Origin of the sequence: Alkalihalobacterium alkalinitrilicum (assembly GCF_002019605.1) — a bacterium.
Lineage (GTDB): Bacteria > Bacillota > Bacilli > Bacillales > Bacillaceae_F > Alkalihalobacterium > Alkalihalobacterium alkalinitrilicum.
The window spans coordinates 1202011-1258610 of record NZ_KV917368.1; the positions used below are offsets into that span (position 1 = coordinate 1202011).

The 56600-nt window shown below is 35.9% G+C and carries 67 protein-coding genes and 1 other RNA gene (2 of these 68 only partly in view); 22 read left to right on the plus strand and 46 right to left on the minus strand.

What is annotated here, in order from left to right; translation table 11 throughout:
- On the minus strand, positions 1–82 hold the 5' portion of the coding sequence (locus tag BK574_RS05685) for a DUF2207 domain-containing protein (RefSeq protein ID WP_078427875.1). 1616 nt of this gene lie to the left of the window's left edge; only the first 82 of its 1698 coding nucleotides appear in the window; the start codon lies at positions 80–82; the stop codon falls past the left edge of the window.
- Positions 83–291: 209 nt separating this feature from the next.
- Between BK574_RS05685 and BK574_RS05690 the strand changes: the two genes are divergently transcribed.
- A complete protein-coding gene (locus BK574_RS05690) occupies positions 292–1269 on the plus strand; it encodes a ring-cleaving dioxygenase (protein WP_078427876.1) in 978 nt (325 codons plus the stop codon).
- Positions 1270–1380: 111 nt separating this feature from the next.
- Here the strand turns inward: BK574_RS05690 and BK574_RS05695 are convergent, their stop codons facing one another.
- Positions 1381–2580 carry an iron-containing alcohol dehydrogenase gene (locus BK574_RS05695; RefSeq protein WP_078427877.1) on the minus strand — a complete coding sequence of 400 codons (1200 nt, stop codon included), beginning with the start codon at positions 2578–2580 and terminating at the stop codon, positions 1381–1383.
- 332 nt (positions 2581–2912) lie between these two features.
- Here BK574_RS05695 and BK574_RS27355 point away from each other — a divergent pair, with 332 nt between their 5' ends.
- From BK574_RS27355 to BK574_RS05725, 6 genes are all read left to right on the plus strand, one after another.
- Positions 2913–3098: a hypothetical protein gene (locus BK574_RS27355; protein WP_078427878.1), complete on the plus strand. Its 186-nt coding sequence runs from the start codon at positions 2913–2915 to the stop codon at positions 3096–3098.
- Positions 3095–3937, plus strand: coding sequence for an arylamine N-acetyltransferase (locus BK574_RS05705; RefSeq protein WP_078427879.1), 843 nt, complete (start codon positions 3095–3097; stop codon positions 3935–3937). Before BK574_RS27355 ends, BK574_RS05705 begins: the two co-directional genes overlap by 4 nt.
- A gap of 155 nt (positions 3938–4092) precedes the next feature.
- Positions 4093–4740: a nitroreductase family protein gene (locus BK574_RS05710; RefSeq protein ID WP_078427880.1), complete on the plus strand. Its 648-nt coding sequence runs from the start codon at positions 4093–4095 to the stop codon at positions 4738–4740.
- A 311-nt stretch (positions 4741–5051) separates the two neighbouring features.
- Positions 5052–6506: a CoA-acylating methylmalonate-semialdehyde dehydrogenase gene (locus BK574_RS05715; RefSeq protein ID WP_078427881.1), complete on the plus strand. Its 1455-nt coding sequence runs from the start codon at positions 5052–5054 to the stop codon at positions 6504–6506.
- 89 nt (positions 6507–6595) lie between these two features.
- Entirely contained in the window at positions 6596–7690 is a 1095-nt protein-coding gene (locus BK574_RS05720; protein ID WP_078427882.1) for an enoyl-CoA hydratase/isomerase family protein, read from the plus strand.
- A gap of 112 nt (positions 7691–7802) precedes the next feature.
- Positions 7803–8999 (plus strand): iron-containing alcohol dehydrogenase, encoded by a 1197-nt coding sequence (locus tag BK574_RS05725; protein WP_078427883.1) that lies wholly within the window; start codon positions 7803–7805, stop codon positions 8997–8999.
- Positions 9000–9088: 89 nt separating this feature from the next.
- Here the strand turns inward: BK574_RS05725 and BK574_RS05730 are convergent, their stop codons facing one another.
- Positions 9089–9628: a helix-turn-helix domain-containing protein gene (locus BK574_RS05730; RefSeq protein ID WP_078427884.1), complete on the minus strand. Its 540-nt coding sequence runs from the start codon at positions 9626–9628 to the stop codon at positions 9089–9091.
- Between the two features lie 300 nt (positions 9629–9928).
- On the opposite strand from BK574_RS05730, the gene BK574_RS05735 reads away from it, so the two are divergent.
- The 8 genes from BK574_RS05735 to BK574_RS05765 all read left to right on the plus strand — a co-directional run bounded on the left by BK574_RS05735 (position 9929) and on the right by BK574_RS05765 (position 16116).
- The gene (locus BK574_RS05735; protein WP_078427885.1) at positions 9929–10720 is read left to right on the plus strand and encodes a dioxygenase family protein; all 792 of its coding nucleotides are present in this window, start codon (positions 9929–9931) and stop codon (positions 10718–10720) included.
- Between the two features lie 112 nt (positions 10721–10832).
- On the plus strand, positions 10833–11594 hold the full coding sequence (locus BK574_RS05740) for a GTP cyclohydrolase II (protein WP_078427886.1): 762 nt from the start codon (positions 10833–10835) through the stop codon (positions 11592–11594).
- A gap of 223 nt (positions 11595–11817) precedes the next feature.
- Positions 11818–12381, plus strand: coding sequence for a helix-turn-helix domain-containing protein (locus BK574_RS05745; protein ID WP_075387519.1), 564 nt, complete (start codon positions 11818–11820; stop codon positions 12379–12381).
- Positions 12345–13211: an IS3 family transposase gene (locus BK574_RS05750; protein ID WP_078427887.1), complete on the plus strand. Its 867-nt coding sequence runs from the start codon at positions 12345–12347 to the stop codon at positions 13209–13211. The genes BK574_RS05745 and BK574_RS05750 overlap by 37 nt, the downstream gene beginning before the upstream one ends.
- A gap of 232 nt (positions 13212–13443) precedes the next feature.
- A complete protein-coding gene (locus BK574_RS05755; protein ID WP_078427888.1) occupies positions 13444–14355 on the plus strand; it encodes a DMT family transporter in 912 nt (303 codons plus the stop codon).
- Positions 14356–14961: 606 nt separating this feature from the next.
- A complete protein-coding gene (locus BK574_RS05760) occupies positions 14962–15360 on the plus strand; it encodes an LAGLIDADG family homing endonuclease (RefSeq protein ID WP_078427889.1) in 399 nt (132 codons plus the stop codon).
- A 15-nt stretch (positions 15361–15375) separates the two neighbouring features.
- On the plus strand, positions 15376–15618 hold the full coding sequence (locus BK574_RS26905) for a hypothetical protein (RefSeq protein ID WP_142247910.1): 243 nt from the start codon (positions 15376–15378) through the stop codon (positions 15616–15618).
- A 126-nt stretch (positions 15619–15744) separates the two neighbouring features.
- Positions 15745–16116: an rRNA methyltransferase gene (locus BK574_RS05765; protein ID WP_078427890.1), complete on the plus strand. Its 372-nt coding sequence runs from the start codon at positions 15745–15747 to the stop codon at positions 16114–16116.
- 189 nt (positions 16117–16305) lie between these two features.
- On the opposite strand, the gene BK574_RS05770 is transcribed toward BK574_RS05765, so the two are convergent.
- From BK574_RS05770 to BK574_RS05785, 4 genes are all read right to left on the minus strand, one after another.
- Entirely contained in the window at positions 16306–16635 is a 330-nt protein-coding gene (locus tag BK574_RS05770; RefSeq protein ID WP_180320579.1) for a hypothetical protein, read from the minus strand.
- Between the two features lie 277 nt (positions 16636–16912).
- A complete protein-coding gene (gene parC, locus BK574_RS05775) occupies positions 16913–19357 on the minus strand; it encodes a DNA topoisomerase IV subunit A (RefSeq protein WP_078427892.1) in 2445 nt (814 codons plus the stop codon).
- Position 19358: 1 nt separating this feature from the next.
- A complete protein-coding gene (gene parE, locus BK574_RS05780; RefSeq protein ID WP_078427893.1) occupies positions 19359–21332 on the minus strand; it encodes a DNA topoisomerase IV subunit B in 1974 nt (657 codons plus the stop codon).
- A 398-nt stretch (positions 21333–21730) separates the two neighbouring features.
- Positions 21731–22150, minus strand: coding sequence for a CoA-binding protein (locus BK574_RS05785; protein ID WP_075387826.1), 420 nt, complete (start codon positions 22148–22150; stop codon positions 21731–21733).
- 177 nt (positions 22151–22327) lie between these two features.
- Between BK574_RS05785 and BK574_RS05790 the strand changes: the two genes are divergently transcribed.
- Together BK574_RS05790 and BK574_RS05795 are read left to right on the plus strand one after the other, a co-directional pair.
- A complete protein-coding gene (locus tag BK574_RS05790) occupies positions 22328–23659 on the plus strand; it encodes a DUF2254 domain-containing protein (protein WP_218970543.1) in 1332 nt (443 codons plus the stop codon).
- Positions 23660–23774: 115 nt separating this feature from the next.
- Positions 23775–25010, plus strand: coding sequence for a TolB-like translocation protein (locus BK574_RS05795; RefSeq protein ID WP_238457961.1), 1236 nt, complete (start codon positions 23775–23777; stop codon positions 25008–25010).
- 210 nt (positions 25011–25220) lie between these two features.
- Here BK574_RS05795 and BK574_RS27360 read toward each other — a convergent pair whose 3' ends face one another.
- From BK574_RS27360 to BK574_RS05805, 4 genes are all read right to left on the minus strand, one after another.
- Positions 25221–25508: a hypothetical protein gene (locus BK574_RS27360; RefSeq protein ID WP_078427896.1), complete on the minus strand. Its 288-nt coding sequence runs from the start codon at positions 25506–25508 to the stop codon at positions 25221–25223.
- A 474-nt stretch (positions 25509–25982) separates the two neighbouring features.
- Entirely contained in the window at positions 25983–26117 is a 135-nt protein-coding gene (locus BK574_RS28745) for a hypothetical protein (protein WP_274379198.1), read from the minus strand.
- A gap of 101 nt (positions 26118–26218) precedes the next feature.
- Positions 26219–26377, minus strand: coding sequence for a type II toxin-antitoxin system SpoIISB family antitoxin (locus BK574_RS26910; protein ID WP_139313893.1), 159 nt, complete (start codon positions 26375–26377; stop codon positions 26219–26221).
- Positions 26346–27113, minus strand: coding sequence for a type II toxin-antitoxin system SpoIISA family toxin (locus BK574_RS05805; protein WP_078427897.1), 768 nt, complete (start codon positions 27111–27113; stop codon positions 26346–26348). Before BK574_RS05805 ends, BK574_RS26910 begins: the two co-directional genes overlap by 32 nt.
- A gap of 326 nt (positions 27114–27439) precedes the next feature.
- Between BK574_RS05805 and ssrS the strand changes: the two genes are divergently transcribed.
- Positions 27440–27620, plus strand: a non-coding RNA gene (gene ssrS / locus BK574_RS05810) — 6S RNA.
- Between the two features lie 181 nt (positions 27621–27801).
- Positions 27802–28473, plus strand: a complete 672-nt coding sequence (locus tag BK574_RS05815) for an SOS response-associated peptidase (RefSeq protein ID WP_075387830.1) — start codon at positions 27802–27804, stop codon at positions 28471–28473.
- A gap of 67 nt (positions 28474–28540) precedes the next feature.
- On the opposite strand, the gene BK574_RS28310 is transcribed toward BK574_RS05815, so the two are convergent.
- The 3 genes from BK574_RS28310 to BK574_RS28320 are packed head-to-tail and all read right to left on the minus strand — an operon-like array spanning position 28541 to position 29449.
- Complete coding sequence (locus BK574_RS28310; RefSeq protein WP_238457962.1) at positions 28541–28783, minus strand: hypothetical protein; 243 nt, start codon at positions 28781–28783, stop codon at positions 28541–28543.
- Positions 28784–28798: 15 nt separating this feature from the next.
- On the minus strand, positions 28799–29176 hold the full coding sequence (locus BK574_RS28315) for a phosphatase PAP2 family protein (protein WP_238457963.1): 378 nt from the start codon (positions 29174–29176) through the stop codon (positions 28799–28801).
- Between the two features lie 6 nt (positions 29177–29182).
- Positions 29183–29449, minus strand: a complete 267-nt coding sequence (locus tag BK574_RS28320) for a phosphatase PAP2 family protein (protein ID WP_238457964.1) — start codon at positions 29447–29449, stop codon at positions 29183–29185.
- Positions 29450–29821: 372 nt separating this feature from the next.
- Between BK574_RS28320 and BK574_RS05825 the strand changes: the two genes are divergently transcribed.
- A complete protein-coding gene (locus BK574_RS05825; RefSeq protein WP_075387832.1) occupies positions 29822–30169 on the plus strand; it encodes a hypothetical protein in 348 nt (115 codons plus the stop codon).
- A gap of 103 nt (positions 30170–30272) precedes the next feature.
- On the opposite strand, the gene BK574_RS05830 is transcribed toward BK574_RS05825, so the two are convergent.
- The 22 genes from BK574_RS05830 to BK574_RS05930 form a co-directional block, all read right to left on the minus strand.
- Positions 30273–30842: a methyltransferase domain-containing protein gene (locus tag BK574_RS05830; protein WP_078427898.1), complete on the minus strand. Its 570-nt coding sequence runs from the start codon at positions 30840–30842 to the stop codon at positions 30273–30275.
- Positions 30843–30976: 134 nt separating this feature from the next.
- Positions 30977–31339: a group I truncated hemoglobin gene (locus BK574_RS05835; RefSeq protein ID WP_180320580.1), complete on the minus strand. Its 363-nt coding sequence runs from the start codon at positions 31337–31339 to the stop codon at positions 30977–30979.
- A gap of 193 nt (positions 31340–31532) precedes the next feature.
- Entirely contained in the window at positions 31533–31829 is a 297-nt protein-coding gene (locus BK574_RS05840; RefSeq protein WP_075387834.1) for a ferredoxin family protein, read from the minus strand.
- The gene (locus BK574_RS05845; protein WP_075387835.1) at positions 31829–33124 is read right to left on the minus strand and encodes an FAD-dependent oxidoreductase; all 1296 of its coding nucleotides are present in this window, start codon (positions 33122–33124) and stop codon (positions 31829–31831) included. The genes BK574_RS05840 and BK574_RS05845 overlap by 1 nt, the downstream gene beginning before the upstream one ends.
- Positions 33108–34142 (minus strand): electron transfer flavoprotein subunit alpha/FixB family protein, encoded by a 1035-nt coding sequence (locus BK574_RS05850; RefSeq protein WP_078427899.1) that lies wholly within the window; start codon positions 34140–34142, stop codon positions 33108–33110. Before BK574_RS05850 ends, BK574_RS05845 begins: the two co-directional genes overlap by 17 nt.
- Entirely contained in the window at positions 34139–34969 is an 831-nt protein-coding gene (locus BK574_RS05855) for an electron transfer flavoprotein subunit beta/FixA family protein (RefSeq protein ID WP_078427900.1), read from the minus strand. Before BK574_RS05855 ends, BK574_RS05850 begins: the two co-directional genes overlap by 4 nt.
- 282 nt (positions 34970–35251) lie before the next feature.
- Positions 35252–35377, minus strand: a complete 126-nt coding sequence (locus BK574_RS28750; protein ID WP_274379404.1) for a hypothetical protein — start codon at positions 35375–35377, stop codon at positions 35252–35254.
- 12 nt (positions 35378–35389) lie between these two features.
- Positions 35390–36253, minus strand: coding sequence for a permease (locus tag BK574_RS05860; RefSeq protein ID WP_078427901.1), 864 nt, complete (start codon positions 36251–36253; stop codon positions 35390–35392).
- A gap of 220 nt (positions 36254–36473) precedes the next feature.
- Entirely contained in the window at positions 36474–37289 is an 816-nt protein-coding gene (locus BK574_RS05865) for an amidohydrolase family protein (protein WP_078427902.1), read from the minus strand.
- Positions 37290–37535: 246 nt separating this feature from the next.
- Positions 37536–38306: an SDR family NAD(P)-dependent oxidoreductase gene (locus BK574_RS05870; RefSeq protein ID WP_078427903.1), complete on the minus strand. Its 771-nt coding sequence runs from the start codon at positions 38304–38306 to the stop codon at positions 37536–37538.
- Between the two features lie 167 nt (positions 38307–38473).
- Positions 38474–38938 (minus strand): Hsp20/alpha crystallin family protein, encoded by a 465-nt coding sequence (locus tag BK574_RS05875; RefSeq protein WP_075387841.1) that lies wholly within the window; start codon positions 38936–38938, stop codon positions 38474–38476.
- A 43-nt stretch (positions 38939–38981) separates the two neighbouring features.
- Positions 38982–39200 carry a spore germination protein gene (locus tag BK574_RS05880; RefSeq protein ID WP_075387842.1) on the minus strand — a complete coding sequence of 73 codons (219 nt, stop codon included), beginning with the start codon at positions 39198–39200 and terminating at the stop codon, positions 38982–38984.
- Between the two features lie 32 nt (positions 39201–39232).
- The gene (locus tag BK574_RS05885; RefSeq protein ID WP_078427904.1) at positions 39233–39637 is read right to left on the minus strand and encodes a spore germination protein GerPE; all 405 of its coding nucleotides are present in this window, start codon (positions 39635–39637) and stop codon (positions 39233–39235) included.
- A 46-nt stretch (positions 39638–39683) separates the two neighbouring features.
- A complete protein-coding gene (locus BK574_RS05890; protein WP_075387844.1) occupies positions 39684–39860 on the minus strand; it encodes a spore gernimation protein GerPD in 177 nt (58 codons plus the stop codon).
- Positions 39857–40471: a spore germination protein GerPC gene (gene gerPC, locus BK574_RS05895; protein ID WP_158211549.1), complete on the minus strand. Its 615-nt coding sequence runs from the start codon at positions 40469–40471 to the stop codon at positions 39857–39859. The genes BK574_RS05890 and gerPC overlap by 4 nt, the downstream gene beginning before the upstream one ends.
- Before the next feature lie 38 nt (positions 40472–40509).
- Positions 40510–40719 carry a spore germination protein GerPB gene (locus BK574_RS05900; RefSeq protein WP_075387846.1) on the minus strand — a complete coding sequence of 70 codons (210 nt, stop codon included), beginning with the start codon at positions 40717–40719 and terminating at the stop codon, positions 40510–40512.
- Between the two features lie 15 nt (positions 40720–40734).
- Positions 40735–40956: a spore germination protein gene (locus tag BK574_RS05905; protein ID WP_075387847.1), complete on the minus strand. Its 222-nt coding sequence runs from the start codon at positions 40954–40956 to the stop codon at positions 40735–40737.
- Between the two features lie 411 nt (positions 40957–41367).
- Positions 41368–41670, minus strand: a complete 303-nt coding sequence (locus BK574_RS05910) for an EthD family reductase (RefSeq protein ID WP_158211550.1) — start codon at positions 41668–41670, stop codon at positions 41368–41370.
- Positions 41671–42031: 361 nt separating this feature from the next.
- Positions 42032–43120, minus strand: a complete 1089-nt coding sequence (locus tag BK574_RS05915; RefSeq protein WP_078427906.1) for a hypothetical protein — start codon at positions 43118–43120, stop codon at positions 42032–42034.
- A 74-nt stretch (positions 43121–43194) separates the two neighbouring features.
- A complete protein-coding gene (locus BK574_RS05920; RefSeq protein ID WP_078427907.1) occupies positions 43195–44571 on the minus strand; it encodes a Glu/Leu/Phe/Val family dehydrogenase in 1377 nt (458 codons plus the stop codon).
- Between the two features lie 244 nt (positions 44572–44815).
- Positions 44816–46654, minus strand: a complete 1839-nt coding sequence (locus tag BK574_RS05925) for a WG repeat-containing protein (protein ID WP_078427908.1) — start codon at positions 46652–46654, stop codon at positions 44816–44818.
- A gap of 87 nt (positions 46655–46741) precedes the next feature.
- A complete protein-coding gene (locus tag BK574_RS05930; RefSeq protein ID WP_078427909.1) occupies positions 46742–48199 on the minus strand; it encodes a UDP-N-acetylmuramoyl-L-alanyl-D-glutamate--2,6-diaminopimelate ligase in 1458 nt (485 codons plus the stop codon).
- A 349-nt stretch (positions 48200–48548) separates the two neighbouring features.
- On the opposite strand from BK574_RS05930, the gene BK574_RS05935 reads away from it, so the two are divergent.
- Positions 48549–48980, plus strand: a complete 432-nt coding sequence (locus tag BK574_RS05935; protein WP_078427910.1) for a CBS domain-containing protein — start codon at positions 48549–48551, stop codon at positions 48978–48980.
- 391 nt (positions 48981–49371) lie between these two features.
- A complete protein-coding gene (locus tag BK574_RS05940; protein WP_078427911.1) occupies positions 49372–49662 on the plus strand; it encodes an SAV0927 family protein in 291 nt (96 codons plus the stop codon).
- A 265-nt stretch (positions 49663–49927) separates the two neighbouring features.
- Here the strand turns inward: BK574_RS05940 and BK574_RS05945 are convergent, their stop codons facing one another.
- The 10 genes from BK574_RS05945 to BK574_RS05985 form a co-directional block, all read right to left on the minus strand.
- Positions 49928–50602, minus strand: a complete 675-nt coding sequence (locus BK574_RS05945; protein WP_078427912.1) for a peptidylprolyl isomerase — start codon at positions 50600–50602, stop codon at positions 49928–49930.
- Between the two features lie 260 nt (positions 50603–50862).
- Entirely contained in the window at positions 50863–51186 is a 324-nt protein-coding gene (locus BK574_RS05950; protein WP_180320608.1) for a rhodanese-like domain-containing protein, read from the minus strand.
- Positions 51143–51589: a rhodanese-like domain-containing protein gene (locus BK574_RS28070; protein ID WP_142247912.1), complete on the minus strand. Its 447-nt coding sequence runs from the start codon at positions 51587–51589 to the stop codon at positions 51143–51145. The genes BK574_RS05950 and BK574_RS28070 overlap by 44 nt, the downstream gene beginning before the upstream one ends.
- A 104-nt stretch (positions 51590–51693) precedes the next feature.
- Positions 51694–51915 carry a rhodanese-like domain-containing protein gene (locus tag BK574_RS05955; protein WP_078427913.1) on the minus strand — a complete coding sequence of 74 codons (222 nt, stop codon included), beginning with the start codon at positions 51913–51915 and terminating at the stop codon, positions 51694–51696.
- A gap of 130 nt (positions 51916–52045) precedes the next feature.
- A complete protein-coding gene (locus tag BK574_RS05960) occupies positions 52046–52522 on the minus strand; it encodes a DsrE/DsrF/DrsH-like family protein (RefSeq protein WP_078427914.1) in 477 nt (158 codons plus the stop codon).
- A gap of 127 nt (positions 52523–52649) precedes the next feature.
- The gene (locus BK574_RS05965) at positions 52650–53213 is read right to left on the minus strand and encodes a carbonic anhydrase (protein ID WP_078427915.1); all 564 of its coding nucleotides are present in this window, start codon (positions 53211–53213) and stop codon (positions 52650–52652) included.
- Positions 53214–53219: 6 nt separating this feature from the next.
- Positions 53220–54884, minus strand: a complete 1665-nt coding sequence (locus tag BK574_RS05970) for a SulP family inorganic anion transporter (RefSeq protein ID WP_078427916.1) — start codon at positions 54882–54884, stop codon at positions 53220–53222.
- Between the two features lie 93 nt (positions 54885–54977).
- A complete protein-coding gene (locus BK574_RS05975; RefSeq protein ID WP_078427917.1) occupies positions 54978–55205 on the minus strand; it encodes a sulfurtransferase TusA family protein in 228 nt (75 codons plus the stop codon).
- Between the two features lie 69 nt (positions 55206–55274).
- Positions 55275–55841 carry a sulfurtransferase TusA family protein gene (locus tag BK574_RS05980; RefSeq protein WP_078427918.1) on the minus strand — a complete coding sequence of 189 codons (567 nt, stop codon included), beginning with the start codon at positions 55839–55841 and terminating at the stop codon, positions 55275–55277.
- A gap of 137 nt (positions 55842–55978) precedes the next feature.
- A protein-coding gene (locus BK574_RS05985) for an MBL fold metallo-hydrolase (protein WP_078427919.1) crosses the window boundary here: on the minus strand, positions 55979–56600 show its 3' portion. The gene runs 518 nt beyond the window's last position; the window shows 622 of its 1140 coding nt (coding positions 519–1140); its start codon lies beyond the right edge, outside the window; the stop codon is at positions 55979–55981.

Consider the following 56600-nt stretch of genomic DNA (forward strand, 5'->3'; position numbering starts at 1 on the left):
AATAATCTACTGCAAAAATAGGGTAGGGGAATAACAAAAATAAGGCAAATATCATCACTGTACAAACCCATTTTTTCTTCAAATACGTCACCTTCTTTCAAATTAATATACGGTTGGTCCTGATATAAGTTTCAAAAATATCGGAAATAATCTTACTAAGATGTATAATTCTCACTTTGGGATTGACAGTGCAAAAAATCTTATGGTATATTTATCTCGAATTAAAGATAATTTAAATCAAGATATCAAAAAGAAATATAATAGATTAGCCATATACTGGAGGAGAACTAGATGAACGAGCTAAAAGGATTACACCATGTAACAGCAATTACGAGTAGTGCGGAAAAGAACTATGAATTTTTTACGTATGTCTTAGGAATGCGTTTAGTTAAGAAAACGGTTAATCAAGATGATATTCAAACGTATCATTTATTTTTTGCAGACGATAGAGGGAATGCAGGAACCGATATGACGTTCTTCGATTTTCCTGGTATCCCTAAAGGAGTACACGGTACAAACGAAATATATAAAACATCATTCCGTGTACCTACCGATGCCGCTTTAGAATATTGGGTTAAACGTTTTGATCGCTTAGACATAAAACATACAGGCATCAAAGAACAATTTGGTAAAAAGACACTATCTTTCGTTGATTTTGATGACCAGCATTATCAGTTGATCTCAGATGAATGGAATAAAGGTGTGGAATCAGGTACCCCATGGCAAAAAGGACCGATTCCATTAGAATTTGCTATTACTGGTCTAGGACCACTTTTCGTCCGAGTAGCTAACATTGATTTCTTCAAAGAAATGCTAGAAAAAGTTCTATTGTTTAAAGAAATTGATCAAGATGGATCGTTCCACTTATTCGAAGTGGGGGAGGGAGGAAATGGCGCACAAGTAATAGTAGAATATAACGCTGTACTTCCTCCAGCTCGTCAAGGGTTTGGAACAGTTCACCATGCTGCTTTCCGAGTGGATGACCGTTCTGTTTTAGAGGAGTGGGATTCACGCTTACGTGGTTATGGGTTTCAAACATCTGGGTTTGTCGATCGTTTCTTTTTTGGTTCTTTATATTCAAGAGTCGCTCCACAAATTTTATTTGAATTTGCTACCGATGGTCCAGGGTTTATGGGTGACGAACCGTATGAAAACCTCGGCGAAAAATTATCGTTACCGCCATTTTTAGAACACAGACGAGAAGAAATTGAAAAATACGTGCGTCCAATCGATACCGTCCGAAGCACAAAAGAGTTTACAAAAGAGTAAATCCTAAGAATTTTAAAGTTCGTATGAAGGGATAGCTATCAATTGTGATGGACTATCCCTTATTAGAAACGAACTCGCACTATATTCATTTATAGATCTACTTTAAGTCTATTATTCTCTTATTATTTGATAGAGTTGCAACATCTCTTTTTGATTGAGAATTTTGGGTACTGGGTAAAGTGGATTGGCTTCTTTTAATGCTCGTTTTACCATTAGTGGAATGTCGGTATCTACTATGCCATTTACTTTTTTCGGTATATCCATATCATGGTTAAGTTTCTTAATAGCTTCTATAAATTTTCTTGCCTTTTGTGTCTTCGAATCATGTTCTTCTCCTATTCCGACTAGATCAGCTAATTCCGAGAGGTCGTTGCGAACTGAATCTCCATAATACTCCAGAACATAAGGTAGGATGATCGCATTAGCTAAACCATGGGGGATCGAATAAAAACCACCGAGAGTGTGTGCAATAGCGTGAACATTACCAACATACGCACGAGTGAACGCCATACCTGCCAAATAGGACGCTCTCTGCATTTTTTTTCGTGCCTCAACATTTGTTCCGTTTGAATAAGCCTCATAGAGATTTTCAAAGATTAATTTTACTGCTTCTATACTATATCGTCTTGTTTCATCCGTGTTACTTCGGCCAATATACGCTTCAATCGCATGAGTCAAAGCATCCATGCCCGTGGTTGACGTGATATGCTGCGGTAGGTTAATAGTAAGCATCGGATCAAGTACAGCCACATCAGGGATAAGTACGGTATCATTAATCGCATATTTTTCATGTGTCTTACTGTCAGATACGACCGCGGCAACTGTAGCTTCGCTTCCTGTACCAGATGTTGTTGGAACAACAAAAAGGGGAGGGGTCTCCTTTTTAACTTTTAATTGCCCTTTCATTTGTTCGATCGTTTTATCAGGTCTTGCAACACGTGCACCTACAGCTTTGGCACAATCGATTGGAGAACCACCACCAAAAGCTATAATGCACTCACAATTGTTTTCATAATAAATTTTTAATGCTTCTTCAATATTATCAATGGTTGGATTGGGTACTGTTTTGTCATATACAATGAAATTAACTTCTACTTCTTCTAAACCTTTTAGTAACCCATTAATTAATCCGATATCTGTAATTCCTTTGTCTGTTATAATCAAAGCACAATTAATCTTTTTATTTTTAACTAGTTTCGAAAGTTCCTCTAAACTATTCTCTCCCTCTATTAATTCAGGCTGACGCCAAGAGAGAAAACGAGAAACAAATTTATAAGTCCATTGATACATTCGACAATAAACTTGATACATAACAATAGCTCCCTATTCCATAATATAATTGTCATTCCCATACCTTTTATCCCGCAACAACTGGCAGTAATACCCTCACTTCAAGACTTCGAGGAATCAAAGAAGGGTAAGTGGGGGATAGACTGCCAGTAAGTGCCCGATTGGTTTAACTAACCATCAGTGGGAGAAGAGGAAAACCTCCACTGATGGAAGTTTCACTTTATTATATTAATACCTTTTTATGTTTGAAATTACAATATATTCTATAAATGATGAAGAGACTAATAAGAAAAACAGCTAATAATTTATGAATTTACAATAAATTGGAGCCAGATAATAGTAAGGTAAATAAGGTGAATAGTATTAAAATACCTATTAATTTAGATGTTATTTGGCTTTTGTTTGCCGTAGGTTTTCAAAGGTTTATGGAATTTTTTGTTAAAATAGTAGTAAGGGTTCTTGAACTAACGGAGCACTTGTTAGTTCAAGAAACTATCGAATTTATAAATAAAAATAAGCTTTTATGGGAGGAAAAATGACAAATATAAACAATAGCATTAAATATTTGAATTATCTTAATTTACAATTAGAGAAACCATCATATAAGTATTTAGAACAGATTTGTAATGCACAATTAAATACATTTCCATTTGAAAATATCAGCAAACTACTATATTTTAGAAATCATAATTATAATAATTTTGAAATGCCTTCATTTGAGAAATTTACTAAGAATTATAGCGAATACAACTTTGGAGGAACATGCTATATTTTAAACTCTAACTTAATGTTTTTGTTGAAGGAGTTAGGGTTTGATTGTTATCATGTTATGCTTGGAAATGAACACATGGGCATTATAGTAAAGATTGAGAATGAACGTTTTTATGTTGACTGTGGTGCTGCTGCTCCATTTTTTAAACCAGTTTGTTTTGAGAATGGTATCCAAAACATAACTCATTTTGGTAAGGATAAAGTATATTTATTATCAGTAGAGCCAAAAAGTAATAGATATAAATATGTTCGCTATACTAATGGTAAACAAAACGGCAAAACATGGCACTTTAATTCGCGACAAGAAGTTAAAGTTAGTGATTTTCATGAAGTGATAGAAAAATCGAATAAGCCTAATGCCCTATTTATGTCTATTTTAAGATGCCAACTATATCAAACTGGTAAACAAAGAAGTGTTTCATTAGTAAATAATAAATTCGGTATTCGCTATTCTAGTGGTGAAACAGTTGTCAAGACATTATCATCAACAGAGGAAATTAGTAAAGTCCTTTTAGAAGAATTTAAGTTACCAAAGTTACCAGTAAAAGAAGCTATTGAAGTTTTAAAGACAATAAATATAGACATTTTTGCAGAAAATGCAAATTAGATATTCAACTAAAAGGTGCTTTGATGAAACAAGAAAAGTTTATACAAAGTGAAGTTTTTATATTATTTATCATTGTATAATGGAATTTTGTTTTGCATTTGTTAAAATATACTTTGAGCTATTTTTACATAACAACTATTGAAAAGGGTGTTTTCATGGATTTTTTACAAACAAAACAATTAATACAAGAAAGAAGAAGTGTGCGAAAGTTCCAGGACAAGCCTGTAGACAAACAAGATATCATCGATATTTTAGACTGTGCCAGATATGCACCTTCTGATACAAACTCACAAACTTGGGAGTTTATCGTTATAACGAATCAAGACAAAATTAAAGAGATTGAAGACATGACATGGGCCGCTCTTCACGAAAAAGCACAAGAAGCGACAGAAAAAGGGCAGGAAAAACCTGCTAAACTTCTCGTTCGCTCTTTTGGTCCATATGCGACAGCGTTCTCTGAAGCGCCAGTTCTTATCGTCTGTTTAGCAACTCCTTATGAATCAAAATTTAAAGAAAAGATTTTTGATCCCATTGGATTTGTAGAAGATGCAGTCTGGACAGAAGAAGGAATTAAAAGTAGTTGTTTAGCTGCCCAAAATTTAATGTTAGCTGCTCATTCAAAAGGACTAGGTACTTGTCCAATGACAGGCCCTGTATTACTCGCACAAGACAAGCTTCGTAGTTACTTAAACATCGAAGAACACAAAGAAATCAATATGGTCATTTCTCTAGGTCATCCAAAAGATCAGCCAAAGAAAATGCCAAGAAAAGAAGTCGATGAAATCGTTACTATTATAGAGTAAGGTTGCAATAGCCACAGTGAGATTCGTTCAAAAAATGATTTTTCATGTAGAACAGCAAAACTATAAATATTTTAGGATATTCATCAAGGATGGTCATGTGACTATCCTTTTTTATTATAAATTCCGACTTTTTAAAATTTTTATACTGGTTGGAATAAAATTTTTCCAAAAGAAGAAGGGATAACATTAAATGAAGAGAAATAAATATAGTGGAAGTAAAATAGGTTTTACTGCCAATTGTCGCAAAGAAAATACTGAAAATTCAATTACCAGTAACAATAGTTAATATTTGAAAGGAGATGGAGAGAAAGATGAACCAGACAGAATTGAAAACGCTTAAAAATTTTATTGGTGGAGAATGGGTAGAGTCTAAAACTGACAAAATAGATGAGGTTTATAATCCAGCCACAGGTGAGGCAATTGCGTACGTTCCTATCTCTACATATGAAGATCTAGATTTAGCGGCAAAAACAGCGAAAATAGCCTTTAAGGAATGGAGAAACGTTCCTGTACCAAAAAGAGCACGTATCTTATTCCGCTACCAACAACTTCTCATTGAGCATTGGGAAGAACTTGCTCAGCTCATTACAAAAGAGAATGGGAAAAGTTATGACGATGCTTACGGTGAAGTTCAGCGCGGGATCGAATGTGTTGAATTTGCGGCAGGTGCCCCTACGTTGATGATGGGTGAACAACTTCCTGATATTGCAACTGGCATCGAATCCGGAATGTATCGTTATCCTATTGGTGTAGTAGGTGGGATTACACCGTTTAACTTCCCAATGATGGTTCCTTGTTGGATGTTCCCTTTAGCCATTGCTTGTGGAAATACATTTGTATTAAAACCTTCGGAGCGAACGCCGCTTTTAGCCAATCGCTTAGCTGAATTATTTAAAGAAGCTGGTCTTCCAGATGGCGTATTAAATGTCGTTCATGGTGCTCATGATGTTGTAAATGGGATCCTTACTCACAAAGATATTAAAGCGGTTTCATTTGTAGGTTCTCAACCTGTAGCTGAATATGTATATAAAACAGCTGCAGCAAACGGAAAGAGAGTTCAAGCGTTAGCAGGAGCAAAGAACCATTCTATCGTCATGCCTGATGCTGATTTAGATAGTGCGGTTACTAACATAATTGGTGCAGCATTCGGATCAGCAGGTGAACGTTGTATGGCATGCGCTGTAGTAGTAGCAGTTGGAGATGTTGCTGAAGAATTAATGATTAGGTTAAAAGCTGCAGCAGATGATATCAAAATCGGCAACGGCATTAATAAAGATGTCACGTTAGGTCCTGTGATCCGTGATTCTCATAAAGAGAAAACGATTAATTATATCGAGATCGGTGAAAAAGAAGGAGCTAAATTAGTTCGTGATGGTCGTCAAGATGAAGTGTCTGAAGAAGGGTACTTCGTAGGCCCAACGATTTTCGATAATGTTAAGCCAGGAATGAAAATATGGCAAGATGAAATTTTTGCACCAGTCTTATCGGTCGTTCGCGTTCAAGATCTTGATGAAGCGATCGAAATTGCCAACGAATCTGAATTTGCTAACGGAGCCTGCTTGTACACAGATAGTGCAAAAACAGTGAGGAAATTCCGTGAAGATATTGATGCTGGGATGCTTGGAGTTAACCTAGGGGTTCCTGCACCGATGGCATTTTTCCCATTCTCAGGTTATAAAAATTCCTTCTATGGAGATCTCCATGCAAACGGAAAAGATGGTGTAGAATTTTATACACGAAAGAAAATGCTTACAGCTCGGTACTAAACATAACAATACGTAGGGGAGGAACATGAAATATTATGCCGAGGAAAATTTCCTCCTCCTACGGAATAGACTTAAGAGGTGAAAGTTAAATGAGTGATTCTAGTGTTTTATTTGAAGTAGAAAATAATGTGGGTTGGATCCGTTTAAACCGACCGAATGTAATTAATTCACTAAATGCAGAAATGGTTGATTTACTATCTCGTCAATTCCTAGAGTGGAAAGATGATCCTACCGTATCATTAGTTTGTGTTAGCGGTGAAGGAGCTAAAGGGCTATGTGCAGGCGGAGATATGAGGGCATTATATGATTTAAGAGACTCCAATGTATTAAGTCTTGCACGTGAGTTTTTCTCAAAAGAATATTCGATGGACATTATGATACACGGATATCCAAAACCTGTTCTAGTCAATATGAATGGAATCGTAATGGGTGGTGGCGTTGGAATATCAGTCGGTGCCTCTCATAGAATTGTTACGGAAAAAACGAAGTGGGCGATGCCTGAGATGAATATCGGTTTCTACCCAGACGTCGGTGCAAGTTATTTTTTAAATCAGATGCCTGGATATACAGGTCGATATTTAGCACTAACTTCAGGAATTATTAAAGCAGCTGATGTTTTATACGCAGGTGCGGCTGACATTTATTTAAATAGTGAAGATTGGGAGAGTTTAACATCCGATATTGCAAGCACCGATTGGTCTACAACTGGAGTAGAAGAAAAGCTTACTACGATCTTACATAAATATAACCAACCAATCGATGTTGAACATTCAAGCCTAGCAAACAATCAAGAAAAAATAAATCAACATTTTTCCCATAATACAATGGAAAAAATTGTGGCATCTTTAGAAACAGAAGTGAAAAACGGGGATGAATGGGCGAAAGAAACGTTAGATATTTTGTTGTCAAAATCACCAACTTCTTTAAAAGTGACACTTCGACAGTTACAGCAAGGTGAAAACCAATCGATTGTTGATTGTTTCAAAATGGAATTTATTTTAGGGATGAATTTTATGAGCCTTCCAGATTTTTATGAAGGGGTACGTGCGGTCCTCGTTGATAAAGATCGCTCACCAAAATGGAATCCTTCCCGCTTTGAAGACGTTACAGAAGAAGATGTCTTAAAATTCTTTAAGTGGGAAAATGACAACGATATTTTAAAAAAATTCGATGCATTGGCATAATTTCGCTCATTCATGCTGATGGAATGAAAAAAATAGTTTACAAACATAGAGCTCACTCAAAAGACAGGTTAACAAGAGATATCTAAAGGATATTAAGGGAGATGGTATATTCATGAACGCTTTCTCAAGTGTTTACATGCCAAGAGCAATCTTTTATGGACGCGAATCGCTTAAGATGGTTGGAAAAGAGGCGCATTCAAGAGGAACTCATGCTTTGATTATTAGTGATCAAATTATGGAAAGCCTCGGTTATGTTAACGACTGTATTACGCACTTAAAAGAATCGAATGTATCTTACACTACGTATCTAGATGTTAATACTGAACCTACTGATATTTTTGTAGAACAAGCTTTGGATCTACTAAAAGAAAAAGAATGTGACCTCGTGATTGCTTTAGGTGGTGGAAGCTGTATCGATACGGCTAAAGCAGTGGCAGTGCTCGCAACAAATGGTGGAGATATTAGTGAGTACATGGGTAATAAGAGGTTAGCAAGCGAAAATCCATTACCATTAATCGCCATTCCAACAACTGCTGGAACAGGATCTGAAGCTACAGATGTTACCGTAATCACCAATACGAAGAACGATGTAAAAATGATGATCAAGCAAACAGCATTCCTACCCGAAGTTGCGATTGTAGATCCGTTGCTCACGGTTTCTTCACCAAAAAAAGTAACGGCTGCAACAGGAGTAGATGCATTATGTCATGCGATCGAGGCGTTTATTTCTAGAAAGTCACACTCGTTCACGGACAATCTAGCTTTATCTGCCATTCAATTAATCTTTGAAAACATTCGCAGCGCTTATGAAAACGGCGATGACCTGGAAGCACGCGAGAAGATGGCATTAGCTTCTATGCAAGCAGGAGTCGCGTTTTCAAATGCTTCCGTTTGTTTAGTACATGGCATGTCAAGACCGATTGGTGCGTTGTTTCATGTTCCTCATGGCGTTTCTAATGCCATGTTATTACCAGCTGTATTAGAATACAGTAAGGAAGAATGCATTGATCGTCTTGCTCAAATCGGTGCTGTTATATCTCCAGATTTGAAAAGCATAGCAAAAGAAGAAATAGCGAATCACGTAGTCAACGAAGTTAAAAAATTATGTGTAGATTTAAATATCCCTAATATGAAACAGTGGGGAATAGACCAACAAGCCTTAGATAAAGTCGTTCAAAAAATGGCTAAAGATGCTATCGCGAGCGGAAGTCCAGCTAATAACCCAAAAGTACCTGAAGAGCACGAGATCGTCGAATTATATTATCGTTGCTTCGACTATAATATGAGTGAAGAATTAAATATCTCTTAATAAATTTATTAAAAAAGGTTGGAATCCTAGTGATTTCAACCTTTTTAACAGTTCGTATTGTTTCTTGATATCGATCCACATAACGATGACTATAGAATATCATTCAATTCAGTATCTGTATAAATTGAAATTAAGACTACCGCTTTCCCATCTCCTATGTTTTTTACGAAGTGTGGGACACTTGCATTCCAACTGAAAGAATCACCTTCTTCTACTATCACCGAATCCTCCCCTTGTTCTGCTAACACTTTTCCTTCTAATACCAAATGGCACTCTTCTCCCTCATGTGAATGGGGTTCCCCGATTGATGCTCCTGGTGGAAATTCAACGATCATCATTCTTAGTCCACCTTTTGAGGTCAAATGCTCAATTTTTAACTTATTAAATGATGAAACTTTTCTTCCATCTTTTCGGACGACACTCATGTGCTGTTTTTTTTCTAACAATAAGTAAGGTAAAGGAACTCCTAAAAATGTAGCAATTGTACTTAATGTACTAATAGATGGAGAAGTATTATTATTTTCTACGTTACTTATAAATCCTTTGGAAAGACCAGTTCCTTCGCACATTTGAGCAATGGTGATTTTTTTCCTATTTCGAATTGCACGAATTTTAGTACCAATATCCACTTAAACCACCTCTAGTGTTTTCTAATAAGAAACATATTTCTATATTAACAAAAACATTATTGACAATCTACATTTTTCATTGTTATCTTATAAGTAATAAATATTCCTATTAAGAAACAAACGTTTATTTTCTTTATAGTTTCTAAATAAGAATATTTACTTTAAGGCTTAGAGGAAACAAGTAAGATGAAGTGAACCCACATCGTGTGGTGGCATCAACTAACTTTCAATATAAAAATAATTGAGTTAATATATTTCTTGAAAAATTACAGCATAGATAACATACGGGGGGAATTTATTATGTTACCATCATTGTTTGTTGCTCACGGAGCACCGTTATTAGCTATTGAGAATAATGAGTATACTCAATTTTTACAGCATTTAGGTGTGACTTTACCGAAACCAAAAGCAGTTATTTTATTTTCAGCACACTGGGAGTCATTTACTCAAAAAGTAAGTGAAGTTGATGAGTTTGAAACGATCTATGATTTTGGTGGCTTTCCTGATGCTTTATATCAAATAAAATATCCAGCTAAAGGGGACGCTGCAGTCACAAAGGATATCGAAAAAGCTATCATCACACAAGGTGTAACTTATGAAGTGGATACAAGACGTGGTTTAGATCACGGGGCATGGGTAGTGCTTAAACTGCTTTATCCAAATGCCGATATTCCTGTCATTTCAATGTCTGTTAACCCTAACTTAACACCTGAAGAGCAATATCAAATCGGAAAATCATTAGCACAACTAAGAGAGAAAGATATATTAATCATTGGGAGTGGCGGAACTGTCCATAATCTTGGCGTCTTAAAATTTGGTAGTGATCACGGAACTGCCGATGAATGGGCACTTGATTTCGACCGATGGTTAGAGCGACATATTAATAATTGGGACATTCAATCATTATTTAAGTACAACACATTAGCACCAGCTGCTGAATATGCCGTGCCGCGATATGGAAATGAACATTTTATCCCACTTTTTTATGCAATGGGTGCTGCAGATCAAGAACGAACAGCAACATTATTACATCGTAGTTATCGATATGGAAACCTTAGTCACAGTGTGTGGCAATTTGGTGTATCGAAGTAAATGTAATGAAATATACTTTGAGCATAACTTCCATTTAGGGGTAATGCTTTCTTATACAAATCTAAACTCCATTAAAATATATTACATTACGATTGATAAAGGAGTCGTACTTATGATACAAACTAAGATTAACGAAAACGTTCTTACAGTGCTTAAAGATAAAATTCAATTAATAAAGATGGCTACAGGAGCCATCTATTTAGTAGGACCAATACAACTACCCGTTAATTTGTATGGTGAGACGATAACTTTCCAATGGTACTGTTGGTTGAAAACTGAGGAAGTAATCGAAGATTACGAGAGTTTGATTGAGAAACTATCCTCTACTAATTTAGCTGAATTTCAGCAATCAAGCGTACTATCATATGGTGAATTTTCATTTGCAGAAGAAGCTCTTATCCGCATGCATTCTATTTGCCATACGGGTGATATTTTTGGCAGTAAGCGATGTGATTGCGGCTATCAATTGAAACAATCTATGAAAATGATTGTCGAGCATGGAACGGGAGCAGTATTTTATTTAGCAAATCATGAAGGAAGAGGGATTGGCTTGTTTAGTAAAGCTATGGCCTACGCACTTCAAGAGAACGGCTATGATACAGTTGAAGCGAACGAGAAACTAGGCTTTGTTGATGACTCAAGAAATTATGATGATGCCATTCAAGTATTAAAGAAACTTCGAACAAAACCTGTTACCATTATGACAAACAACCCTAAAAAGGTAGAAGCTTTGAAAAACTCTGGTTTGAACGTTTCGGATCGAAAGCCTCTTTGGGGAGATGTTTCTGAGTTTAATGAAAACTATCTTAAGACTAAAATAAATCGTTCTGGTCACATAGGTGAAAGCTCAACTTGTCGAGTAAGAATTATCTAGATAGCTATCAGGCTATTAGTAATCTAGGGAAACAAACAGAAGTGCGATCTAGTGGTGAACTACTCACCACTTAGCTTGAAGAGGGGAGACTTCTTTCGGAAAAACGTTAAAGTTACTTGGTATCAACATTAGTAATAAATACAAATTGTAGAACAAGAAGAGAGCAAATAGGTACCGACCCCCGAAAGTTAGAGTAGAAAATCTAACTCTCGGGGGTGTTTTTATGGCCAAATATAGTGAAGCATTTAAAATAAAGCTTGTTACCGAGTATTTAAATGGAAATCTTGGATATAAGTCACTAGCGAAAAAATATAATATGCCCTCTCAAACACCAATACAAGATTGGGTAAGAGCCTATAAAATAAAAGGGATAGAGGGATTAAAGCGAAGAAAAATGAAAGGTGCCTACTCTGTTCAATTTAAAATGGATACGATACAATTTATGGTAGAGACAGGTGCTTCTTTTCAGGAAACTGCTGAACAATTTCGATTGAATAATCCTTCATTAATTCACCGTTGGATGAAAACATTTAATGAACAAGGGATAGAAGGCCTAAAACCAAGATTAAAGGGGCGATCTTCTATGTCTAAAAACACCAATAAACCAATGAAAAAAGAAGAGAAGAAGTTAACACGCGAAGAAGAACTGGAACGCGAGAATGAATTATTGCGACTAGAAAATGCTTACCTAAAAAAGTTGAAAGCTTTTCGAGAGAATCAGAATGCCTTCCACGAAAAGCACAAGCAAAGGTGGCATTCGAACTCAAAGAAGATGGATTCCGATTAAAAGATATTCTCCTTGTCGTGGGAATTCCAGAAGCAACCTACCACTATCATGTCGGGAACTTTGACAGAGAAGATTCGGACTCAGAATTTAAAAAAATCATTACGGAACTATTTAAAAAGTTTCATGAACGTTATGGTTATAAACGGATCACGAAAGAATTAAAGAAGTTAGGACATTCTATAAACCATAAAAAAGTGTATCGTATAATGCGTGAATTGGGGTTAAAGTGTGTGAAATTTATGAGGAAATCTCGTAAATACAATTCTTATAAGGGGAAGGTTGGAAGAATAGCGAAAAACAGATTATCCCGCCGCTTTAGCACACCTATCCCTCTACAAAAATTAGTAACCGACATTACAGAATTCAAATGTCTAGACGAAGAGAAGTTATATTTAAATCCGATTCTTGACCTTTATAACGGGGAAATTATTGCTTTTGAAATCAAGAAACGTCCCACGTTAGACCTTGTCATGGAGCCTTTAAAAGAAACAATAGAGATAATAAATAATCATGCAACTTATCGCACCACCATCCATTCCGATCAAGGCTGGCATTACCAGCACAGTCAATGGGTGAAGACATTAAAAGAAAATAAAGTATTCCAAAGCATGTCACGTAAAGCAACCTGCGCAGACAATGCTTCGATGGAGAATTTCTTTGGTATTTTAAAGCAAGAAATGTATTATGGGGAAGAATTAGTAAACTATGAAGAATTAAAAAGACGGATTGAAGAATATATCTACTGGTACAACCATGTACGATCAAAAGGAAAATTGGCTGGTTTAAGTCCAGTAGAATACCGAACTCAACCCAGCCAATCAGCTGCATAATAAAAACTCTAACTTTTAGGGGTAACCACCATACATTCGCTCTCTTCTTGTTCGTTTTATTCCGTTTTAATTTTTTCAATTTCATAAACAGAAATATTATTATGGAAAAATAACAATATGAAATGATACTATTAGGTGTTAAAGTAATATTTGTGTTCAGCAAATAGAAATTGATTTAAGGTCTAACCTCGTTACATAGTTGAGAGGGAAAGAAGAACAGACAGGAGGAAACATGAAAAAGCCAGTTGGATTATTATTAACTATAGCTATTATCGCCATTTCGTTTGCAGCGATCTTTGTCAAATGGTCCGAGGCGCCAGCTACGATATTAAGTATGTACCGTATGTATTTAGCATGCATATTATTGTTACCTATTGTTTGGATAAAAAGAAAACAGTTTTTCAATCTATCGAACAAAGATTGGTTGCTTTTAGCGATTGCTGGTAGTTTTTTAGGTTTACATTTTGCGTTATGGTTCGGTTCTTTGAAACTAACTACAGTAGCCAGTTCCACGATTATTTTGTCATTACAACCGATTGTGGCCTTGTTGGGCGCATTTTTCTTTTACAAAGAAAGAATGAATATGCTTCTACTATGGCCCATTGGAATTTCGATGATCGGTGTTGTTATGGTCGGCTGGGGAGATTTTGGCCATGGTAGTTTGTCAGCCATGATTGGAAATCTTTTATCGTTTTTAAGTGTGATTGCCGTCGTTGCGTATTTGTTAGTGGGGCAAAGCAAGGTGAAAGAAATTTCTCATTGGATCTATAGTTTTTCTGTATTTTTATTTGCTGGTATCGCCTTAACGATTTATAATCTTTTGGCGAGTGTTCCTATGTCGGGCTACGAAATGCGAGAATGGGGGATTTTTATATTATTAGCCATCGTACCCACGATTGCACATGTGATCTTTAATTTTTTATTAAATTATGTGAACACTACGACAATATCAATGAGTATTCTAGGAGAACCCGTTGGAGCTACGATTTTAGCCGTGCTTTTATTAGGGGAACGAGTAATCCCCTTACAAATATTTGGAGGGGTAATTGTTTTACTAGGTGTATCTTTATTTTTACATCAACAACATAATCTAGAGCGAATGAAATTGAAAACAAAAGTAGAAAAAAAAGAGATTATAGCTTAACGCTAAGAATCGTTAGAGCTTTCTATAAAAATAGATTAGTAATGGATTTCTATAGTTAACGAAGAGCGTAGTCTCTTATTCGTGTACACCTATTTGAATGCCTCCTATTCTGACTGTAGATAGGGGCTTTTTTTGTCCTCGAAAATGGAAAGTAGGGGATTATCGTATGAAATTATTAGAAGTATTGAAACATTATACATTATATAAAGGATCGACTTTTATTAGACGTTAATCAATTACACATTTATACACAAGATCGAATTGGTTTAGTTGGCCGTAATGGGAGTGGAAATACGATATTATTGCAAATCTATTTTTAAGCGATATAAATACATTAATTTTAGACGAAACAAATGTTGGAAAATTGAGATAAATACTGCTAGTTAGAGGTTATATATTATGATAGATAGAGAAATATTTGAATTTTTATTGTCTAGATTTCATCACCTCGTTGCAAAAGAGAACAGATGTTTGTATAATGGAGTTAGTGTTACATATTGATTTATAGTTGAATAAATGGCGAGATGTATTTTGAAATGTAGAACGATGCTCTATGAGCTTTCATGTTACTCAGTAATTATTATTTTTTTATTGGGGGGAGAAAACATGCCAAGAAAGCCTGGTATTACTGATGAATTCATCATAGAACTATACAAAAGTGAAATGCCATATAAAGAAATGGAACAACTTACAGGTCTATCGGATCGATCCATTCGTAATGTTTTATATAAACATAAGGTCAAAATGAATCGTGAACAATACTCAGGCCAACCTCGTAAACATAAAGTGAATGAAGATTTCTTTACCGTTTGGACACATGAGATGGCTTGGGTATTGGGTTTATTTATTACAGATGGTTGTGTACATCATCAATTGCATAGCATAACGTTCACTCAAAAAGATGAAAACATACTTCGGTTAATTGCAAACTATATGGAAGCAGACTACATATTGGCACCGATTGGGGCAACGAGAAAAACACCAACGTTAATCATCAATTCTTAAAAAATTAAAAATGATTTGGAAAAGTTAGGGGTTTCAGCAAATAAATCTCTAACCGTCCCATTTCCAGAAGTTCCAGAAGAATTTCTACCTTCATTTGTTCGTGGAGTTATTGATGGGGATGGTTGGGTCCAAAAGACTGGCTATGTAATGAATGTGACTTCAGGAAGTCTACTATTTTCAGAAGGTTTACTTTCCGTTTATCAATCATGGAATTTGCGATCGGAGATCACAAAATTTAGTATATCGCATCTGGGTTAAAGGTAAAGATAGTTTACCTAAACTTGCCGAAGTAATTTATAGGAATATACCTGAAAATTATCATTCATATAAAAAAGAATATATGATGTTACATGCAACTAAAATTAATCAGGAGGAATGATGAACATGTGGAAAAAAGCAAATGGAAATTTAATACATACTACAGATGTATCAAGGGTTAAATTTAGAACAAATATCAGTAAGACTATAATTGACCGATTAAACGCTTTAGCAAATGAGTATGACACTCATGCCAACTATTTAATAGAAAGCGGCTTACGTAACGTATTGTCTCACAATGTTATCACTTTTAATAAAGAATTAAGACCAAAAGATCGAGTTCAATATAAGACGACTTACGACGAAGAATTATTAACAGAAGTAAAAGAGTTTGCAAAGCGTCACCAATTATTTATTAATGATGTTATTGAATATAGTGTAGAATTCATCGATCTTGATAATATTAAGGATAGAAGTTATAGATATCGAATAGAGTAGATGTCTATATTTCCATTCTTTAACGCCCCCGACATAATATATATTATAAGAACTAAAAATTAAAAGAAAAAGATGGTCTCAAAACCCAAGTAAACTCATAATAGTGAGACGAAATTAAAATTTATTTAAATGGAGTTCAATAAAAAAATCAGCACCGCAATGATTTTAGGTGCTGAATTATATATTGTTTTATTTATTTTGCTTTTCTTCTTCAGAATTTACTTCTTCATACCAGTAATCTAAAACTTTGGCATCTAATACTTTGGATTGAACGTATTTAGCTTGTTTTTCTGTAAAAGCTTGACTCCAGTCTAAATCTAATTCGTTCGCTAGTTTAACAACTGTTAATAATTCTTGCCACGCTACATAGCGTTTGTACCAAAAGAATTGTGGTTGTTCGCTCATGTATGGATAAAGATCGTCAAATTCAGTGTGTTTACAGTCAATTGTTCGTTCAAATTGCACTTTTGCTGTTTCAATTTTCTGAATAAAGAAATTAGAAAGTTCCTGCTTAACCATATTTATCACCTACATATATTATTTTTTATTGACTTAACTTTGTAATAAAACCTGACTATACTATTACTCTATCATAAAGCCCTACTACTATCTAGTGACTACTTTTACTAGTTTACATAATATTATTATGGAAACTTCGTGATTTCCTTATAATTTCAGATTTCTCGTGTTAATTTTGCTATAAGTTGTCGGTTATTTATATTACATCTACTTTTCAACCCCACATTCTTTCGTGATTTGCGTATTAGAAATTGAACAAAAAAAATGATGAGTGATACTACTCATCATTTTTTTGTTCAGTACTGACAATTTTCCATATTCGGTTGACTTCCCCATCGGTTGTGCTATCTAAAACAAACGATCCATTACTATATCGGTCATTCGGTCGTAGGTGAGCAACTTCAACAAATGCTTTTGCATTGTTTTTTGTTGCTAAAATGATTTGTTCATTGTTTACTACTTTTTCTAAACCGACAATTCGATGTGGTTGATTTTTTAACTCTCTTAACAAAACGAGTCCGCGTTTTGCTCTTGTTGATTTATCAAATTCAGTAATTGCTATCTTTTTAACGGCTCCACGTTGAGTCGCGACGAAGAAAAATACTTTTACATCCAATGTAAAGGTATGTCCATTTATTACGAAGTCATCTTGTTTTAAGTTAATTCCTTTAACCCCTGCTGCACGTTGGCCGACAATATTAATTTCTTTTTCTGTAAACCATAAACCGTATCCTTGATTTGTTCCTAGAAATACTTCCGAAGACCCTTGTGTTAAGTGTACATTTACAACTTCATCATCATCTTTAAGCTTCACAGCGACTAATGGCTTAGTAAAGCGTTGTGCTTTATAAAGGGACAACTGACTTCGTTTGACCATTCCGTTCTTCGTAATAAATAATAAATACTCTTCCTCGCTAAACTCTTTAATGACCATCGAATGAAGTATTTCATCCTCACGATCTAATCCAGTAACGAGGTTGGCGACATGCTGTCCGTTATCTTTCCAGCGGATGTCTGGGAGTTGATGCACTGGTAAATGCAAATAGTTTCCTAGCTTTGTGAAAATGAGAAGAGTATCAACTGTATTCGTGTTGAAAAAGCCTATCACATAATCTTCATCCTTCATTCCTGGTGGTTCGCTATTAGATGCAGCGTATGAACGAAGGCTTGTGCGTTTGACATACCCTTCTTTTGTAACGGTAACCATTACATCTTCAGCTGGAACGAGAACTTCGAGGTCGATTTTGATTTCCTCAACGTCTTTTTTAATGACTGTTCTTCGTTCATCTGCAAATGTTTCTTTGATTTGCAGTAAATCTTTTTTTATGACAGCAATTAGTTTTGCTTCACTATTAAGGATGGCTTCTAATCGTTTGATTAATTTAGTTAATTCGTCTGCTTCCTTTTGTAGTGTTGTTATATCTGTATTTGTTAAACGATATAGTTGTAACGTAACAATTGCTTCTGCCTGTGGCTCAGTAAATTCAAAGCGTTCAATAAGATTATCCTTTGCATCTCTCTTATCTTTTGAAGAACGGATCGTTGCGATCACTTCGTCTAAGATTGAAATCGCCTTTATGAGACCTTCAACAATATGAGCTCTTTCCTTTGCTTTCCGTAATTCATATTTGGACCTACGTGTAATCACTTCTTTTTGATGACTAATATACGCTTGCAACATTTCTTTTAGCCCGAGTAATCGTGGGCGTTTATTATGAATGGCAACCATGTTAAAGCTGTACGTTATTTGTAGGTCTGTGTTTTTAAATAAATAGTTTAAAATTGCCTCAGCACTAGCATCTTTTTTCAATTCCACGACGATACGTAGTCCTGTTCGATCGGTTTCATCGCGTACTTCCGCCATTCCGTCTACTTTTTTGTCAAAACGAAGCTCGTCCATTTTCTTTACGAGGTTTGCTTTAATGATCTCGTATGGAATTTCTGTTATGACAATTTGTTGGCGTCCGCCTTTTAGCTCTTCTATTTCCGTTTTTGCTCGAAGTACGACCTTTCCTTTACCTGTTTGATACGCTTGTTTTATTCCGTCTAGACCTTGAGCGATACCTCCTGTAGGAAAGTCTGGGCCCTTTATATACTTCATTAAGTTCTCTAAGCTAGCTAGTGGGTTTTCCATCAAATGGATTGTGCCATCAATAACTTCACCTAGGTGATGCGGTGGAATGTCTGTGGCATAACCAGCAGAAATCCCAGTTGAACCGTTTACGAGTAAATTAGGAAACTTTGATGGTAAAACAACTGGCTCTTCCTGTGAGTCGTCAAAGTTTGAAATAAAATCAACTGTTTCTTTATCAATATCTCGTAATAGTTCTGAGGCAATTGATGATAACCTAGCTTCTGTATAACGCATCGCAGCGGGTGGATCACCATCAATTGAACCATTGTTCCCGTGCATCTCAACAAGTAGATTTCGAAGCTTCCAGTCTTGACTCATCCGGATCATTGCATCGTACACTGACGTATCACCGTGTGGATGATAGTTACCGATAACGTTTCCGACTGTTTTTGCAGCCTTTCGGAATGGCTTGTCTGCTAGGTTTCCTTCGCGATACATCGCATATAAAATTCTCCGTTGTACGGGTTTTAAACCATCACGCACATCTGGCAGCGCACGATCTTGGATAATGTATTTACTATAGCGACCGAAGCGATCGCCAATAACTTCTTCTAGTGGTAGGTCTAGGTAGCGCTCTGTTTGTGCCAAGTTAATCCTCCTTCGTCACCATAATATTCTCATTTTCTAGAATATTCGTTTCTTCTTCTAACCCGAATGCAACATGAGATTCAATCCACTTTCTGCGTGGTTCAACTTTATCTCCCATTAATGTCGATACACGTTTTTCTGCGCGAGCAATATCATCAATCTTTACTCGAATAAGCGTTCGTGTATCAGGGTCCATTGTTGTTTCCCACAACTGAGTAGCGTTCATCTCACCAAGACCTTTGTAACGCTGAATGGTATAACCTTTACCGATCTTTTTGATCGCTTGTTGCAATTCGCTTTCATCCCAAGCATATTCAAGGACTTCTTTTTTACCTGTCCCTTTGCTTACTTTGTAAAGTGGTGGAAGTGCAATATACACTTTTCCTGCTTCAATGAGCGGCTTCATATAGCGATAAAAGAAGGTTAACAAAAGCACTTGAATATGAGCACCGTCTGTATCGGCATCTGTCATAATGACGACTTTATCATAGTTAATATCTTCAATAGAGAAGTCAGCGCCGACTCCAGCTCCAATAGCGTGAATAATCGTGCGGATTTCTTCATTTTTCATGATGTCGTCTAACTTTGCTTTTTCTGTGTTAATAACTTTTCCTCGAAGTGGTAGGATGGCTTGGAATTTACGGTCTCGTCCTTGTTTAGCAGAACCTCCTGCAGAATCTCCCTCGACTAAGTACAGTTCATTGCGGCTCGGGTTTTTTGATTGAGCAGGTGTTAATTTCCCGCTAAGGAGAACGTCTTTTTTCTTACTTTTCTTTCCGCTTCGAGCTTCTTCGCGTGCTTTTCGTGCCGCTTCACGTGCTTGAGAAGCTTTTATTGATTTTTTAATTAGCATCGTACTTAAATCAGGATTTTCTTCAAAGAAATAAGCGAGCTTTTCTGAAACAATGGCATCAACGGCCGATCGGGCATCTGGTGTTCCTAATTTCCCTTTTGTTTGGCCTTCAAATTGGAGTTTCTCTTCAGGTACTCGAACTGAAATAATCGCAGTAAATCCTTCCCGAATATCCGAACCGTCTAAATTTTTGTCGCGATCTTTCAATAATTTCGCTTTTCTTGCATACTCATTAAACGCACGAGTCATCGCTGTTTTTGCCCCAGCTTCATGCGTTCCACCGTCTTTTGTTCGCACGTTGTTAACGAAAGATAACACGTTTTCGGTATAGGCGTCATTAAATTGGAAGGCAAACTCGATGTCGATCTCATTTTGTTCACCATTAAAAAAGAAAACAGGCATTAACGTTTCTTTATCCTCATTTAAATATTCTACAAACGCTTGAATTCCATTTTCATAGTGGAAAGTTTCCGTTGCTTCTTTATCTTTACGTTCATCAACTAACTCTATTTTCAGCCCTTTGAGCAAGAAGGCTGCTTCTCTCAATCGCTCAGTTAACGTCTCAAAATTGAATGTCGTTACACTGAACATGGAAGTGTCTGGTTTAAAGTGGATTTTGGTTCCTGTTTTCTTTGTTGTACCGACTTTTTCTAATGTCGTAACAGGCTTTCCTCCGTGCTCAAAGCGTTGACGATAGATCTTTCCATCTCGTTTAATTTCGACAACTAGCCATTCAGACAATGCATTTACAACAGATGCACCTACCCCATGAAGTCCTCCGCTGGTTGCATAACCACCCTGGCCAAACTTTCCTCCAGCATGTAAAACAGTAAGAATGACTTCAGGTGTCGGTTTGCCCAGTTTATGCATCCCCGTAGGCATTCCGCGACCATCATCAGTAACGCTAATCGAGTTATCTTTATGTATCGTAACTTTTATATAATCACCGTAGCCAGCTAATGCTTCGTCTACTGCGTTATCTAGAATTTCATAAACTAAATGGTGTAATCCGCGACTGTCAGTACTACCAATGTACATTCCAGGGCGTTTACGGACGGCTTCTAAGCCTTCTAGTACCTGTATGGCATCATCATTGTATTCTAATTTCTGTTTAGTCGCCAAATTGAAAGCTCCTTTCCCACGCTCATATTCATTTTTTTCTTTGTCTATAGAATAGAACTATAACCTAAAACAAGGAAAAAATCTAATTTCCCTTTAACAATATATCATAAAAGAACATCTGTTTCTTTCTATATTTTGTACTTACCTTCGTTTTTCCTCCTTTTTAAAAAAAATTGTATAAAGAAAAGCGGAAGGCTCTCGATTAGCTCCGACTAGCAAATGTTCTGGCAGGCAAAAGTCCGCTTTTTGACTTTTGAGCTGACAGGTTATTTGACCTCGAGGAGCTAGAGCCTGTAGCTAGACAATGAAAAGCGGAAGGCTCTCGATTAGCTCCGACTAGCAAATGTTCTGGCAAAAAAAGTCCTTAACTTCTTTCATTCGTTAAGGACTTTCTGTAACTATTTCGTTAATGCATGTTCCACTTTAATACAGCGATCCATAATGGTTGTAATGCCGTTTTCCTTTAACAGTTCATAGGCTTCTTCGTTTTGAAGTCCGAGTTGAGCCCAGTATACATCAGGTTTAATTTCAATAGCTTCTTTCGCTACCTCAAGCAAATGCTCGCTTCTTCTAAACACATTAACAATGTCAACACTACCTTCAATGTCCTTTAAATTTCCAACGGTTTTTACTCCGAGAATTTCTTCCCCGACTGCCGCTGGATTTACTGGGATGATTTCATAGCCTGCATTTTGCATTGCTTCTGAAACCATGTAAGAGGTTCTTTCTGGATTTGTCGATAGACCAACGACTGCAATACGCTTACTCCGTTTTAAAATTTCTCCTATTTCAGTGCGGCTAGGGTTTTCAATCGCCATTTATAATCACTCCTTTTTATTCTCTTTTATCATACGAATTGTTTTCGTCTCTCATACATTCAGCGAAATCTACAAAATTCCTGCATTATTTCATAATTTTCGTCAAAAAAGAAATAATAATATTTATAGGAACTGTTTTACAGACGGTAGCTACGATTACATAAGAGGGGTGAGATGATGAGCCGACTCCAAACGAGACTCTTACAACTTAGATCAAACTTTCTCTTTTTACCTAGCTTTTATAGTGTTGTTGCTATCGTCCTTTCATTCTTCTTTGTTCAATTGGACTATCATATTTTTTATTCAACAAAACTTGGGAGCTTTGTTCCTGATGTCTTCTTCACAAATTTAAGCTTAGCCCAAACGTTATTAGGTGCGATTTCGGCTTCATTATTAACAATGACCACTATCTCTTTTTCTACGATTATGGTTGTTTTAACGACTTATCTGTCTCAATTTTCTCCACGGACGATACAAAACTTTGTAAACGATCAGCATACCCAGCGCATCTTAGGTGTGTTCATCAGTGGCTTTATTTTTTCAATCGTAACACTCCTTTTAATACGAGAACGAGATGGAGTTGCTTTATTTTTCTCTCCGACAGTAGCTGTTATATATGCGATTGTTTGTGTAGGTTTTTTTGTGTTTTTTATCCATCACGTTTCGCTTTGGATACAAGTCAGTAATTTAATCCATCAAATTTCTAAGAATACAATTGGAGCCATACATGAAAATTATCAAAATAAGGATACTTCTCATCATGACGCACCGTGGGATGATTGGGAAAGCGCTGAAATTAAGCAAAGAGAACCTTTGTTCGTTCACGTGGAAACTCCAGGATATTTACAGCTTATCGATTTTGATCCACTTATTAAACGAGCAAAACAAGACGATGTTATCATTGAAATGCGGTTTGAACTCGGTGACTACGTCGATAAGTTCACGCCTTTTCTTCACATATGGCCTCTGTCCAAAAAAATAGAAGCTAACCACTATTTATCTTATTTTCACTTTGGAAATGAACGTGCAACTATTCAAGATGTGGATTTTGGTTTAACGAAACTGGTAGAAATTTGTTTAAAGGCGTTATCACCAGGTATCAATGACCCGAATACAGCTGTTTCTTGTATTAATGAACTCGGAAAAGTCTTAACTGTATTAGGTCAAAAAAATATTGAGCGTTGCTTCTACAATGATGATAAGCGAGCTCTTCGATTAATGTTAAAGCCGCAGCATTTTCGAGAATATCTTTATCGCTGTTTTTACCAAATTCTCTATTATGCCAAGGATGATGTATCGGTACTGACAGCCATTCTAGAAGCATTAAACGTTGTTGCTTCCCACAATGATACTGATGTAAAAAAAGAAATAAAACGATTTTCAGAATATATTATCGAAGGCATTAAAGAAAAAACATTTTTGTCTTTAGATGAGCAATATTTACATAAAAAATTAGAGGAACTGGCTCTTCATACCGAAACCAATCATACCCCGAACCACGAGTTTTAATAATCACCTATGTAAAACGACTGAAATGAGGTCCCATAATACTATATTAAAATCGAGGATGAACTAATTAGTCATCCTCTTATATCCTTTCTAATAAATCTATGGTGGTGATATATTGAAAGTACTACAAGTTCTTATTGTTCTCTTTCTTCTTCTGCCGATAAACATCCATGCTGAAGCAGCCCCTTCAAATGTAAAAGTAGCCTTTATTCGAGATGAGCACCTTTGGACAAAAATAAATAATAAAGAAGAAAGGATTTCAGATAAAATAGCCGAATACACTTCCTCTCTAATGTGGTCCTACGATGGAAGTATGCTACTTTATCAAAAAAAGGGGCAAAGTGATACACAAAATGAAATTTGGGTATATAACATTCAAACGAGACAACATCAGCTAATATTTTCTAATGGATATCGACCGAAATGGTCTCCTACTGAAAATATTGTTGCTTTCAAAAGCGATGGGGTTCTGAATATATCAGATTTAAAGAGCTTTTATAATTTCGCATTAGGGGTAGATGATTACGAATGGCGGCTAGATGGGAAAGGGTTTATCGTCTCTTCTAGTGCTGACCTTCGTCCTAAGGGTTGGACTAATCCAATCCTTTATACGATATCAATAACAGATGGATATAAAAATTTAAAAAGCTTGACTGAACATGTAAAGGAATTATTCGTAATACCGAACCAAGTACAAAAAGGCGAACTAACTGTAATGGCTATTAATGCTACTTCGCTAACGTATTCCCCTAATCAAAAATGGATCTCCTTTATTGTATCGCCCACAGCTTCACTAGCGATGGATAGCAATATGCTTTGTGTCATTTCTTTCGATGGTCAAAACTTTGAAGCGATCGATGAAGTTATTCAATATTTGGACGAGCCTAAATGGGCCTATAAGAAAAATATATTAGGATATATTGCAGGAGGTGGGAGAATAGTATTTGGCTTTAAAAATAAAGACTTAAAAGTAAAAGAACTTCCCTCTTCTACGACTTTTAACCTTACCCCACCAAACTATGCAGAGCTTGGGTTTACGTGGGTAAATAATCACTCCCTCATTGTGTCAAGAGTACAAGAACGTGAGTGGTCGAATGATCCTAGCGAAAGACCTAAACCGTCTTTATATCATTTAAATTTAAATGGGAAAAATCAAACAAAAATAACCACACCACCAAAGAATTACGGTGATTATCAACCGAAGTTCTTAACTCCTATTCAAAAAGTAACTTGGATACGAAAAAAAGAAACCGATTTTATCGGTGATTTGTGGATGGCTGACTCAAACGGCGAAAATGCCGAACCGTGGATACGAAACGTGGCGAATTATTCCCTTTTCCCATGTCATTAATATAGTTAACAACAAAGATTACCCAACTTTCTGAATAAATTTTTATTCAACCAAATAGGGTAATCTTTTCTATTATTATTGTATTGATTATCTCTTTCTAATAAAAAATAAATGCCACCTCATAAAAATAACTGCAAATATTAAAATATAAACGAGTACCACAGTTTCCAACCTGTATAGGTTAAATAGTTGAACTTCACTGTTAACCATTCAAAAAAGGTTGAAAAAACAACCCATGCTATAAGATAAGGGATAATTCGAAAAAACAATTCCAAATAATGGTGAAGTGATCATTTTGATAAATAATGCTTCAGGGCTGACACTTTTGTCTTCATTAAAATAATATAATTCCATTAAATGACCCAAAGAGAGATCGACTGTAATCACAATGTAAGATACGAAGAACCAGATGATATACATTTCTGGTCGCGATAATTTTTTAGGCATAAACCAAACAAAATTTGCTAAGAAAACGGTAACAATGTACATTAATGTCAAAACTAACACCCTTACAAAGGTGACTTTATTGAGTATTGGTATGTTTACATTATTATAATCAACATCGATTTAATTAAGTACATTTCTACTGCGTTTCTGTCTTGTTTTGTCCCTCATTGACTTTATGAAGGACATTCACCTTGTATTTCTGCCTTGTTTGTCCCTCCTTTGCTTAAGAATGTCATTAGCTTGTTCAATTCTTATGCGTAGTTGTTGCGGGATAAAATACACTTGTAATATACATTGTTAGTACTCGTATTAACACCTAAATATCAAATACATATGAATTTACGCGGCAGCTTTTTTAGGTGTTATTTTATATGTTAAAAATAACAAAACACCTGATATATTAGGAAAATAAAGAGACGGAAACCAGTGTGATTTCCGTCTCCAATTGCTATGTTATTTGGAGTATACTCCTTTGTTCCGAATCCATTTCGCAATAGTTCGCTTCTTTTTCTTTTGCGGATATAGTTATGACGATATATTTTCTTCCCTTTTAAGCCTTTCAATCATCTTTTCGTTTTTCGCATAGGCTTTTTTAGTTTGTGGTGACACACTGTATTTTGGGAGCTTCACATTTTTCACTTTTTTTATTTGTTTTTTCATGTAATCTCCACCTTAATTTAGCATTATTGATCTATATTATGAGCAAAAACGCTAAACATGAATAAAAGACATGGAGAATTACTCCATGTCTTTTAATATCGTCAAGCTCTTTTTTCTTTATACTCCTCTATCATCTTTTCATTACGCTTTAAAACTTCTTTAGTCCGGGGACTCACTTCATACTTAGGTAACCCTACACGTGAACGTTTTTTTCTTACTTTTATCACTTTAGGTTTCTCTTTCGTATTGTTCATAATCATCACCTTCCCCTTCTATTGACATTAAATCATATATCGATACTAACGATGTGAACAGCACACAATCTGTTTCTGTTAAGTAATTAGTAGAGGATAATTTAAGTACGTATGACTCTTCATATAATTCTAGTGGAATAAGAGCTAGTTTTTCATTATCGCTATAAAAAATTTCGTGTCGTTGAAGTTTGTTTCTTGCGTTTACCTTTTCATCTAAATGCTCTAAAAGATGTTCTTTTTCATTTTCAGTAGAGTATTTACAAACTTGGGCAAAAACATTAATTTGCTCTGCAAACTGAGAAATGAGTTCCTCTACTCCTATGATATAAGCTTCCTTACCTCCATCATAAACGTTAATCGTATCATTTTTCAATAGATGTGCGAAGGTTTTTAATTTATTTTGATGATTTTTCATTAAGCCGTCATTTTCCTCTAATAGTTCTCTCGTTTCAGTCACTAATTCACTATTCCCGACTCTTTTAATATACGAATTTAAGAATATAAATGCGTCAATTAATATAAACAATGCAGCTACAATTAAATATTTCTTCCACTCGTTAAATAGAGACAAAGGATCAATCATCCACCCAATAAAAACACCAATAACGAAAATCAAATACCATGTTTTTCGAATGGCATTCATCTTCTCCTTTACCCTCTTTTCCCACACCCAAGAGCACATAACATAAAAAATGAGAGCACAGAGGCATAACCAAACAATAATTTGAAATAATAGTATCATGTTAAATCCTTCCTTAATTGCTTCTACTTATTATTCTATCATAAAGTTTGGAGTTTGGTTTGTATCTACTTTTACTGAATGATTTTTTATAAATAAACTCACAATATATCCTAGCTTCGTCAACATAGTTTCTCTTGGTTATGTCACCTTTACTTTCCATTGAAAATAGTCGTTCAGCCATGATATATTACAAGTACAACAAACCCGAGAACGTGATGAACTTCACTTCTCACTTCAAAACTCTTGCCATAGCGCATACCATACATGCGTTATCTTGAAAGGAATGGAAAACGAAAGTTTCAATTCCCATTCCTCCTTTTACATAACTAGCCCTGCGATGTTAGTACTTCATATTGTCTTAAACCGATACTGATTTTTTGGGAGTTCAACATTCTAATCCTGACAACAAGCCCTGCAAGCTGGGGGAAGTTGGATCGTTTAGAGAGGACACCCACCTACGAGAGTAGGTTTTTAAGACACTAGGAGGTACGGCAGAGTGGGACACCATGGTTTGAGAGTTAAAGTAGTTTACATATTATATAAAACCAGTTGAGGTGTTTCGCTCAACTGGTTTTTGTTCTTCACATCTAATTTTGGTTTGTTTTTCTCTTTCCTTTAGGAAAGAGTTCTTTATGATCTATCCTAAATTTGCCTATAATAAAATGTAGAACAAAATGAGGTGATCATAATGTGCGGTCGGTTTACATTAACAGCAGATCCATCTTTATTAAGGGATGAGTTTGAGATTGCAAATGAATTTGAAACTCAATATACACACAGATATAACATCGCGCCTAGTCAAAATATTTTATCAATTATTAATGATGGACATGTTAATCGTGCTGGATATCTCCGCTGGGGTCTAATTCCATCATGGGCAAAAGACTCGAAAATAGGTTATAAACTAATCAATGCTCGTGCAGAAACTTTAGCGGAAAAAGCGAGTTTTAAACATGCTTACAAAAAACGAAGATGCATGGTTATAGCAGATAGCTTTTATGAATGGAAAAAAGTACATAAGAATAAAGTTCCAATGAGGATAAAGCTCGTCAATCATGACGTATTTGCGATGGCCGGGCTTTGGGAGCGGTGGCATTCTCAAGAAGGAAACATAATCTATTCTTGTACAATTGTAACAACAAGTCCAAATTTATTTATGAAAGATATACATGACCGAATGCCTGTCATTTTAACAAAGGATGCTCAAGATGTTTGGCTTAATCCCTCAATCGAAGACCCAACCATTTTAAATACTGTGCTACATCCTTTCCCAGCTCATGAAATGGAAGCGTATGAAGTGTCAACGGAGGTCAACTCACCGAAAAACGATTCTCCAGCATTAATCACTCCAGTAGTTTAAAGCTGTCCTATATCTATTGTGAACCAAAAAAGAGGCAGACTTATTATAATGTCAGCCTCTTAATGCTTTATCCAGAAATTGTGTTGTCTATTGATGCAGAATGCGTTTTGTCAGATGCATATAGTTTTAGTTTCACAAATACAAGTGGTGCAACATACAAGCCCCACAGACCTACGAGGGTATACCGAAGAAAATCAAAAAGCATTGCTTCTGGAAAAGTCCATTTTAAACCCGATTGAATAGCTACTAGTCCGACTATTCCAATGGTAAAAGCACCTGCTTTTCTCCATAATACTTTTGAAATTTTCATTTGGTTGGTCTGTGCCTAAAGTAAAAAACCAATTCCCGCCCCAAGTAAAAATCCAGCATATTTAACACCCTCCTCTTCTGGAAAAATGATCATGAGGATGATTGGAACGGTTACAGCAAGGAGCCAATGAGCCTTGGAAGATAACTTCGTAATTCTTTTTTCGATTGGAATTGCGACGGCTAAGATGATGACTGCAAGTGTGATTCCTACAATGACATCTGTTGGCCAATGTAAAACTGAGTACAAGCGAGATAAAGAAATAAAGAACACAAGTAGGATAGTAAATATCCAAAAGGAACGTCTATTAATTAAGTAAGCTAAATAGCCAAATAGTGTTGCTGATCCTTGGGCATGTCCACTTGGAAACGAGTCATATGGATAATGGCTCCCCACTTCTGCTTATTCTAAAAAGATTGAGTTTACCCCTTCAATATCAATCGGACGTTTTACGGCAAAATGGATTTTTAAAAAAGCGTTAATGTAGACTGACATTAGAAAAATATAGAATAATCTAAATCCAGCGGTCTTCGATATGCACCAATAAACGAGAGGTAAAATAATCATATAAAACTCTTCATTTCCTAAAAACGTTAAAATAAGTGCAAACACATTTAAAAATGAATTTTGAAGTTCTGTAAATATGACTAAGATTTCTGTTTGATTCATTTTGCCTCCTTAAGATGTAGTGAAAAGTATTTTAGTGTATTCGACTTTTCCATAAAAATCTTCTATTTGAAGTCATTTTAAGATTAATATTGTACTATTTTTTGTTTATTTACAACCCTGTATTAGGGATATTCTTGTTCAGAATACTAGTTTTTTAGTTACGTTCTTTGCTTTCAAACATTCATACGACTCTTTTCAAACAAATTTTAACGAAAAATTTCATGAATTTTCTAAAAACAAAAATCTTTTTACTAAAACGAACATATAATACAATAATTCGATTGAAAAGCCATAACTCATAAGGTGTGAAAACGCTTCCATACAACTACTAAGTCCTGGTCCTTCAAAATTTAATAAAAAGGAGAAATGTGTATGAAATTCATTCCTAATTTTGGTGAGTTTTATCAAAAGCCTCTCGTCCCTATTGGTGAGAATGACCGGATTTTAGCATTAGAAAAATTGCCCAACACAGAATTACATGAAGGTTTTAGTCATTGGTTAATTGCTCTAGAAGGAACTGAAATCTCACAAAACAGTAATTTTTATCAATGGCGAGTTCTCGTTTATCCAGCGAAAAAATGTGGTCAGTTTGAATGTTTCCATCCGTACTTCGTATCGGCTTATTTCCCAACGATGGACGATGCTCTTACTTTTACAAAAGAGATTGAAAAACGAGCGAGTCAAGATCAAATAACTCAAATCCCGCAAGCTGCAAGTTAGTATTTAAAAAAAGAAACAAGATCGATTCTTCGTTTCTTTTTACAAATCTATGTGAATAGATGCACATACATAATTTCCTTTTAGGTTTAGGTAACAGGTACGTTTAGTTAGTTAAGCTTTTTTTCCTTACGAAGATAGTTTGACGACCTTCATACTCATTTTCTTCATAAAATAGGACATGCCAATCAGAAAAGATAGAAAGCAATTCACCAGACTGTAATTTATATTGATTCGAAACTTTATGCTGTGAATTCGCTGTAAGATAAAATGTCTCCATAAAAAAGTAACCATCATCTTTAATTAAAGATGGGATAAGAGGAAATAACGATCGATCTAAATAGTAAGTGATAACGACGAGATCAAATAAATTTGTCTTCCCATTAAGGAAACTCATGTTAGTTAAGTCACATGAAGTAGGATTTATGGTGAGCTTGTTTTTCTCAACTTGCTCCTTCAAATGTTGAATCGCTATTTCTGAGATATCAAAGGATTCAACTTTATATTTTTGTTTAGCGAGGAATATGCTGTTTGCACCAAGGCCACAAGCAAGGTCTAGAGCAGTCCCCCCATTTAGATAGGGTATTAATTTCTGTAACCTTGAATTTGGTGCTGGTAGTTCATGAAACTTGAGACGATCTTCGTATTTTTGATTCCACTTTTCACGAGAATTCATTTTGTGATCTCCCCTTAAACGGTTTACTACATAATAGCATAAGGAAAAAAAGAGATCCCCTCCACTGAAGGAAGAGATCTGACGGTTTAGGATTATCCACTTTCTTATTAAGTTGATTTGGTGAAAAGGTAAAATTACTTATAAATGATATCGTCTTTTAATGATGCAACCTTACTTAAGGCAGTATCAATATCTGATTCGTTTACTCCATAGTGAGCAAGGGCCGTGTGAAGGTGTTTTGCAATCGCTTCAAATTGCTCTGGTTGAATATTCATTCCTTCATGGGCTTTTTCCATCGATTGTCCAGAATATTGATTCGGACCTCCTAATGCAAAACTAATAAATTTTGTTTGATGTCGACGTTGTTTTTCCATATCTGTATGCTTAAAAAAGTGGTTTACTGTATCATCCTTGAGCACTAATTCAGTATAAAAATAATCGACCACTTTTGCAATTGCGTCTTCACCGCCAAGTTTTTCATAAATTGTTTGTTCCAAAATGTTCACTCCTATAAAATATATTTATAGAAGTATTTTCCACGAAAAATGTAAATTTATTCATAAATATAGAAGCACTTTCCTGTAATAGATTAAACAAAGAGGCAAGGGTAACAAAAGTGTCCCTGCCTCTTTGTTTAATTTTTATTATCCTTTCCGTTCGAATATAGAATTTTAACATGGTGAATTTCTATTAACCTAACCTAAAAACAATACCATGCCCACCTTTTGGATACTCCCACTTAATGTTTTGATGAGGGCAACCGATGCGACAGCTCCCGCACTCGTGGCAACCTTCATAACCAACATGCATTCGTATGTCTTCCCATTTGTAAATTTCGGCTGGGCAAAAGATCGTGCAGATTTTGTCTGGGCATTTGTTTAAGCAGATGTCTTCATCCATTACATGAAGATGTGATTTCGTATCGGCATTAAAGCGAACAAGATACTGTTTTTCCTCGATAGACTGACCCTTTTTTTGTTCACTCATTATTTCATCACCTTCCAGGCTCGATACATATCTCGAGCAATTTTGAATTTCTGTTTAGGAGAACCAATATCTTTAATAATTTTCTTCTGTTTATCACGCTTAGACGTACCATCGACTGTAAACATTTGACTGGCTGCTTTATTCACCATCGGTATATATTGATCAAAGTATTGTGGGAATTTATCAAAGTGATGAGTAGAATCTTTGTATTTTTTCATGTCCTGGCCAACAAAGCTATCCATCAATTTTTTACGATAATAATCCAACGTTTTTTCTGAAAAGTCCTCAGCTTCTTTTGCCTTTAGTACTGTTTCTGCAGCGTACCTTCCAGATGTCATCGCTAAGTTTGACCCTTCACGGTGAATGGCATTGACGAGTTGGGCCGCATCGCCGACCACAATGACACCGTCACCAACGACTTTCCCCATTGAATGATAGCCTCCCTCTGGAATGAGGTGAGCTAAATACTCTTGTGGTTCGCTTCCTTGAATGTATGGGCGAATCATTGGATGGTTCTTTACATACTCTAAGAGCTCATACGGTCGAATTTTATGCTTAATTAAACCTGACAGGAGTGTCCCAACACCAATACTTAATGTATCTTTGTTCGTATAAAGGAAACCAGTACCTAAAATCCCTTTGGTTGCATCACCAAACAGTTCGATCGTACAGCCTTGGTTTTTTTCTAAGTTAAAGCGGTCTTCGATAATTTTTGAATCTAGCTTTAAAATTTCCATTGTTGCAAGTGCCACTTCATCAGGTTTATATTCTTTATGAAAACCAAGTGATTTAGCAAGGAGTGAGTTAACTCCATCAGCTAATACGACGACATCGGCGTACACTTCCCCGTCTGGTCGGTCGGTTCTTACACCGATCACTTTCCCATCTTCTACGATACATTCTAATACGACCGTTTCGTTGATGAGTAGAGCTCCTTGTTCCACGGCTTTTCCCGCAAACCACTGATCAAATTTGGCGCGTAACACAGTGAAATTATTATAAGGCTCCCTACCCCACTCCATCCCTTTATACCCAAAGGTAACAGCAGACTCTTTATCCATCATCATGAAGCGTTGTTCCGTGACAGGACGTTCAAGTGGGGCTTCTTTATAAAAGCCAGGAATAACATCTTCCATCATTTGACGATAAAGAACGCCCCCCATTACATTTTTCGAACCAGGATATTCACCGCGTTCAAGAAGTAGAACACTCGCCCCTCCTTTGGCTAATTCATAAGCACATGATATTCCTGCAGGTCCTGCTCCTACGACAATACAATCAAACTTTTCGGGCATGTTCTGCCTCCTCTCTCGACAATGCTACTTTAAATTGATCAATTAACATCGGAACGATTTCAAACGCATCCCCTACAATGCCATAATGACAAGATTCGAAAATTGGGGCTTCAGGATCTTTATTGATAGCTATAATGAGCCCTGAATTTTTCATCCCAACAAGATGTTGAATCGCTCCAGATATCCCAATCGCAAAGTAAATTTTCGGTGTAACAGTAACGCCCGTCTGACCGACTTGATGGTGATGTTCAATCCACCCAGCTTCCACGACATCGCGACTTGCCCCAACAGCACCACCGAGCGTGTCAGCGAGTTCATGACATAATTGAAATCCGTCTGAACTACCGAGCCCTTTCCCCCCAGCGACAATAATATCAGCTTCATCTATTTTTACTTTCTTCGTCGTTTCACGGACAATTTCTAGCACTTTTGTTCGCACATCTTTTTCTTTTAACGGTAGTGTTTCTTCTACTAATTTCCCCGTTCGACCTGGTTGTCTAGATAATGCTTTCATAACTTTCGGACGAACAGTAGCCATTTGCGGACGATATTTTTTACACAAAATGGTCGCCATAATGTTACCACCAAAAGCTGGACGACTTGCTAATAACAATCCTGTATCCTCTTCAACATCGAGCTCTGTCGTATCGGCAGTTAGTCCTGTGGGTAAGTCCGTTGCTACCGCACTTGCTAAATCTTTTCCAGTTGAAGTTGCTCCATATAAAATGATTTCAGGTTTATGTTTTTCACAACAATCAAGAAGGGCTTTCATAAACGATTCTGTACGATAATCTTTAAAAATGGGGGCATCATACAAATACACAACATCAGCACCATACTCGTATACTTGATTGACGAGACCTTTCACTTGATCACCGATGATGACACCACCTAATTCAACACCTCGTTTGTCTGCAAGTTTTTTCCCAGCTCCTAACAATTCCAGAGAAACAGGAGCAATTTCACCTACATTTTCTTCGATAAATACCCAGACCCCTCGGTAATCTTCAAAATTCATAACGCTCCTCCTTTTTGTGCGAACAATTCTTTTTTCTCCATTAGAACACCTAACAGTTGCTCGACTTTTTCTTGTGAGTTACCTTCTAGAATTTTCCCACCTTCTGGTTTTGGTGGAGCCCATACTTTTGAAACGATCGTTGGTGAACCTTTTAAACCGAGTTGCTTTTTATCGACACCATCTAAATCTGCAACAGCCCAAATCGTAGGTTCATAGCGAGCAGCTTTCAGCATATTCGGGAAGGATGAATAAGGAACTTCATTAATCTCTTTTTCTACCGAAAGTAAACATGGTAATTGCGATTGAATCACTTCATACCCATCCTCCAGTTTGCGATGAACGACCATAAACCCGTTTTCTTTGTTGACTTCAACTATTTTTTTGACAGATGTTAATGGTGGAATATCGAGGCGTCTAGCAATACCAGGTCCAACTTGTCCTGTATCGCCATCAATGGTCATCTTTCCACAAAGAATGAGATCGATTGGTTTAATTTTCGAAATTTTTTCTAAGGCACATGTTAACGCATAGCTCGTTGCTAATGTATCCGCACCTGCAAACGCACGGTCTGAGATCATATAACCTTCATCAGCACCAATTTCAATACACTTTTTAATTGCTTTTACTGCTGGTGGTGGGCCCATTGTAAGGACGGATACTGTACCCCCATATTTGTTCTTTAGCCTTACTGCTTCTTCGACTGCATGAGAATCGTAAGGGTTTAAGATTGCTGGGGCACTGGCTCGATCCATCGTATTTGTCTTTGGATTCATCTTGATGATTTTCGTATCTGGCACTTGTTTAATACACGCTACAATATGAAGCATTCACATTCACTCCTTTCAACACCAACCATTCATTTTTCAGACAGTTATGTGTATATCATTCATGTCATTACTTTAAATATATAAGGACAATGCTAATAAAATGCTTGTTTTCTTTCTTTATTTACGTTTATGCTTCTTTAAAGCACTAAAATTAAAAGGTAGAAAAAACAATTCAACGAAAAAAAAACTGGTAGACCAGACCGTTACACGGACGTCTTACCAGCTGGAAATGTGTTTGATTAACTTACTGAGTCACCATAAAACTAATCTATTATATTAAAGTTAATGCTTTTCTTTTTGACAACAAGCATTATTTTCTTGGTTTTCTTTTACTTCTTCAATTTGGATCTTGCAGCAACTAGTATTCTTCTTTTCTTTTTTGATCAATTTTTTAAAGATCGTTAACATCATATCCCCTCCTTATATAAGATAAAAAACAAACCCTGAAATCGTAGACATTGAAATAACGGATACAACAAAGGCAATGACCAGTTCTTTTTTAAAGATGGATTTTAAGAGAACGACTTCTGGTAAACTCGCACCTGCTGAGCTGATCATCATGGCCATGACTGGACCTAACGCCATCCCTTTTAAAATTAATACTTGTGAGATTGGGATCATACTAGATAAGCGTATATATAATGGAATGCCAACAATGGCTGCTATAGGTATGAGCCACCAAGCATCATGTCCAAACCATGTAGCAATCCACTCAGTCGGAACGAGCCCGTGAATAACAGCTCCAATCGCGGCACCGATTAATAAATAAGGAAAGACACTTTTCATTAAATTCATAGTTTCTGTTAGCGCAAAGCGGATATCAAATGTTTTTGTCTTGGTTTCAAATCCAGATATCATAACATTTTTTACAAAACGTTCAAATCCTAATGCCTCTAAGGCAAAACCGATGATGAGTGAAAGTATCGCAGTGATGACGATGTAAATAATGGTCACTTTCCAGCCTAGAACAACGCCCATAATCGTTAAGATCGTTGGGTCTAATACAGGCGAAGCGAAAAGAAATACCATGACGATGCTAAAAGGAATTTTGTTTCTCAACATATTAACAACAAATGGGATCGTTGAGCATGAACAGAAAGGTGTGATAAACGCAAAAAATAAAGCAAAGAAGGCAGCAATTAATTTGTTTTTCCCGGCGAGTTTACTTTCGATCTTTTCATACGGGATATACCCTTGTACTAGGCCAATAATAAATGAAATGAAGAAAAATAAAACCAATAACTCAAAGGCAATGAACAGAAAGCTCTTTAACACATCAACCATTAACTCCAGCCCCTTTAATCAAAAAAAATTGATTTTCGAAACAAAAAATATAACTTTTAAACCTCCAACTATTAATCAAATATATTTGATTAATTGAGTATACTACCATTTTTTTCATTTAACAATAGGCATATCAAAAAAAATTGATTTACATTGAAAAATTTACATGTAGAGACGTACTTCCATTTGTACGCCCTTACAATGTAAAAATAGTCCATCTTTAAATTCGCCAAAACCTCTTTGCATTCTCACCAAATAAAGCTTGTTGAACAGAAGGTTGTAGGTCTAAGCTTTCAAACTGTGCTTGAATTTCTTCAGCTTTTCCATTAAGTAACGGTAAGTCACTACCATACATCATTCGATCTGGCAATCGTTCAATCCACTCTTTAAATTGTTCAGGTGGCGGAAACTCATCAGACATACTTTTAGCTTCTAATGCTGCAGTATCAAACATAACACCTGGTAATTCTTCAGCTAGCTTTAAAAATTCTTCGGTCTCATTCATCCCTAGATGTGCGACTTGTACTTTTAATTTAGGATAGCGTTCCATTACTCGTGCAAAATACTTAACCCCAACCGTTCCTGTAGCGTCAGATGGTGCAGTTCCTGCGTGGACGATAACGGGTTTATCATATTTTATAAGCGTTTCATAGAGTGGAAAAAGGCGCTCATCATCCATTTTTACGTTTTGAACTTGACAATGTAGCTTCATACCTGCAAAGTCTAACTCACCCAAGCATTTTTCAGTTTCTTTTTCTACGTCATCTTCATGATGTACACAGCCGATCGGAACAATTTCAGATCGTATTTTTGCTTGAGCGTATAACCAGTCATTTAACTCTTCTGCCATTCCTTTTTTATGTACATAGAGAAGTACTAAAAATTTTTCAAACCCTAGTTGCTTCGGATAATCGAAAATTTGATCTGCACTCCAACCATCATATGGAACATTCCACCCTTCCCTACGAAACCAGTTATAAATCGCATTCATTAATTTGTCAGGAAAAGCATGAACGTGTACGTCTATTTTACTCATAAACAGTCTCCTTAATTCAGAAGTTTCAGTACATTATGAAATTAAGTATACCTTTTACTTTAGATAAAAATTGCTTTATACAATATTATTGAGCCCTTGAGGCAACAATAAAGACTAAGTAAATGCTTAAATGAACACAGACTAATAACGTCACTTCCTGTGACAACGTCTGTGTGACCCACCTCGTGAAGGCCCCAACTAATATTCAGTAGGGGATGAAGGAACCCCACTGAATAAAGTTTCACTTTATGTTGCGGAAAGTCCACCATCGATTGGGAAAATAACGCCTGTAATAAAACTTGATTGTTCTGAAGCTAAATATAACACAGCGTTAGCGATATCTTCAGATTCACCGTAACGACCTAATGGAATGGTTTGTGTTAATTTTTCTTTCACTTGTTCTGCGTATTCAGGGTTAAATCCAGCTTCTAAAGAGCGCATCATTCGAGTATTCACAGGGGATGGGTTTACAGCATTGACACGAACACCATATGTTGCTGCTTCAACCGCTGTTGCTTTTGTTAGCCCTACTACTGCATGTTTCGAAGCGATGTAAGCACTAACATTTGGGCTACCTCTTAATCCAGCAATAGATGACATATTAATGACTGAACCACTTTTTTGTTCTTGCATTACTTGTAATACGTGTTTGAGACCATAAAATACACCTTTTACATTGACGTCTAGTACCATATCTAGTGTTTCTGAAGGGTATTTTGTAATCGGTTGTACGACACCTTCAACTCCTGCATTATTGAAGAATACATCAATTCTTCCAAACTTTTCTTTTGTCAATTGTACATAGCGCTCGACTTGTTCCTCATGACGAACGTCTGCTTGTACAAGTAGATACTTTCCTTCGGTTAATTGAAGCTCTTGTGCCGTTTCTTGAAGTGCTCCTTCGTTTAGGTCTACTAATACAATATTAGCGCCTTCTTTAGCAAATTTTTCTACAGTGGCTTTACCTATTCCGCCAGTTGCTCCAGTAATAACTACAACTTTTTCTGAAAAGTTCATCGAATCTCCCCTATCATGGATAGTCCTTGTACAATTTTAGTTTACCATATTTATGAAACCATTTTAAAAAATTTTTTGAAAATTATCATATTAAGATTTTTTAATTGTAAATATAAAAAGCAAAAAGCAAGAGATAGCGTCTTCTTGCTTTTTGCTATAGAGTTCTTTTATTTTTCCACTGACATCTCCTCATCGTCTATTGATTGTATCGCTATTTTTTGACGTTCGTTTTGTGTTAATAAACGATGACAATGTATATATAAAATTCCCTTCCGATAAACCGTTTCTACTCTGTCTTTACGAATTAAATAAGGAAGTTCAATGGTTCGTTTAAAATTACCTGCAGTGGCCTCCTCTTGTAATGAACGGTAGCCGTTTAAATTGAAATTCATCTGCCCTTCGATTTCGATAAGCTTTTCATCAATATAAATCGTAATATCCTCTTTTGATTTGATTCCTGGAAGAATGATTGCACAGACCAGCTCATAACCAGACTCATATAAATTTACTTTTACTTCATTCATAGAGTTAATCTGTAAGTTTTGAAAGTTTTCCCAAAAGTCGTCTTTAAAAAAGTGATCAAAGTAATGTTGAAATTGTTTCATATGTTGAAATGGATCAAAATTCTTCACTTTGATCTTCCTTTCGTTTTATAAAAATTCCTTAACTACAGAATTATTTATTTGCTGCTATGTTTTGGTCGACAACATCAGGATCAAAGGTTCCATTAATACTGATCCCGTTATTTGTGCAAATAAAATCCCCTGTAAGTGCACTTCCTGAACCTGTAATCGTTTTTCCCGCTGATTTAGGAGACATGTTTAAAACATCTCCAAAACTGATATTTCCCTCATTACTATTAATCTTAAATGGACCTATTACTATCGCTGGCATATAAACACCCTTTTTATCAAGATTAATTTATTTTATGTTACGTTTCTTTGATCGTTACGCATTTGATATGGGTTTTCAACAAACTGTCGAATGTGTTTCACTCGAGTTTCAGCATCAATCATGCAGTTTGAGCCAATATGAAGAACAGAAGCAGCCGCTGTACCTGTAATTTTAATACTATTAACATGAATAAATGGGTTTTCATTTGATCGTGAAATTGAAATGGGTTCAGTGAAAACAGGCTGCGGATTTTGAATATGAAAAATTGGGAAGGCTTCAAAATTACCTTCATCACCATAAAAAAACTCAATTTGACGTTGTAAGGCAAGTGCTCGTGACCTTGGGGTTATATTATAACTATCACCGACTTGAAAAAGACTACTTGTTGATACATCAGTCACATTCATATGATTGACGTGTGAAATACGTTTTTGCATGTTTCACCTCTTGTCTACTAAACCTTTGTGTATTTAGTTTAAATTACTATTGAGGAGCTAGCGGTACGAATGGCCCGACAATAAGAGACTCAGGCGGTGTATCAAAATAAGACGATAAACTAATGGTATTCGTATCACCTACTAGAAAAACAGAAGAACTAGCGACACCTATAATTCTTATGGTACCTACTGATAAGTTACGGTTCACTACATTGAAATTCATGTTGGTGGATTCTCCTCTCTTGGTAAATGTCTAATAAAGGCATCAAACGTGTTGCCAATATCTTCTTTTACTTTGTTGACGGTCATTTGTTCGACTTGTTTTACATCATATTGATTGCCTTGAACTTGGTTTAAATAATGATGGATCCGCTGATCGATTTGTTTTTTTACATCTCCGATAATAAAGTTACGATAAGGTGGATCCATTTGATAATTGTGTTTTTGCTCTAGTGACTGTATTAACGGATGACATTCATGATCTAAATAATGGTAGATTTGATGTTGAATCGCTTGAACAGTTTCAGGATGCATATGCGCAAAGGCAGACACACTTAATTCATTTTGGTTTACATTAAAATCTTCAATGGGTGAGGTACCTCCATTAGGGGTCAGCCCAATATTTAACGTTCCTTCAAGCCGCTCGATTTTTAGTTGGTCAAACTTATACTCGATCCGATCAATGTTGTTACCAGGAGGACTTTGTTTTAGTTGAGTCAATTCTTCGCGCATTTGCATAAGTTGTTGCTCCAACTGAAGAATTCTTTCGTTTTGTGCTTGGAGGTAGCCGTTCACTTTATCAAAATACGATCCATAATTCCAGTTGTTATACATAATCATCTCCCACCTTCACACTGATTTCCTTTACTTTGCTAAATACTTGGGGGTGCAAGGGGTACATAAGGTAAAGTTGTAGGAGCACCTTCAATTTCTGGCGCTGGTTCGGTAAATCCACCTGTATTATATAAATTTGATATTCCTTTAATCATCCCAGCACTTCCGATTTGTAGAACAGAAGAGTTTGTTATCCCATCTACTCTTAAGGTATGAATGACAATATTTTGATTGATAAAAAAGTTCATAGATAACGCTCCTAATTAAATGTTTCCTACCATTGGTTGATCCACAACATCAGCATCATATACTTGCGTCACACTATAATCATTTCTTACTTGTAAACCGTCACCTGTGTTAAACGATCCAGCCCCCGCAAATGTTTTGGACTGACTACTAGGTGATATATTAAATACATCCCCAATATGAAAAATTCCACTACTTGAAATACTATTTACTTTTATAGCTCCAACCATCGCTGGCATAGACATACACCCTTTTTTAAAATCCTTGTAGGTATTATATGGATTTTTCAGCTAGGCGTTACTCATGGAGGGTGATAAAATATTAATTAAACGTTTATTTAAATTTATAGTGAAAATGACTAGTTTGAAGGATTTTTTTTGCAAATTAGGTTGTTGATATTTCTGTATGAAGGAAGTTAAAATTCCTTTTAAATAATATAACGTGGAAATGAAGTAATTATTTCCTCGGGAAGCGCAGGAAATGACAAACTACTGAAGAAAATAAAAGAATTCGACTACTTTTGTGTTTATTTTTTGACAAAAAAAGAACTCATATTATCATGAGCTCTCCACCAACTTTTATGATATTGTAGACATCTATCCTGAAAATCTAGCTTCCTTTATTAATTCAAAACTAGTTTTCTACTTGATTTATTCAACGATTGAAATAATCGGAGAATGATGCAAATATTTGTTCATATTAGGAAGGTCCGCTACTGTTGCATCTGCCTCAGGAGTTGCCATTGCTTGTTGTAAAACTTCTAAACTTTCAAATTCAAGTTCTACAATTAGGTAAAGATTGAGGTCTGTGTTTTGCGTCCTAACCACGCGATGGATAGCCTCATTTTTAATATTAGGAATTTTTTTTGCTAAAGGAAGATGAACACCAAAATAATACGACTCGAATCCATCTGCATCTTTAGGTTGTTCGTACATAATGATTACTTTTGCCATGTCGTCTAACCCCCTTATATTCACCATTCTTAATATATTCGAGTTTATTCTTTACAGAACACTAGAGAGCACTTTTTTTGAAATTCCTTTAGAATTTAGAAATTTCTCAAAACTACAAAGTGAAACTTCACTCAGTAGGGGTTTTCTTCATCACCCACTGAGTGTTAGTTGGGGCCCTCACGAGGTGGGTCACACAGACGTTGCCACAGGGCGTGACGTTATTAGTCTGTGTTCATTTAAGCATTTACTTAGTCTTTATTGTTGCCTTAAAGCCTTGAAGTGGGAGTCTTAGCGCCAGTTAAACGGTGAAAACAGTTCGAGGCACCCTTACCATTAAAAAGCAGTAAAGGTGCCTCAACCATTATTTAAATGGTACGTGGACAAGTTTCCATCCATCAGTTGGTGATTTTCGCAGGACTGTAAATAAAAAGGTTTCTTCAATGACGGGTCCATCTTTCACTCTGTATTTAAAAGTGACAGGGATTTGGTAGATGAACGGTTTTTCTTTGACGGGCCTATGTTTTTTCTCCATTTTCCTAATGGCGACGATGTTTTCGATCGGAACCTCATTGGCATTTCCTTGGTAAATGATACTCAGTATATCGTTTTCTTTTTGATTAATGGCGATAAAGAACAAGTCAATAACTTCCTCGGCTGAAAGCTGTTTAATAAAAGGGTCAAGCAACCCAGCCGCTTTATGAGCCATCACTTGATGCGATAAATCTGTGTTTTTTGATCTGTGGGTCGTACTTCCTTTAAAGTGAATGCAAAAGTGACCTGGGAAACCGTTGGCTAATGCTCCTCTACCGTGAGGCATTCCATGCATTGAAGCGGCTAGTACTTGATTATTGACATTTACCAAAATCGCTCTTCTATTCCAACTCCACTTCTCTCCATAAATTGTTTTCATGATTTTTGTATCTTGATGTGTTAAAGGTTGCACATCTGCATGCTTACTGCCCGCTCGTCTTTGGGCATTAAAGCTCAACCCTGTCTCAAGGTCGGTAATTTTAAACGACGTATACTTTGGGATCATTTCAGATGCATCTTCCCAGTAAAGTATTGTACCAAAGTGATCAGATTGTAATGTGTTAAAATGGTCTACAATCGTCTGGCTAGTTTGTCGCTTTACATTTATCTTTGTATTTTGTTGAATATCAAATAGTTGTCCTACATCATCAGCAATTAAAATACGTACTAGCCCATTTTCAATAAATAAAAGATATCGATGGGAAAACGGTATATCTGTCACAGGTGTTGCTTTTGCTTGCACAATTTCGTGGAATAAAGTATCGGACTGTACGGTTGTGATCGACTGAAATAGGGAGTGACTTGATGCTTTGACGATAAAAGATACTTGATTTTGGTCATCTTTTGCGAAAACAGGTAATGCCGTTAGATTGAAAAGTATACATAAAGCTATAAAGGTCAATGTAAATTTCTTTTTCATTTTGTAAGATCATATCCTAATTTTAAGATTATATTTTTAGCAATTAGTTAGTTCATTCTTTTTCACATACACTGTTACAACTTTCCTTGGCGGTTGATAATTGTCGATAATTTCATAACAGCATGTATATAACAGTTTTCTCTTAGTGAAAAGGGATCACCGAAATACTGAGGAAGAATCGTACTCATAGTGTTTGTCATTTTCTCATATAGAAGTTTAAATACTTCCTCTTCACTATAAAATTGAGTTTCTCTACCTTGTAGCCATTCGAAATAGGAAACGATCACTCCACCCGCATTTGCTAATATATCTGGAATAATAATAACGCCATTTTCATTTAGAATACGGTCTGCATCACCCGTGACAGGCGCATTCGCCCCTTCTACAATCACTTTTGCTTTGACTTTATCTACATTGTCTTTACGAATTTGATCTTCAAGTGCAGCTAAAATGAGTACGTCAATATTTAAGTAAAGAACTTCCTCTCTGTTTAAAATGTCAGCTTTTATATTAAATTGAGCTAACTGTTCTTCGGTTGTAGGTAAATCATATTGATTTTTTACAGTTGCATCAATTAATGCTGGGATATTTAACCCTTCTGAATTATATAGCGTGACGTTTCGATCACTAACGGCAACAATATTGCTTTGTAAATGTGTACAACGATAAGCTTCAAGTGCTGCGACTGATCCTACGTTACCAAAACCTTGAACCGCAATTTTTAATGGACGATTTGCGCATTCAAGTGCGGTTTTGGCAAATTGGTTGCCATTGTCAGTTAACCAACTTTTTTGTTCTTTAATAAAATCAGAAAGCAAGTAGCGAAACGTGAAGTACACCCCTTTGCCAGTCGCTTCTCTTCTACCTAAAGATCCACCATTGACTACACTTTTCCCAGTAAAACTTCCTCGATAAGGTTGCCCTGGACGAATTGTTTTATATTCTGCTGTCATCCAGTCCATTTCGCGGTCGCCTGTGCCAACGTCTGGTGCAGGAATATCTTTATCTGGTCCTAAAATATCACTAAAATATTGTACATATTTTTTACAGATGAGCAGAAGTTCCTTTTCGGTAAACTCTCTGGGGTTAATAACAACGCCACCTTTTCCACCACCGAATGGAACTTCATGCAAGGCATTTTTTAGAGTCATTAAAGCAGCTAAATTTGTCACTTCATCTTCGTTCACGAGTTCATGAAAACGGATACCACCTTTATATGGACCGAGTGTATTATTGTGTTGGATACGGTATGCAGGAATCCGGACGACTTTTCCATTCTCTAGCGGAATACGTAAAAAAGATTTGTGTACATGATTAGGCGTCGAGAGGATTGCAGCTAGTGACGCGAATGCTTGTTCTCTAGTTTCACCTTGCAAGTTTGGCAAAAAGGTTTCATCTTTGAGAAGTGCTTGTAAAGAGTTTTGAACGATTATTCCAGTCTGGCTACCCATAGCATTTTCGACCTCCTTTTTTGTTAATCATTCTCTACCATTATTATTTATTATTTAAATTCCACCATTATTTATCCATAATCATGAAAAAATGCGATATCATTTAAACATCGCATGAAATGTATAATACAGTAAGAGAACTACCTCAGTTATTTAACCATTCGAACTGACATTTATGGTGTAGGCCTCAACTAACATGCATAGGCTATGAAAAAACCGACTGCATGATGTTTCACTTTAAAGGCTAACCATTATTTCCATGAAATGCCTGCCAAAATGACCCTTCAACATCGATCAAATCGATAATGTCGTCAAATGGAATTTTGAATGTTGGAAACCCTGCTGCAAATGCCGCTATTTCGTATGGTAAAAAGTAAATAGCTAGGGCATATTCAGTAATATAAAATGGCTGGTCAGCTCTAATTCCTTGATAGGCATCAGGGAAAAAGTATAAAAATTCATTTTGCTCTGCTATCTGCTTGCCAATAATGTCACTTAACACTTTTACATAATCTACATTTGGTTTAAATAAATCTTTTAATTCGTATACCTCCCCGGTAATTAAATTAATATGAATAAACTCTTGACTTGGCATGCCGTGTGCTGCCCCAAACGGGTATTCGTAAGCTGACAGCTTGATCACGAGTAAGTTACCTCTATACATTTCGATAGAAAAATCACCAGAATAGGTATAATCTAATTGAACATCACGAGGTACGTCTTTCACATTTGATTTATCTTTTAATAACTGATTGATCACTTCTTGTTTTTCTTTGTTTTTCATCCCCTCGATTACCGGGTAGTATACGAGATAGTCTTTGTTTGGGCTGAATTTCACTTCGCGAATTTGATTGTTTTGATCTAGTGGAATGATCGTATTCGGTTTCCATACTAGAGTTCCTGCTCGATCAAAATACAAAACACGTTGATCAACAAATGCTTTGATAAGGTCGTTTTCTAAACTAACTGTTCCTGTACCTGCAATAACAGGATAGTTTTTCGCAAGTCGTCCTGTTTTATTAATAAAGAATGTGAATTGTCCTTTCGTTACCGAACTTAATCCATCCTTGAAGCTAGATACTGAGTTATACATAAAATCGGTGAGACGACGACCCGCTGTTGTTGCTATCGCATAAACTGATCCGATGTATGGTTTATCAGCATCAATTGCATTTCCTAGTGCAACAAGACCTTCTCCAATTTGTAAAATATCATTGTACTGAGGTGGAATGACAAAATTCCCCTTCTCGTCGATTAAACCATAGCGATTAAAGAGATCAGATGCCGCTGTGCTTACGGCTGCTTTTCCATCTTGAAAAGGCTGGGCAGTGGAAAATTGAGGGGTAATGACAATGGTTCCTTGCTCATCTACATAGCCGAAAGGTTCATTAAATGTGTTTTTAAAAGCGCTTAGACCTTCGCTAAAGCTGCTCATAGTTTGAAATGGGTATGTTTGCAAAATTTCCCCAATTTCATTTATCAATGCAAAGTTGTTGTCTTGTAACCGAACAAGTCCTTTTCCAGCTTTAAAATCCATTGCGAATTCGTATTGAAGCGGAATGATTTCATGACCACTTCGATCCAAATAGCCATATAGGTACTTGCCATCAGGTGAAGTGTTAGCTACGACCGCGCGTCCGTCTTCATAGGGTGCAATAAAATTATAGGCTTTCGTTGTTCGCTCATTACCAGTTTCATCGATGACTTTAAATCCATCTTCGTCTATGACAACTGCTCGCGCTTCTGTAAATGGTAGAATGGATTCATATATAGGTCTCACAACAAATGAACCTGAACACTGGATTAATCCAGTTTTATTGTCTATTGTCACGATTGCAAGACCATTTTCTTGAAAGTCATCTGCACTTTCATATTGTGCGGAAAGAACGAAATACCCTTGTCGATTAATGTAACCCCATTTCATTCCTGATGCTGTATTGACCGAGGCAGGATAAAGGCGACATTGTTCCTGATTGGATCGTTGATAATTGGACTTTTCTCCAAGCTCCTTTGATACTACTGATAATGATGATTTGGGCAAAAAGTGACGGACAAAGTTTATAGAATTTGGATCTTCTCGCATTATTCATTTCTCCCTAATCCTAGTTGGAATAGTATATGGGGAAAGGAATTTTTAGGTACATGACCGATAAAAAAAGCTTATGGAATATTAAGCTCCATAAGCTTCTGAATGAAAAAGTATGGTTTCTTTATCTGAAAAGGTCGGATAATGAAATACTTGTTTATAAAATTCAGGCCCTTTACCAGTAACTAATATCCAATCTCCCTCTTCGGCTTGTTCGAGTGCAGCTTGAATAGCAATTGTACGATCTTCTACAACTGTTCCTTTTCCATTTCCGTATACCTTTTGTAGATGGTGAAGCTCGTCTACCATCTGTTGGGAGTCCATTCCATTTAAATCGTCTAATGTTAAAATAAAAAGATCACTATATTTCGAAGATATTTCTACCATTTCTTTTCGTTTAGAACGATCTCCATTTCCTCTAAACCCAAAAATATGAATGATACGCTTTGCACCTTTTTTTACTAAAGTTTGTAAACTATGGGTTAGTGCATCTGGTGTATGTGCATAATCGATTACACAAGTTGCTCCATTTTCGTGGTTATACGTTTCGAACCTGCCTGGCACACCAGGAAATGAATTTAGTGCATCAATCACTTGTGTTGCATGAATACCGAGTCTACGTGCGACCATAAAAGAAAGTGACGCATTTTGTGCATTATGTAATCCACTCAATGGTAACGTCACTTTATATTCATAATTACCTTCCTTAAGATCAAATTCCGTTGAAAACTCAACATTCACATTTGCTAAGTTCATATGATCAATTTCGTCATAGCCAACAGAAAATACATTTTTTTGTTCAATAGTTAATCGATCGAGTAGCCTTCTACTCCAATCACAATAGTTACTGATAATGGCCTCTCCTTGAGGAGATAGTTTATTAAATAGTTGTGCTTTAACTTCAAAATAATTATAAATAGACCCATGATAATCAAGATGATCATGCGATAAATTCGTAAAAAGTGCATAATCAAACGGGATATCATCCACTCTTCCTTGGTTTAAGCCATGTGAAGATACTTCTAGTATGATAATTTCATCTTTACTCTTGTGGATGAGTTCATGTAATGTAAGTGGATCAGGTGTCGTATTAGATGGAGGTAATTGTTCTCCATTTATAATATTGGCAACCGTCCCGACTAATGAACAGCGAATACCAGCACTTTCTAATATATGACGAAGCATATAGGAGGTCGTTGTTTTCCCGTTTGTTCCTGTAATCCCTATAAAGGTTTTGTTACTTGTATGAGTACCATAAAAACATTGGGCAAGTTTAGAAAGGCTGTTTCGACTATTTTTCACTCGAAAATAGGGAATAGTCGGATTACTCCATTTTTTTTCACCAATGATTGCGACAGCGCCAGATTTGATAGCATCTTCAATAAATTGATGTCCATCCGTTTCATATCCTGAAATAGCAATAAATACAAAACCCTTTTTTATCTTTTGTGAATGAAAATGCAACCCACTAATATTAATATCAGGAATGTCTTCCGGTATATTGTCAATTTCGATTGCTTGTAATAAAGAACTCAACTTCATGGATCCTTTGACTCCTTATAGTAGTTTAACTATAATTTACCTACAATTTTTTACTTATTTTCAAAAAGACCTTATATTTAATTGTGAATTTCTAATATTGAACTAGTATCCCCATGTTGAAAAATAATAACCTTATTAAAACACAAACTTCGCGAACTCCTTCCAGCAAGCTGGAACATCGGGAATCAGATGGAGTTTCGACTTCACCTGATTAGAACTTCCCACCTACGCTAAGCTAAGAGGTGCGGGTCTTTAACCTAAGAACATAACGAGGAAATCCCTAATTTCAAACCTATATACATAGCGGTGGTGAACTCGGAAATACTAAATATGAAAAGGAGGAGTTATAATGCCACAAACACTTCAAAATATAATGACCACTAATATTGCTTCAGTGTCACCTCAACAAACAGTCCAAGAAGCTGCAAAATTAATGAAAGAACTGAATGTTGGCTCTATTCCTGTGGTAGAAAGTGGACAAGTAACGGGGATTATTACTGATCGTGATATTACGTTAAGAACAACAGCATCAGGCGTTGATAGTCATACCTCTGTTTCACAATGTATGACTAATCATGTCGTAACCGCAAATTCAACAATGGATGTGCATGAAGCGGCCGAATTAATGGCTCAACAACAAATTCGAAGGCTTCCAGTAGTAGATAACGGACAATTAGTTGGAATGGTGGCGATTGGCGATCTTGCCGTGGAAAATATCTACCAAAATGAAGCTGGTGAAGCACTTTCCAGTATTTCAAACCCATCGTTTCCACATGAATAAATTTTAATAAAAGCATAGCTATCCCTAAGAGGTTGACGTATTAATTAGTCAATCTCTTTTTTCTTTGCGTCATTATAAACCTACTATTGGAGTCAAATTAAACGAAAAGCTATTACATACTAAAGTTATAGAGGAAAAAGAAGAGTATAGAAGATATTGTAAAAAATTTATTTAAATTGGAATGACAGATGGAGTGAATGAATATACTGAATTAACCATTATTTATCAAATGGAAAAGTGGGAACATAAAAGTTCTAATCTATACTTGATCTTCTACGTTTTACAATACGAAATCCGATTTAACTTTACCCTCTTGATGTCCTTCCCCTTCAATTATTTGGTTCAATTCTAGAAGACTTTTTAACAACAATTGAATAAAGGAGTGATGAAATTGTTTAAATCAATCTATGGTATGGACGACTTATCGACAGTTCAACACATTGGGTATGCTTCAGAAAGCAGGATGTATGATTTCACGCTTGTATTTTCAGATCACTTCTTTGGGAAGACACTAGTCACTTGTCTTCAAAGCGGCAATTCATCATTATTAGACTTTCATGATGTAAGTGACACTGCTATTGTTAAAAAAGTGTTTCGTATTAAAGATGATGCTATAGCACAAGAAGTTTCTGCCTTATTAAAAACAAAAATCCCATTAGTAAAGAAAGATGACACCGCATGATTATGTAAGGAGGAGATATTGGCAATTTTCATAATATGTAAACGTTGTCATGGAAGGGGTTGGGTACCAAAAAGGATATGGTTTATTTTTTCAAAAAAAATTTCCTGCCCAAATTGTAAAGGAACAGGAAAATATAAAGTCGTTTCTTAAAAATATGAGGATGACTCTAAATGGTTCGACTATTATAAGTAATAATGATCATTTAAACACTGCCTAAATGTTAGCAAAAAGTCAACTTTTCGTTTAGAGGTCAGCCTCCTACATACTACTTTATCACTTCAGGTGCTCCGTAATCCACTCCATGTGTTTCTACAGTGACACTTTTCATTCTTTGATCTTCGTTTGGTTTATCTTGAGCATTTCTGTCGACTTGTACAATTTGATCAACCGTCTCCATACCTTCTAGTACTTTTCCAAAAGCTGCATAATCCTCGTCTAAGTGAGGTGAATCTTCCACCATAATAAAGAACTGTGAGCCTGCTGAGTTTGGATCATTTGTTCTTGCCATTGAAATAATTCCCCGTTCATGGACTAACGGATTCTCAAAACCATTTGCAGTAAACTCTCCTGCTATCGAATAACCAGGTCCTCCCATTCCACTACCATCAGGATCTCCACCTTGAACCATAAACCCTGGGATGACACGATGGAAAATAACTTCATCATAAAATCCTTCTTCTGCTAAAGAAACGAAGTTAGTTACGGTATTTGGTGCAATCGTTGGAAAGAGTTCAATCTTAATTTGTTCGTCGTTCTCCATCGTAATCGTTACAATCGGATTGGTTTCTAAACTAGCTTGGTTAATAACCTCTTCATTTCCGTATTCTTCTTGTGGCTCACTCGTGCTTGTCCCACATCCTGCCGTAAAAACACCGAATGAAACCGCAATTAAAAGTGATGTAAGTACTTTTTTTTTCTTCAAGCGACTTTTTATCATCATTAGCTCTCCCTTCTTACTGAAAAAAGTTTAACGTATTCTAGAATACATATAAAAAGATTTGTACCTTTGATTTACTTCTCATTAAAACTACAAACCATTATAGCATGATTAATAAATAATAAAGCAATTCGTTTATGGTTTCTACACTACTACCTTAAATTTAAGCTCCACGGTGAATAATGAATTAGGAGCAGTATTTTTATCGTAAAAACACCCCCACGTTTCGCAACATTTTCATGGGAGGAAACGTGGGGGTGTTTTTATGACCAAGAAGACATTCCGCCTTTAATATTGGTAATGTTCGTGAAGCCGAGTCTCTTTAATTTTTTACTTGCTTTATTGCTTCTCATGCCACTTTGGCAAATTAAAACAACTTCTTTCTCACGATCTAATTCAAAGTGTCTTTTGCTAATTTTAGATAATGGAATATTTTTAAAACCTTCAATATGGTTTAACTCATATTCTAAAGCGGACCTTACATCTATTAATTGAATGTCTTTTTGACTAACGATCGTTTTCACTTCTTTATTACTGAGTTGTTTAACTCCTTTTGCGGGTAAAAAGTTTCGAATCGTTAAAATCATAAGGACGATTACAATTATCCATTTTATGATATCCAATTGTATCCACTCCTTTTAACATATTTCGGCTTTCCTCACTAGAAGGACGGCATAAATAGTAACCAGTAACTGTAACACCCTTTTGTTTTAAAAAACGGATACATAAATTCTTAGCCACAACATCATTGGATATAACAACTACTTTTTTACCCTTAAAGGGATGATAATATCTCTTAATATAGGCGAAAGGAATATTAATAGCCCTTGTAATGGGCTGATGACTAGCAATATTGTAGTCACGTATGTCCAGAATTTTTATATCTTCATTAATATGAATAAGGTTTGTACATTTTACGCCTCGAACTGGAACAAACCTTCGATATAATAATATCATTATAAAGAAAAGAATGAATAAAATAATAGCCATTTGATCCTCCTAAATCGACCGACTACATTGCTATTCTACTATATTAAAGGATAGAATGTCGTTTGTTAAGTAAAAATACAGTTGGTAAAATACGTAACTAAAGTTTACAGAAGTGGGATATTTGTCATCCCCTCAACATGAGCTTCGGAAAATTCTTCGACTTCACGTACATCAATAAATATCGCATTTTTATCTGTTTTCATTTTGGTAGCAAGTTCATAAGTCGTAATTTCTTGAATGTGTTCATTTGATGTTCCAAAAAACATAATAGCCACTCCTACGCCAACCGCTATTATAAAAACGGCCATTTTGATTTTCTGTTTCATACCGAAAACCTCTCTACTGATTAAAATGGAATATCGGAAAGTAAATTTACTTTGAACTTCCTTTTCTCAGAATAACATATTATTAAATAAAGGATACTAGTCTATTTATATATATGTTCGTACAAGTTTATTAGATAAATAAGTTTACATTTCCTTCTTCAGCTTCAGCTAAATACGTGGCAACACCTGCATACTCAATACCATCAATTAACTCTTCTTTTTGGATTCCCATAACATCCATTGACATTGTACAAGCAACCATCTTAATATCTAAATCTTTAGCCATCTCGATTAGCTCATTTAACGAAACGACATTGTGCTTTTTCATCATATGCTTCATCAGTTTAGATCCTGCCCCACCAAAGTTCATTTTTGATAATCCTAGTTTTTCAGGACCTCTTGGCATCATTTTACCAAACATTTTTTCTAGAAAGTTCTTTTTTACTGGGATATGTTCATCTTTACGTAAAACATTTAATCCCCAAAAAGTGAAAAACATCGTGACAGGCTTCCCCATTGCTGCTGCACCTGTTGCAATAATAAAACTTGCTAATGCTTTATCTAAATCTCCATCAAACACAATCATCGTCGCTTTCTTTTGTTCCATTTATATCTCCTCCTATTAATACTTATATGGGTATTTATTGGACTTTTATAATATACCCATAAAGGTATATTTGTCAATAACAAATTCCGTTTGTGTATAGACGTATAGTTATATTAATCAGCCATTTTTATACTAGTGCTAATTCAGAATCAACTAGTTCGATTTCTCCGTTTTCAATATGATAAAGAACAGGAATGATAGGTATATCTTGTCCGAGCGCTTGGTAGATGGGATGTGCTAATAATTTCTCGACTTGTTTCAGTATATTTACTTTTGATAGTTGTGCTGGGTATGTGGTCTTTGTTTTAGTAGGTATTGATTGGCGGATGATTTTTAACCACGGTTGCAAAGCTGCTTCGTTATTTCGTTTAATTGCAGCTTCTATTCCGCCACAGTGAGTATGTCCGATGATAAGAATTCCTTTTACATGTAAATGTTTTAAAGCATAGTACAAGCTTGCTGAAAAACTTTCATCCTGTTCATCCACTTGGTTAGCGATGTTCCGGTGAATAAATAGCTTTCCAAGTGGCATTTGCGTAATGACCGATGGGCTGACTCGAGAGTCACTACATGCTAAAACAAATAATTCAGGCTGTTGCCCTTGAACCATTCTTTCAAAAAATTGAGGATCAATCTTCTTCATTTTTTCAAAGAATAACTTATTTTCAGTTTGTATTTCTTGCCATTCCATTGATACTCACTCCTTTATTATTGAAAGTGCTTCATCAATTGAATGAGACTCGAGTTTGCCTTTATATTTTTCATACCAACCCGCACGTTTTAGGATATCTCGGACAGGTCCTTTAATATCACAGAACACAATCTCTTTTCCAATACTTTGATAAGTGGTTAACAATTCATCTAAATGTTCAATTGCTACAGCATCCATATCATTCACTACTGAAAAATCAAGAATGACCGTATGAATGGTTGGATTTTCTAAAAATTTGTGTTGAATCATCTCTTCGATTTTCGTAATGTTTGCAAAATATAATGGCGAATCAATCCTTAAAATTGATACATTTTCTTTTGCAATTGCTGAAGGATAACGTTTAATATTTCGGTAGACGTTCGCTTCTTCTACATACCCTAATTCGGCCACATGTGGATTCGCACTTCTCCAAATAAAGACGATGAGAGAGAAAATAACACCAATGAAAATCCCCGTTTCGATTCCTAGTGTCAAAGTCGAAGCAAAGGTAATTAACAAAGTTGCTCCATCGATTTTTTTGATCTTTAATAAGTGTTTCGCTTCCTTAACATCAATTAACCCGTAAACAGCAACCATGATAATGGCAGCGAGGACAGCATTTGGCATATAGTAAAACCATGATGTGAAAAATAGTAAAGTAAATATTATTAAGACAGCGGTGATGATCGAAGCCAATCCTGTTCTTGCTCCAGCTCCGTAGTTTACAGCTGATCGAGAAAACCCACCAGTGACTGGATAACCTGAAAACGTCGATGCAGAAACGTTAGCAAGACCAAGACCAATTAATTCACGGTTCGGATGAACTTTATATTTTTCCTTTGTTGCAATCACTTTGGCTATCGCGAAACTTTCCACAAAACCAATAATCGCAATGGTAATCGCTATTGGCATTAAAGCGCTGATGGATTCAATATTCCATACTGGAAAAGAAATTGTCGGTAGACCATCTGGTACTTTACCTATAATACTTACCCCTTTTTCATGTAGGTCTAATGTATACACTAAAAGTGTGCTATAAACAACGACGACAAGCGGCGCTGGTACTTTCGGTAACCATTTTTTTAAAGCAACTAATATGATAATACTTGTTACACCAATTAAAAGTGTGTAAGGATGAATACTAGTCAGTTGGCCAAATGCTTTATAAAGTAATTTGAATACATTTTCAGTAGATGGTAAATTTATGCCTAATAAGTGTTTCAGTTGGCTAAGTCCAATGACAATGGCTGCTGCAGATGTAAATCCACTAATAACAGCATGAGAGATAAATTCGGTTACAAAACCGAGTTTAAGTAAACCGAGAGCAAGTTGGATAACCCCTACCATTAAAGCAAGTAAAAGAACAAGTGATATATATTCATTTGAACCTGGTTCCGCTAGGGTCTGAACCCCTGTTAATACTAGTAGAGATACCATTGCAACAGGTCCGACTGCAAGTTGTCTTGAAGAGCCAAATAAGGCGTAGACAAGAAGTGGAATGGTGGACGCGTATAAACCGATAACTGGTGGTAATCCTGCTAGCATCGCGTAGGCCATACCTTGTGGGATCAACATAATGGCTACGATTAAACCTGCAGATAAGTCACCACGTAAATCATGTTTATTATAGGTTAGCATCCACTCAAGCCCTGGAAATATTTTCTTCAGCAACGAAATCCCTCCTTTCTAATGAAGGTGAAAGGCTGGTCCTTGGTTGCTGAGTAGTTTTTAATATGGAACAGCCTCTTCTTATTGGAATAGTATCTATGCTTTTTTGATCCAAAATTTAAATACGTTTCCATCTTCTTCGTGATGAACTAATTCGTTTCCAGATGCTTTACACCACGCAGCAATGTCCGCTTTTGATCCTTTATCTGTTGCGTGCACTTCAAGTACTTGACCTAAGTCGAGTTGATCCATTTCCTTTTTTGTACGAACGATTGGCATTGGGCAAGCTAATCCTTTTGCATCTAATACTTTGTTACTATCCATTAAAGTCATCTCCTCTTATATATAAACGTTTTATAATCGTCTTAAAGTGGTTCTTAAAAGGTAGTTTTGTTAATTAGTTTCTACTTTTCCTGTCCATTGAGTCATTCCAGGTTTTACATTAATTACATTTGTAAATCCATGGTCTGTTAAATGTTTAGCTGCCATTGCACTTCTATTACCAGTACGGCAAATAATATAGATAGCGTCTTGTTGATTTAATTCACCTAAACGTTGTTCCAACTCACCTAATGGAATTGAGATGGACTGTGGTATTCTCGCAAACGCATATTCTGCTGGCTCACGTACATCTAAAATTGTTACTCCAACTTCGCCGATTTTTTCTTCTAACTCTTCATTAGAAATGACATGTGGGTAATCGACTTCTTCTTTTGTTTCAGAAGGATCGGCTTTTCGTAAATAATGAATTAGAACTTCTTCTTCTTCGTTTGTCCCTAAATATTGGTGACCTGTTGAATTAGCCCACGCTTTTATATCAGCTAATGACCCTTTATCTGTAGCTTGAATTTCAAGCACTTCACCTGAGTTTAATTGATCCATTGCTTTTTTTGTACGAACAATTGGCATTGGACATACTAATCCTTTTGCATCTAATACTTGATTTACTTTGATTGACATATAACTTCCTCCTTCAATATACCTTTACCCCTATAAGTATAATAAAATGCAAACAGTGATTAGTCAACTTTTTTACCTATAGAGGTATTATAATGTGTAAAATAAACCTATCTTTTTTGTTAATAATCTACACCAAATTAGTGAGTATGGTGTACTGCACAGTGGTTTGGTCCAATTTCTAACTCTTGCTTCCGATCTTTATCTGCTCGTTCAACTCCACGGTTAATCGCAATAATTTCTTCAAAGTTCGGTGGTTTAACAGAAGACGCAGATTGTTCCACATGATCTAGAAATGAATCTTTTGTCATCGAAAACATTTTTTCATTTCGAGCACGAATATTTCCTAAATGGTCGCCAATAAATTCTTTGTCATTTACTTCCTCTACATAATTAGCGTAGTGACCTGGAAGAACGATAACATCATCAGCAATAGTAGCTACTTTATCATAAATGGTGTGATATAAATCATCGGCCCATTCACGAACTTTATTTCCTAAGTCTGGACGACCTAATCCACTTACGAAAATGGTGTCTCCTGAGAATAATAATTTGTCGTTGACGAAGAACGAGACACTACCAGGTGTATGTCCTGGTGTTTTTACCGCTAATACTTCTAATTTAATATTGTTAAACTCGATCTTTTCATAGTTTTCTAATGCTTCAAAGTCACATATTGCTCCTTCACTCTTCATGAGAAAATACTTTGCGCCTAAGTCTTCCGCTAGTTCATGACCTCCTGAAATGTGATCAGCATGTAAA

What these genes read in the sequence shown, in the direction of transcription:
- BK574_RS05690 (WP_078427876.1), top strand. Translation starts at nt 292, where the DNA reads ATGAACGAGCTAAAAGGATTACACCATGTAACAGCAATTACGAGTAGT.
- BK574_RS05695 (WP_078427877.1), bottom strand. Translation starts at nt 2,580, where the DNA reads ATGTATCAAGTTTATTGTCGAATGTATCAATGGACTTATAAATTTGTT.
- BK574_RS05705 (WP_078427879.1), top strand. Translation starts at nt 3,095, where the DNA reads ATGACAAATATAAACAATAGCATTAAATATTTGAATTATCTTAATTTA.
- BK574_RS05710 (WP_078427880.1), top strand. Translation starts at nt 4,093, where the DNA reads ATGGATTTTTTACAAACAAAACAATTAATACAAGAAAGAAGAAGTGTG.
- BK574_RS05715 (WP_078427881.1), top strand. Translation starts at nt 5,052, where the DNA reads ATGAACCAGACAGAATTGAAAACGCTTAAAAATTTTATTGGTGGAGAA.
- BK574_RS05720 (WP_078427882.1), top strand. Translation starts at nt 6,596, where the DNA reads ATGAGTGATTCTAGTGTTTTATTTGAAGTAGAAAATAATGTGGGTTGG.
- BK574_RS05725 (WP_078427883.1), top strand. Translation starts at nt 7,803, where the DNA reads ATGAACGCTTTCTCAAGTGTTTACATGCCAAGAGCAATCTTTTATGGA.
- BK574_RS05735 (WP_078427885.1), top strand. Translation starts at nt 9,929, where the DNA reads ATGTTACCATCATTGTTTGTTGCTCACGGAGCACCGTTATTAGCTATT.
- BK574_RS05740 (WP_078427886.1), top strand. Translation starts at nt 10,833, where the DNA reads ATGATACAAACTAAGATTAACGAAAACGTTCTTACAGTGCTTAAAGAT.
- BK574_RS05745 (WP_075387519.1), top strand. Translation starts at nt 11,818, where the DNA reads ATGGCCAAATATAGTGAAGCATTTAAAATAAAGCTTGTTACCGAGTAT.
- BK574_RS05755 (WP_078427888.1), top strand. Translation starts at nt 13,444, where the DNA reads ATGAAAAAGCCAGTTGGATTATTATTAACTATAGCTATTATCGCCATT.
- BK574_RS05760 (WP_078427889.1), top strand. Translation starts at nt 14,962, where the DNA reads ATGCCAAGAAAGCCTGGTATTACTGATGAATTCATCATAGAACTATAC.
- BK574_RS05765 (WP_078427890.1), top strand. Translation starts at nt 15,745, where the DNA reads ATGTGGAAAAAAGCAAATGGAAATTTAATACATACTACAGATGTATCA.
- BK574_RS05770 (WP_180320579.1), bottom strand. Translation starts at nt 16,635, where the DNA reads ATGGTTAAGCAGGAACTTTCTAATTTCTTTATTCAGAAAATTGAAACA.
- BK574_RS05785 (WP_075387826.1), bottom strand. Translation starts at nt 22,150, where the DNA reads ATGGCGATTGAAAACCCTAGCCGCACTGAAATAGGAGAAATTTTAAAA.
- BK574_RS05790 (WP_218970543.1), top strand. Translation starts at nt 22,328, where the DNA reads ATGAGCCGACTCCAAACGAGACTCTTACAACTTAGATCAAACTTTCTC.
- BK574_RS28745 (WP_274379198.1), bottom strand. Translation starts at nt 26,117, where the DNA reads ATGAAAAAACAAATAAAAAAAGTGAAAAATGTGAAGCTCCCAAAATAC.
- BK574_RS26910 (WP_139313893.1), bottom strand. Translation starts at nt 26,377, where the DNA reads ATGATTATGAACAATACGAAAGAGAAACCTAAAGTGATAAAAGTAAGA.
- BK574_RS05805 (WP_078427897.1), bottom strand. Translation starts at nt 27,113, where the DNA reads ATGATACTATTATTTCAAATTATTGTTTGGTTATGCCTCTGTGCTCTC.
- BK574_RS05815 (WP_075387830.1), top strand. Translation starts at nt 27,802, where the DNA reads ATGTGCGGTCGGTTTACATTAACAGCAGATCCATCTTTATTAAGGGAT.
- BK574_RS28310 (WP_238457962.1), bottom strand. Translation starts at nt 28,783, where the DNA reads ATGAAAATTTCAAAAGTATTATGGAGAAAAGCAGGTGCTTTTACCATT.
- BK574_RS28320 (WP_238457964.1), bottom strand. Translation starts at nt 29,449, where the DNA reads ATGAATCAAACAGAAATCTTAGTCATATTTACAGAACTTCAAAATTCA.
- BK574_RS05825 (WP_075387832.1), top strand. Translation starts at nt 29,822, where the DNA reads ATGAAATTCATTCCTAATTTTGGTGAGTTTTATCAAAAGCCTCTCGTC.
- BK574_RS05830 (WP_078427898.1), bottom strand. Translation starts at nt 30,842, where the DNA reads ATGAATTCTCGTGAAAAGTGGAATCAAAAATACGAAGATCGTCTCAAG.
- BK574_RS05840 (WP_075387834.1), bottom strand. Translation starts at nt 31,829, where the DNA reads ATGAGTGAACAAAAAAAGGGTCAGTCTATCGAGGAAAAACAGTATCTT.
- BK574_RS05845 (WP_075387835.1), bottom strand. Translation starts at nt 33,124, where the DNA reads ATGCCCGAAAAGTTTGATTGTATTGTCGTAGGAGCAGGACCTGCAGGA.
- BK574_RS05850 (WP_078427899.1), bottom strand. Translation starts at nt 34,142, where the DNA reads ATGAATTTTGAAGATTACCGAGGGGTCTGGGTATTTATCGAAGAAAAT.
- BK574_RS05855 (WP_078427900.1), bottom strand. Translation starts at nt 34,969, where the DNA reads ATGCTTCATATTGTAGCGTGTATTAAACAAGTGCCAGATACGAAAATC.
- BK574_RS28750 (WP_274379404.1), bottom strand. Translation starts at nt 35,377, where the DNA reads ATGTTAACGATCTTTAAAAAATTGATCAAAAAAGAAAAGAAGAATACT.
- BK574_RS05860 (WP_078427901.1), bottom strand. Translation starts at nt 36,253, where the DNA reads ATGGTTGATGTGTTAAAGAGCTTTCTGTTCATTGCCTTTGAGTTATTG.
- BK574_RS05865 (WP_078427902.1), bottom strand. Translation starts at nt 37,289, where the DNA reads ATGAGTAAAATAGACGTACACGTTCATGCTTTTCCTGACAAATTAATG.
- BK574_RS05870 (WP_078427903.1), bottom strand. Translation starts at nt 38,306, where the DNA reads ATGAACTTTTCAGAAAAAGTTGTAGTTATTACTGGAGCAACTGGCGGA.
- BK574_RS05880 (WP_075387842.1), bottom strand. Translation starts at nt 39,200, where the DNA reads ATGCCAGCGATAGTAATAGGTCCATTTAAGATTAATAGTAATGAGGGA.
- BK574_RS05885 (WP_078427904.1), bottom strand. Translation starts at nt 39,637, where the DNA reads ATGCAAAAACGTATTTCACACGTCAATCATATGAATGTGACTGATGTA.
- BK574_RS05890 (WP_075387844.1), bottom strand. Translation starts at nt 39,860, where the DNA reads ATGAATTTCAATGTAGTGAACCGTAACTTATCAGTAGGTACCATAAGA.
- gerPC (WP_158211549.1), bottom strand. Translation starts at nt 40,471, where the DNA reads ATGTATAACAACTGGAATTATGGATCGTATTTTGATAAAGTGAACGGC.
- BK574_RS05900 (WP_075387846.1), bottom strand. Translation starts at nt 40,719, where the DNA reads ATGAACTTTTTTATCAATCAAAATATTGTCATTCATACCTTAAGAGTA.
- BK574_RS05905 (WP_075387847.1), bottom strand. Translation starts at nt 40,956, where the DNA reads ATGCCAGCGATGGTTGGAGCTATAAAAGTAAATAGTATTTCAAGTAGT.
- BK574_RS05910 (WP_158211550.1), bottom strand. Translation starts at nt 41,670, where the DNA reads ATGGCAAAAGTAATCATTATGTACGAACAACCTAAAGATGCAGATGGA.
- BK574_RS05915 (WP_078427906.1), bottom strand. Translation starts at nt 43,120, where the DNA reads ATGAAAAAGAAATTTACATTGACCTTTATAGCTTTATGTATACTTTTC.
- BK574_RS05920 (WP_078427907.1), bottom strand. Translation starts at nt 44,571, where the DNA reads ATGGGTAGCCAGACTGGAATAATCGTTCAAAACTCTTTACAAGCACTT.
- BK574_RS05925 (WP_078427908.1), bottom strand. Translation starts at nt 46,654, where the DNA reads ATGCGAGAAGATCCAAATTCTATAAACTTTGTCCGTCACTTTTTGCCC.
- BK574_RS05930 (WP_078427909.1), bottom strand. Translation starts at nt 48,199, where the DNA reads ATGAAGTTGAGTTCTTTATTACAAGCAATCGAAATTGACAATATACCG.
- BK574_RS05935 (WP_078427910.1), top strand. Translation starts at nt 48,549, where the DNA reads ATGCCACAAACACTTCAAAATATAATGACCACTAATATTGCTTCAGTG.
- BK574_RS05945 (WP_078427912.1), bottom strand. Translation starts at nt 50,602, where the DNA reads ATGATGATAAAAAGTCGCTTGAAGAAAAAAAAAGTACTTACATCACTT.
- BK574_RS05950 (WP_180320608.1), bottom strand. Translation starts at nt 51,186, where the DNA reads ATGATTTTAACGATTCGAAACTTTTTACCCGCAAAAGGAGTTAAACAA.
- BK574_RS28070 (WP_142247912.1), bottom strand. Translation starts at nt 51,589, where the DNA reads ATGGCTATTATTTTATTCATTCTTTTCTTTATAATGATATTATTATAT.
- BK574_RS05955 (WP_078427913.1), bottom strand. Translation starts at nt 51,915, where the DNA reads ATGAAACAGAAAATCAAAATGGCCGTTTTTATAATAGCGGTTGGCGTA.
- BK574_RS05960 (WP_078427914.1), bottom strand. Translation starts at nt 52,522, where the DNA reads ATGGAACAAAAGAAAGCGACGATGATTGTGTTTGATGGAGATTTAGAT.
- BK574_RS05965 (WP_078427915.1), bottom strand. Translation starts at nt 53,213, where the DNA reads ATGGAATGGCAAGAAATACAAACTGAAAATAAGTTATTCTTTGAAAAA.
- BK574_RS05975 (WP_078427917.1), bottom strand. Translation starts at nt 55,205, where the DNA reads ATGGATAGTAACAAAGTATTAGATGCAAAAGGATTAGCTTGCCCAATG.
- BK574_RS05980 (WP_078427918.1), bottom strand. Translation starts at nt 55,841, where the DNA reads ATGTCAATCAAAGTAAATCAAGTATTAGATGCAAAAGGATTAGTATGT.